The organism is Pseudonocardia lacus (assembly GCF_018531445.1).
GTDB lineage: Bacteria > Actinomycetota > Actinomycetes > Mycobacteriales > Pseudonocardiaceae > Pseudonocardia > Pseudonocardia lacus.
Window position 1 is genome coordinate 1 of the sequence record NZ_JAHDTH010000009.1, and the last position, 44,749, is coordinate 44,749.

Genomic DNA, 44,749 nt, shown 5'->3' on the forward strand with positions numbered 1-44,749 from the left:
GCGCCGCCCGCCGCCGCTGCGGGGGGGGGGGCCGGCCCCCCCCCCGCGGCCGCCCCCCCCCCCCCGGCCAGTGCTGCGACGCGCCCGGCGCGCTGCGAGGCCCCCCGGCCAGTGCTGCGACGCGCCCGGCGCGCTGCGAGGCCCCGCCCCGGTGACCGCGAGGCAGCCACTCCACCGCCGAAGCCCGTGCGGCCGTCTCCTGCCGGCCCTCGCCGTCGCCCGCCGGCCCTTCCAGGTCACCCTGCGAGGACGGGGTGTAGATCAGCGGTGCGGCGGCGAGGGGGGCGGCGGGCGGGCGGTGGGATGCGGTTACGCGGTGGCCTTCACCAGCTCCGCGTCGCGGCGGGCCACCTCCGCCCGCACCAGCGGGATCACCTCGCGGCCGAACTCCTTCGCGTCCGCCAGGAGGTCGTAGCCGCGGGCCGACAGGATCCGGACGCCCAGGTCGTAGTAGTCCAGCAGGGCCGCGGCCACCGTCTCCGGCGTGCCGACCAGGGCGGTGGAGTTGCCGGCGCCGCCGGTGGCGGCGGCGGTCACCGTCCAGAGCGCGCGGTCGTGCCGCTCGCCTTGCTCGGCCACCGCCAGCAGGCGCTGCGAGCCGGCGTTCTCCGGGTTCGTCAGGTTGTGCCGGCGGGTGAGCTGCTGGCCGCCCGCCGTGCGCTCCTTGATCCGGGCGACCGTGTCGTAGGCCTTCGCCCAGGCCTCCTCCTCGGTCCGGCCGAGGATCGGGCGGAAGGCGACCTGGAAGGTGGGGGCGGGGCGGCCGGCGGCGGCGGCCAGCTCGGAGATGGTCCTGATCTGCTCCGCCGTGCCGGCCAGCGGCTCGCCCCACAGGGCGTAGATGTCGGCCTCCTCGGCGCCCACCTTGTACGCCGCCGGCGACGAGCCGCCGAAGGAGATGCGCGGGCGCGGCTTCTGGGCGGGCTCGACGTCGAGGACGAAGTCGCTGAAGTCGTAGTGCTCGCCGTGGAAGTCGAACGGTTCGCGGCTGGTCCAGGCCCGCTTCAGGATCTGGATGGCCTCGCGGGTGCGGTCGTAGCGGCGGTCCTTGGGCAGGGTGTCGCCCTCGCGCTGCTGCTCGTGGTCGTTGCCGCCGGTGATGACGTGCAGGGTGAGCCGGCCGTCGCTGATCTGGTCGAGCGTGGCCACCGTCTTCGCCGCGAACGTCGGGTAGGAGACGTTGGGGCGGTGGGCGAGCAGCAGCTGCAGGCGGTCGGTGTGGTCGGCGATGTAGGCGGCGGCCTGGGCGGGGTCGGGGCTGCCCGAGCCGTACGCCGTCAGCACGCGGTCCCAGCCGCTGTCCTCGTGGGCTCGGGCGAGCGCGAGGGTGAACTCCTTGTCGAAGGCGGGGCCGGAGCGCGGGTGCGTCTCCGTGCCGTCGTTGGTGGCGCCGATGCCGAGGAACTCGACGGGCATGGTGGGGTCCTTCCGGGTGGTCGTCGGGGGTGGGTTCAGCACCCCGGACAGGCCGCCGACCACACGCGCCCGAGGTCGACGTGGCGGCGCGTCACCAACGGGACCCGGATGGACATGCCCCCATTAAAGGCGCGTCGTGGGCGAGAATCACGGCCATAGCCGCGATCCGCACTCACGACCTCTACCGGGGCGCGCCCGGCAGCCCGGTGCTGCTGCACGTCCCGCACGCCGGGCTGGACGTCCCGGGGTGGGCGCGCGCGCACCTGCTGCTGGACGACGACGGCCTGGCCGCCGAGCAGGCCGCGCTCACCGACCACCTGACCGACCGGCTGGCCCTGCACGCGTCGGCCACGGCGGCCGTGGCGCCGTGGGTGGTGGTCAACCGGGTGTCGCGGTTCGTCGTCGACCCCGAGCGGTTCCCCGACGAGCGCGAGGAGATGGCCGCGGTCGGGATGGCGGCGGTCTACACGCACGGCACCCGCGGCCAGCGGATCCGCGCCGACGACGCCGACCACCGCGCCGACCTGCTGGCCACCTACTACCGGACCTGGGCGGACGCCGTCGCCGACCTGGTCGACGCGCGGCTCGCCGCCACCGGTCGCGCGGTCCTGATCGACGTGCACTCCTACCCCAGCGCGCCGCTGCCCTACGAGCTGCACGCGGACGGCCCGCGCCCGCCGGTCTGCCTGGGCACCGACCCCGCGCACACCCCGCCCGACCTGCTGGCCGCCGCCCGGCGGGCGTTCGCCCGGGTCGGGGAGGTGGGGACGGACTCGCCCTTCCGCGGCAGCTACGTCCCGCTCCGCCACCACGCCACCGACCCGCGGGTGGAGTCGATCATGGTGGAGCTGCGCCGCGACGGCCACGTCGTCGAGCCGGACGGGCCGGTCACCGCGGGCCTGACCGTCGCGGCCGCGGCGCTGGCCGCGCTGGTCGACGCGGTGAGCTCATAGCGGCCGGTTCCGACCGTCCTGGCCGCGGCCGGGATGGCGGCTGGTCCGGTGGAACCGCCGATCCCGCGCGTCAGCGCGCGGGGTCGCCGCGATCAGCCGGTCGCGCAGCTGCTGCCACGAGCCGGCGGCCAGGTCGCGCTCGCTGATCGCCAGCACCGGCTCCGGCCACGGCACCGCCAGGTCGGGGTCGTCGTAGCGGACCGAGAGGTCCTCCCCGGGGACGTGCTCGCGATCGATCCGGTAGCAGACGTCGGTCTGCTCGGTGAGGGCCTGGAAGCCGTGCAGGAGCCCGGGCGGTGCGTAGAGGGTCGCGAAGTCGACGTCGTCCAGCACCATGCTGAACCGGTGGCCGAACGTCGGCGAGTCCGGTCGGGCGTCGACGAGGACGTCGAACACCGCGCCGCGGGCGCAGCGGATCAGCTTGGCCTCGCCGCGGCCGCCCCTGCCGTGCAGGCCGCGGAGCGTGCCCCGGCGGGACCGGGACTGGCTGTCCTGCACGAAGGACTCCGGGCGCACCCCGTGCTCGCGGGCGATCCCGCTGTCGAAGGTCCGGGTGAACAGGCCGCGATCGTCGCGGTGCGGTTGCGGGAGAAACACGAGTACACCGGCCAGCGAGGTCCGCCCTACCTGCATGCTCGCGTAGTCGTCGTGATCGGAGGCAACGTTATGGCCACAGTGCCGAGCGATGCGGTGGTGTGCCGGTTCTGCAGATCGGCCACCGGCGAGCTGGTGCTCGATCTCGGTCGGCAACCGGCGTGCGAGTACTTCCCCCCGCTCGACGACCGCGCCCCCGACCCGCGGTTCCCGCTGCGCCTGTGGCTGTGCGCGTCGTGCGGCCTGGCCCAGCTGGCCGACGACACCGAGCTGCCCGACCAACCCGAAGGGGTGGAGCCCGCCGCCCTGCGCGAGCAACGCCGGGACGCGGTGGCCGCCGTGCGCGCCCTCGGGCTGTTGCCGGCCGGTCGCGTGTTCGCCGAGGGCGCCACCCCGCACGGCGGCTCCTGGGCTGACGACCTCTGCGCGGTCGGGCTCCGCCCGGCCGCCGCGGGCGCGCCGGCCGACGTCGTCGTCGACGGCTCGTTCGGGCTCATGCACGCCCGCGACCAGGCGGCGGCGCTGCAGGAGCTGACCGACCGCCTCGCCCCGGACGGCACGCTGCTGTTCCAGTTCCACTCGCTGGCGGCCATCGTGCGCGAGCGGCAGTGGAACGCGGTGCGCCACGGCCACTACGCCTACTACTCGCTGCCCGTGGTGCGGACGATCCTGGCCCGGGTCGGGCTCGGTGTGTCCACGGCCTGGGAGTTCGGGCTGTACGGGGGCACCGTGCTGGTCGCGGCGCGGCGCGGCGGTCGGCCGGACCCCTCGGTCGCCCGACTGCTCGACGCCGAGCAGGCCGTGGGCGTGCTCGATCCGGCTGTGGTGGCGACGCTGCAGGGCGAGGTGCGGACCATGACGTCGGCGCTGCGGTCCTTCGCCGAGGACGCCCGGTCGTCGGGTCGCCGGCTCTACGGCTACAGCGCGGCGTCCCGCGCGGTGGCGCTGCTCTGCCTCGCCGGGCTGGACGTCGACCTGCTGGCCGGGGTGGCCGACGCGGCACCGGCGAAGCAGGGCTGCCGGATGCCGGGCACGGGGGTGCCGGTCGTCGCGCCGGCCGAGCTGCTGGCGGCCCGGCCGGACCGGGTGCTGCTGTTCGTGCCCGACCTGCTGGCCGAGGTGCGCCGGGCGCTGCCGGAGGTGGAGGCATCCGGCGGGACGTGGGTGCCGGTGGCCGCGGGCGCCCCGTGGTGACTGTGCGGCGGTTACCACTACGGAGCGGATTCGGTCAACGGGTCGACAGCGCGTAGTCGCCGAGCGAAACCACACGATCATGTGAACGGGCGTCTCTTCCGTTGAACGATTCGTGCTGTGAGTAACGCCACGTGTCACCCGTACGAGGGGCACTGTGCGGCTCGGCGTCCAGAAGTGGGCGCAGGCCGCTCGGGGTCGGGGGTCCCTCAGCACCGAAGTGGGTGGTTTGGTGTCGACACATCCCGGCCTGCGCCCGTTGGTCCCCGCCGAGCAGCCGGCGTCGATCGGGGCCGCCAGGCCGAGCGGCGACCCACCCGGGAGACCGGTGCTGCGCCGGGAGCGGTGGGAGGTCCGCTACCGCGCGCTGGTCATCGGATCGGACGTGTCGTCCGTCGCCGCCGCAGTGATCGCCGGGAACCTGCTCGGGTTCGGCACCACGATCCCCTGGCTGGGCCACGTGGCGCCGGGGGTGGGCATCCTCGCCGGGCTGCTGGCCGTGCTCGGGCTGGTGCTGTGCCGGGCGTGGGACGGGCAGGTCCTCGGCCAGGGCGCTGAGGAGTTCAGCCGGGTCATCCGCGGGGTGACCACCAGCGCTGTCGCGCTCGGGCTGCTGGGTCTGGCCGGTGAGGCGCTGGCGGCGCGGCCGTGGGTCTTCGGCTTCATCCCGGTCGCCGGGTTGCTGGCCATCGGCGGCCGGCTGGCGCTGCGCCGGAGGCTGCACCGGCTGCGGGCCGACGGACGCTGTGCGCTGCAGGCGCTGGCGGTGGGCACGACGGAGTCGGTGACCGACCTGATCGTGCGCACCCGGCGCGACCACCGGCGCGGCTGGCACATCGCCGGCGCGTGCACGCCGAGCGGCAACGCGGACGGGGGCTGCTCGGAGGTGCTGGACGTGCCGGTGATCGGCGACCTGGAGAGCGTGCCGGCGATCGCCCGGTCCGGGTGCTTCCGGATCGTCGCGGTCTGCCCCACGCCCGCGCTGACCCCGCAGCGGTTGCACCACCTGGCCTGGGGGCTCGAGGACGCCGCGGCGGAGTTGGTGGTGGACCCGGGCCTGATGGAGTTCGCCGGCCCGCGGCTGCACATCGAGCCGGTGGACGGGCTGCCCCTGCTGCGGCTGACGCGGCCCAGCTTCACCGGGGTGAGCTGGCTGGCCAAGCACATGGTCGACCGACTGGGCGCCCTGCTGCTCCTGCTCCTGCTGCTGATCCCGCTGGCGTTCATCGCGGTCGCGATCAAGATCGACGATCCGCGCGGGCCGGTGCTGTTCCGGCAGACCCGCGTCGGTCGGCACGGCCGGACCTTCGTGATGATCAAGTTCCGCTCCATGGCGGTCGACGCGGAGAGCCGGCTGCGGGAGCTGGCACCGGCCGACGTGGGCGCCGGCCCGCTGTTCAAGGTGCGGCACGACCCGCGGGTCACCCGGGTCGGCGCGGTGCTGCGCCGGTACTCGCTCGACGAGCTGCCCCAGCTGCTCAACGTGCTGGCCGGACGGATGTCCCTGGTCGGTCCCCGGCCGCCGCTGCCGGGCGAGGTCGTGAAGTTCGGCCAGGACGCCCGCCGCCGGCTCCTGGTGCGCCCGGGGTTGACCGGTCTCTGGCAGATCAGCGGGCGCAGCGACCTGTCCTGGGAGCAGGCGGTGCGTCTCGACCTGCGCTACGTCGAGAACTGGAGCCTCGCCCTGGACGCCCAGATCCTGTCCAAGACCCTCGGCGCCGTGGTGCGAAGCCGCGGTGCCTACTGATCGGACTTCGTGGTGACACTCTCCTTGACCCGCTCGTCGGCCATGCAGGCCCGGTTGCACGACCTCGTCCCGGGTGGTGCGCACACCTTCGCCAAGGGCTCGGACCAGTACCCGGAGGACATGGCGCCGGTGCTGACCCGCGGCCGGGGCGCCCGGGTGTGGGACGTCGACGGCAACTCCTACGTCGAGTACGGCATGGGGATGCGCGCGGTGACCCTGGGCCACGCGTACGAGCCGGTGCTGGACGCCGTGCGCGCCGCGCTGGTCGACGGGCTGTCGTTCACCCGGCCGACCGAGCTGGAGCTGCTCGCCGCCGAGGACTTCCTGACCCTCGTGCCGGGTGCGGACATGGTCAAGTTCTGCAAGAACGCCTCCGACGCGACCAGCACCGCGATCCGCCTGGCCCGGGCGGCCACCGGGCGCGAGCTCGTGGCGTACTGCCACGACCAGCCGTACTTCTCCTCCCAGGACTGGTTCGTCGGCACCCTGCCGATCGACGCCGGGGTCCCGGCCGCCGTCCGGTCGCTCAACCGGTCCTTCGGCTACAACGACCTGGAGTCCCTGCGCCGGGTGCTCCAGGAGGACCGCGGCGAGGTGGCGGCCGTCATCCTGGAGCCGGCCACCGCGCTGGCCGAGCCGGAGCCGGGCTTCCTGGAGGGCGTGCGCGCGCTGTGCGACGAGCACGGCACCGTCCTCGTCTTCGACGAGACGATCACCGGCTTCCGCTGGTCGGCCGGAGGCGCGCAGGCGGTCTACGGTGTCACGCCCGACCTGTCCACGTGGGGCAAGGCGATGGGCAACGGCTTCCCGATCGCCGCGCTGGCCGGTCGGCGCGAGCTGATGGAGCTCGGGGGGCTGCGCGCCGAGGGCCCGCGGGTGTTCCTGCTCTCGAGCACGAACGGGGCCGAGACGGCGTCGCTGGCGGCCTTCCGGGCGGTGGTCCGGGCCTACGCCGAGACCGACCCCGTGGCGGTGATGGAGCGCCAGGGCCGCGAACTGGCCGACGGGGTCAACGCGGCGGCGGCCGAGGCCGGCATCGCCGCGCACCTCGACGTCGTCGGGCGCCCGTCCTGCCAGGTCTTCCGCACCCGCGACGCGTCGGGCGCGCCGTCGCAGCCGATGCGCACGCTGTTCCTGCAGGAGATCCTCCAGCGCGGCGTGCTGGGCCAGTCCTTCGTCATCTCGGCCGCGCACACGGACGCCGACGTCGAGCAGACCGTGGAGGCGGCCCGCGCGGCCATGGTCGCCTACCGGAAGGCCCTGGAGACCGGACGTCCGGAGGACCTGTTCGCGGGCCGTCCCGTGGCGCCCGCGCACCGGCGGCTGGCGGCCCCACGCGCCCTACCGCGAAGCACCCGCACAGCGGGGACGCGCGCGGATGGGTGAGGACGTCGTGCAGCTCGCGGTGCTCACCCGCCCGCGGCCCGCCCCCGATCCCACCCACCGGCCCGGGCCCGGGCAACCTGTGGAGGTCACCTCGTGAACGTCACCCTCTTCGGACTCGGCTACGTCGGTTCGGTGACCGCGACGTGCCTCGCCGCACGCGGCCACCGGGTCGTCGGGGTGGACACCGACGCCGGCAAGGTGGCCACGGTCAACGCCGGCCGGCCCACGGTCATCGAGCCCGGCCTCGAACCGCTGGCCGCGGCCGCGGTGTCGGCCGGGAGGCTGCGCGCGACGACGTCGGCGGCGGACGGGCTCGTCGAGTCCGACCTGTCGCTGGTGTGCGTGGGCACCCCGTCGGCGCCGAACGGCAGCACCGACCTGACGCAGGTGCGGCGGGTGGCCGAGGAGATCGGCGCCGCGCTGGCCGGCTCGACCCGCCCGCACACCGTCGTGGTCCGCTCGACGGTGCCGCCCGGAACGGTCGACGACGTGGTCGCACCGCTGCTGGTCGCCGCATCGGACCGGGAGCTGGGCCGCGACCTGCACGTCGCCATGTGCCCGGAGTTCCTGCGCGAGGGCTCCAGCGTGGCGGACTTCTTCGACCCGCCGTTCCTGGTGGTGGGCGGCGCGGCGGCGGCCACGGACGCGGTGCGCGAGCTGTTCTGGTTCCTGCACTGCGGGGTGCACGTGGTGGAGACCAGGGCCGCGGAGTCGGTGAAGTACGCGTCCAACGCCTTCCACGCCCTCAAGGTGTCGTTCGCCAACGAACTCGCTCGGCTCTACCGGATGCTCGACGTCGACGCCCGCCGGGTCATGGAGGTCTTCGTCGAGGACCGCCAGCTCAACATCTCCCCGGCCTACCTGCGCCCCGGCTTCGCGTTCGGCGGCTCCTGCCTGCCCAAGGACGTCCGCAGCCTGCTGCACCTCGCCCGGATGAACAGCGTCGACCTGCCGATCCTGCAGGGCGCGATGGCGTCGAACGAGATCGTCGTGCGGGAGGTCGCCGACCGGGTCCTGCACGCCGTGGACGCCGCGGGCGACGGTGACCGTCGCGTCGCGCTGCTCGGGCTGTCGTTCAAGCACCTCACCGACGACCTGCGGGAGAGCCCGAACGTGGCGCTGGCCGAGATCCTCATCGGCAAGGGCGTCGACGTGCGCATCCACGACCCGGTGGTGAACCCGGCCCACCTGTCCGGGGCCAACCTGCGCTACGTCCAGGCGCGCCTGCCGCACCTGCAGAAGGTGCTCCACGACGACGCGGCCGACGCGCTGGACGGGGTGCGTGTCGCGGTGGTCTCGTCGGCCGACGCGGCCGTCGTCGCCGCCGTCATCGCCGCGGCCCCGCCGATCGTGCTCGACCTCAACGGGCGGCTGGGCGATGTCCTGGAATCGCTGCCCGGCTACGCGGGAGTGGGCTGGTGAGCCGGCGGCGCGGCCCGCGCGGCCGGCACGTCTGCATCGTCGTGCAGAACCTCCCGGTGCCCTTCGACCGCCGCGTGTGGCTGGAGTGCCGGGCCCTGCGCGAGGCCGGTTTCGAGGTCTCGGTCGTCTGCCCGAAGGGCGCGGGCGACCCGTCCTACGCCGAGCTCGAAGGCGTGCGCCTGTACAAGTACCCGGCCTTCCCCCCGATCACCCGCCAGGTGATGTTCCTGGCCGAGTACCTGTGGTCGATCCTGGCCACGCTGGCCGGCCTGGTCCGGGCCTGGCGGCGGCGCCCGTTCGCCGTCGTCCAGGTGTGCAACCCGCCCGACGTGCTGTTCGCCGCGGTGCTGCCGTTCCGGGTGCTGTTCGGCGTGCGGATGGTCTTCGACCAGCACGACCTGTGCCCCGAGCTGTACCTGTCGCGGTTCGACGACCCGCGCGAGTTCCCGCACCGCGCCCTGCTGCTCGCCGAGCGCGCCACGTACGCGCTGTCCGCGCACGTCATCTCCACCAACGAGTCCTACCGGCGGGTCGCGCGGGAGCGTGGCCACAAGCGGCCCGAGGACGTCACCGTGGTGCGCACCGGCCCGGACCCGGACGCGATGCGCCGCGGTGAGCGCGACCCGCGGCTGCTGCGTGGCCACGCGCACCTGCTGGTGTACATCGGCGTCATGGGGCCGCAGGACGGCGTGGACGTCGCGCTGCGGGCGATGCACCACATCGCGCACGTGCGCGGGCGCACCGACGTCGCGCTGACCCTCATCGGCGACGGCGACGCCGCGCCGGCCCTGCGCCGGCTCGCGACCGAGCTGCGCCTGGACGACCACGTCGCGTTCACCGGGCGGGCCCCCGACGAGCTGGTGGCGCGGCTGATGTCGACCGCGGACGTCGGGCTCTCGCCGGACCCGAAGAACCCGCTCAACGACGTGTCGACGATGAACAAGACCATGGAGTACATGGCGTTCGAGCTGCCCGTCGTCGCCTTCGACCTGGTCGAGACGCGGGTCTCGGCGGGGGAGGCCGCGGTGTACGCGGAGCCGGGCCGTGAGGACGAGTTCGCCGATGCCGTCCTGGACCTGCTCGCCGACGAGGTGCGGCGCAAGCAGATGGCGGCCGCCGGCCGGCGCCGGGTGGAGGACGTGCTGGCCTGGCCGAACCAGGCCCCGGCCTACGTCGGCGTCCACGACCGGCTGACCCGGCGGTGAGGGGGACCCGTGTGCGGGATCGCCGGTAGCTACCTCTGGCCCGACGGGGCCGCCACCACCGACCGCCTGACCGACGCGCTGGCCCACCGCGGTCCCGACGGCGCGGGGCGCCGGTCGCACGCGCTCGCCTGCGGCACCGCCGAGCTCGGCCACCGCCGGCTGTCGATCATCGACCTGAGCTCGACCGGGGCGCAGCCGATGGTCGCCGAGGGGTTGTCGATCACCTACAACGGCGAGCTGTACAACGCCGCGGAGCTGCGCGCCGAGCTGGAGGCCGCCGGGGACCGGTTCCGCGGCACCTCCGACACCGAGGTGGTGCTGCGGGCGTGGCGGCGGTGGGGCGCGGCCTGCCTGCCCCGGCTGCGCGGCATGTTCGCCTTCGGCGTGCTCGACGAGCGCACCGGCGAGCTGGTGCTGGTCCGCGACCAGCTCGGCGTCAAGCCGCTGTTCCTGGTGCGCCGGGGCGGGTCGGTGCTGTTCGCCTCCGAGCTCAAGGCGCTCGTCGCCGTGCTCGGCGACGAGCTGCACGTCGACGACACCGCGCTGGTCGCCTCGCTGCTCTACTACTGGGTGCCCGACAGCCGGTGCGCCTTCCGGGAGGCCGAGAAGCTGCCGCCGGGCAGCTGGATCCGGTTCCGCCCGGACGGGCGGGTCGACCGCGGCACCTTCTGGTCGCTGCGCGAGGTCGCCGAGGAGGGGGCCGCGGCCGACCCGGCGGACCACCCGGACCTCGCCGAGGTGGTCGCCGACTCGACCCGCCGGCACCTCGTGTCCGACGTGCCGGTGGCCACCTTCCTGTCCGGCGGGCTCGACTCCAGCTACCTCACCGCGCTGGCCGCGCGCAGCCGGCCCGGCATCAGCGCGTACACGATCGGGTTCCGCGCCGAGGACGCGCGGTTCGAGGCGATGCCCGACGACCTGCGCTACGCCCGACTGGTGGCCGAGCGCTTCGGCGTCGACCTGCGCGAGATCGAGATCGCGCCGGACGTGCTGGACCTGCTGCCGCACATGGTCGACCACCTGGACGAGCCGATCGGCGACCCGGCCGCGATCAACACCTATCTGATCAGCTCGGCGGCCCGCGAGGCCGGGGTCAAGGTGATGCTGTCCGGGATGGGCGCCGACGAGCTGTTCGCCGGCTACCGCAAGCACCTGGCGAACCTCCTGGCCACCCGCTACCGGCGGGTGCCGGCGGCGGTGCGCCGGCCGGTCGGCGCCGCGGTCGGCCTGCTGCCGGTCGCCGGGGCCCGGCGCGGGTACCGGTCGGTCCGGTTCGCCAAGCGCTTCCTGTCCTTCGCCGACCTGCCGGAGGAGACGGCGTTCCGGCGCAGCTACACCATGTACGACCGGCCCGAGCTGCTCGACCTGCTCCACCCCGACCTCGCCGGCGCGGTGGACGACGTGCTCGACGAGCACGCCGCTGTCTACGCCGACAGCGCGCTGGACGACCACGTGAACCGGATGTGCCTGACCGACGCCCGGATGTTCCTGCCCGGGCTCAACCTGGCCTACACCGACCGGTCGAGCATGGCCGCGTCCACCGAGGTGCGGGTGCCCTTCGTCGACGTCGAGGTGGTGCGCGCGGCGTTCCGGCTGCCCGGCTCGGCGAAGATCGTCGGGCGGCGGGGCAAGGTGGCGCTCAAGGACGCGGCCTCGTCGGTGCTCCCGGCCGAGGTCGTGCACCGGCCGAAGGGCCTGTTCAGCGCACCGCTGCGGGCCTGGATGAGCCGCGACCTCGCGCCGCTGGTGCGCGAGGTGGTGGAGGAGGGCGTGCTCGTCTCCTCGGGCTTCCTCCGGCGCGATGCGCTGCGCCGGCTCGTCGCCGAGGACGCCGCGGGCCAGCAGGACCGGTCCAAGCACCTGTGGCACGTGCTGACCCTGGAGTACTGGTACCGCGGTGCGGCGTCGGCGGGGGCCGCCGACGCGCGCGCCGCGTAGGCGTGGAGGACCTGGTGAAGCAAGTCGTGCAGAACTACAAGTCCGGCGAGCTGGCGCTGCTGGACGTGCCGGTGCCGCGGTGCAAGCCGGGCGGGGTGCTGGTGCGCACGCGGTACTCGCTGATCTCGGCCGGCACCGAGATGATGAAGGTGGGGGAGGCGAGCATGTCGCTGCTCGCCAAGGCCCGCGCCCGCCCCGACCAGGTGGCCAAGGTGCTGCAGAGCGCGTCGACCCAGGGCGTGGCGGCCACCTACCGGAAGGTGACCAGCAAGCTCGACTCCTACACCCCGCTCGGCTACTCGCTGTCCGGCGTGGTGGAGGAGGTCGGCGAGGGCGTCGGCGACGTCGCCGTCGGCGACCTGGTGGCCTGCGCCGGCAACGAGCACGCGCTGCACGGCGAGCTCAACTGGGTGCCCCGCCACCTCTACGCCCGGGTGCCCGCGGGGGTCGACCCGGCGCACGCCGCGTTCGGCACCGTGGGCGCGATCGCCCTGCAGGGCGTGCGCCGGGGCGAGCCGCAGCTCGGCGACGTGGCGCTGGTCATCGGGCTGGGCCTGATCGGCCAGCTGGTGGTGCGGCTGCTGACCGCGGCCGGCGCGCGGGTGGTCGGCGTGGACCTCGACCCTCGGCGCTGCCGGCTGGCCGAGAGCGCCGGTGCCCTGGTGTGCGACGACCCCGAATCCGGGGTGGTGGACGCCGCGGTCGGCGAGCTGACCGGCGGCCACGGCGTCGACCAGGTCTACCTGGCGGCCGGTGGCAGCAGCAACGACCCGGTCGAGCTGGCCGCGCGACTCAGCCGCGACCGCGGGCGCGTGGTGGACATCGGCAAGTGCCGGCTGGACCTGCCCTGGAACGCCTACTACGAGAAGGAGCTCGACGTCCGGTTCTCCCGGTCGTACGGGCCGGGCCGCTACGACCCGTCCTACGAGCTGGAGGGCCGCGACTACCCGATCGGCTACGTGCGCTGGACCGAGCGGCGCAACCTGGCCCACGTGCTGGACATGCTGCACCGCGGCGACATCGACGTCGCCCCGCTCATCGACCGGGTGGCCGACTTCGACGACGCGGTGGCCACCTACGCGTCGCTCGTCTCCGGCGAGCTCACGGCCGTGGCTGTGCTGTTCCGCTACGGCACCCCGGTCCCGCCGCCGTCCGGGCCGACGCGGCCGGCCGTGGTGGAGCCCTCTCGTGCCCGGACCGCGCGGCCGGCGCCGCCGATGGCCGCCGACCGCCCGGTGCGACTGGCGTTCGTCGGCGCCGGCAACTACGCCTCCTCCATGCTGCTGCCGCACCTGGCCGGGCGCGCGGACGTGGAGCTGCGCCGGGTGGTGACGACCTCGGCGCTGTCGGCGGCCAACGCCCAGCGCAAGTTCGGCTTCACCGCGATGGGCACCGAGCTGGAGCCGCTGCTGGCGGACCCGCGGGTGGACGCCGTCGCGGTGGTCACCCGGCACAGCTCGCACGCCGCGCTGGTGGCCCGGGCGCTGCGCGCGGGCAAGGCGGTGTTCGTCGAGAAGCCGCTCGCGCTGTCCACCGAGGAGCTGGCCCTGGTGCTGGGCGCGGTGGCCGAGTCCGGCAACGACCGGCTGCACGTCGGGTTCAACCGCCGGTTCGCCCCGTTGCTGGTGCGGGCCCGTCGGCAGTTCGGCCGCCGGGTCGGCCCGGCGACGGTCCGCTACCTGGTCAACGCCGGCCGGATGGACCCGCGCAGCTGGTACGCGCAGGAGTCCGGGGAGGGCTCGCGGTTCGCCGGGGAGGGCGGCCACTTCATCGACACGGTGAGCTGGCTGCTGGACGCCGACCCGACCGCGGTGGTCGCGCTGGCCACCCCGGACCGCGCCGACCTGCAGGTGGTGCTGACCTACCCGGACGGCTCCACCGCCGCGATCACCTACGCGACATCCGGCTCGGCGCGGTTCCCGAAGGAGACCCTGGACCTGCTGGCCGACGGCCGGGTGCTGCACCTGGACGACTTCGCCCGGGCCACCGTGCACGGCCGCAGGCGCTGGACGGGCCCGCGGCTGCCGCGCGGGCGGGACAAGGGGCAGCGGGACCAGCTGGAGGCGTTCCTGGCCGCCGTCCGGTCCGGCGGGCCGATGCCGGTGCCGCTGGACTCGCTGGCCGCCACCACCGCCGCCACCCTGGCCGTGGACTCCAGCCTGGCCGTGTCGGGCCCGGTCGCGGTGCGGCCGCCGGAGGCCGCCGTGCCGGCCGCGGTCGGGGTGTGATGGACGCGCGCTGGTACCTGCGGCGGCTGTCCCGGATGGGGCCGTCGGAGATCGCCGGTCGGGTGCTCGACCGGGTCGGGGTGCGCCGGTGGCGGGCGGTCGCGGCGGCGCGCGTCCCCGCTGTGCCCGACGCGTTGCCGGAGCGCCGGTTCACCTCGCTGCTGCCCGCGGGCGCGCTCGACCGGGTGCCGGCCGCGGCCCGGGCGGACCTGGTCGCGGCGGCCGAGCGGCTGCTCGACGGGCACGCCGAGTACTTCGGCGTCCGACGCGACGACATGGTCTCCCCGGACTGGCACCGCGACCCGCGCACCGGGCGCCGGGCCCCGGGCGGGGCCTACGCCTTCGACATCCCGTACCGCGACGAGTCCACGATCGGCGACGTCAAGCAGCTCTGGGAGCCCTCGCGCCACCAGCACCTCACGGTGCTCGCCGCGGCGTACGCGCTGACCGGGGACGACCGGTACGCGCACCGGGTGGCCGACCACCTCAAGTCGTGGTGGGCGGAGAACCCCCCGCTCCGCGGCGTGCACTGGACCAGCGGGATCGAGCTGGGCATCCGGCTGATCTCGTGGGCGTGGGTGCGCAGGCTGCTGGCCGGCTGGCCCAAGGCGCCGGGCGTGTTCGAGGACGCCCCCGAGGCGCTGCACCAGCTCCGCCGGCACCAGGAGTGGCTGCGCGCCTTCCCCAGCCGAGGCTCCTCGGCGAACAACCACGCGGTCGCCGAGGCGGCCGGGGCCCTGGTGGCGGCGACCGCCTTTCCCTGGTTCCCGGAGTCCGCGCGCTGGGCGCGCGACGCCGCGGCGCGGCTGGACCGGCACCTGCGCGCCAACACGTTCCCGTCCGGGCTCAACCGCGAGCTCGCCTCCGAGTACCACGGGCTGGTGCTGGAGCTGGGCCTGGTCGCCGCGGCCGACGCCACGGCCGCCGGGGTGGAGCTGCCCACCACGACGTGGCGGGTGCTGCAGCGGATGACCGACGCGCTGGCCGCGGTGGTCGACACCGACCTGCGCCCGCCCCGCCAGGGCGACGGCGACGACGGCTACGGCCTGGTCCTCGACGGGGCCGGCCGGCACCGGTGGGCCTCCCTGCTGACCGCCGGAGAACAGGTCTTCGGCCGACTGGACTGGTGGCCCGACGGCACCGCGCCGGACGTGGCCGCCACCCTGGTGCCGGCGCTCGTCGGCCCTCGCGCGCTCGGCGAGCGGCGCCCGGTGCGCCGGCCGGCGCACTTCGCCGACGCCGGGCTGACCGTCCTGCGGGTGCCGCGGGACGCGGCCGGTGGCGAGGTCTGGTGCCGCGCCGACGCCGGCCCGCACGGGTTCCTGTCGATCGCGGCGCACGCGCACGCCGACGCCCTGTCGATCGAGGTCCGGCACGACGGCGTGGACGTCCTGGCCGATCCCGGCACCTACTGCTACCACGGCGAGCCCGCCTGGCGGTCGTACTTCCGCTCGACCCGGGGGCACAACACCGTGGAGCTGGACGGCACCGACCAGTCGCAGTCCGGCGGGCCGTTCCTGTGGACCCGGCACGCCCGGAGCCGGGTGCTGGTCGCCGACACCGCGTCCGGCCAGGTGCTGCGCTGGTCCGGCGAGCACGACGGGTACAGCCGCCGCGGGCGGCCGGTGCGCCACCGCCGGTCGGTGGAGCTGCACCGCGGGAGCCGCGACCTGGTGGTCGTGGACGAGGTGCGGACCGGCGGCCCGCACGCCTGCCGGCTGGCGCTGCACCTCGGGCCCACCGTCGGCGTCGAGCTGGACGGGAACGCCGCTCGGCTCCGTTGGACCGCCGCGGGCGCCGAGCGGCGGGCCGAGCTGACGCTGCCGGACGCGCTGACCTGGACCGTGCACCGGGGCGAGACCGATCCGCCGCTCGGCTGGTACTCGCCCGGGTTCGGGCGGAAGGAACCGTCGTCCTCCCTGGTGGGTCGAGGTTCGGTGGGCCCGGGGACGGCCCCCTTGCGGACCGTGCTGACCGGGGGGTGGTGATGCGCGGGATCGCCGTGCCCGCAGCCGGGCGACCGCTGCCGGGATCCACGGGCGCCACGGGTGGCGGAGCCGTTGCGTCGCAGCGGCCGCTGGGCGTGCTCGTCGTGCACAACCGGTACCGCTCGGCCCAGCCGAGCGGGGAGGACCGGGTGGTCGACCAGGAGACCGCCCTGCTGGCCGAGGCGGGCCACCGGGTCATCCGGTTCGAGCGGCGCAGCGACGACATCGCCGGCATGCCGCTGGTCGACAAGGTAGCCGTGCCCCTGCGGGTGCCGTGGAACCGGGCGGCCCGCGTCGAGCTGGCCGCCCTCCTCGCCGCGGAGCGACCGGACGTCGTGCACGTGCACAACACGTTCCCGCTGATCAGCCCGGCGATCCTGGACGCGTGCGCGGAGGCGGGCGTGCCCGTGGTCGCGACGCTGCACAACTACGGCCAGGTCTGCCCGCCGGGCACCTTCTTCCGCGACGGCCGGCCGTGCACCGACTGCGCCGGACGAGTCCCCCTGCCCGCGGTGCGGCACGGCTGCTACCGCGGATCCCGGCTGGCCACCGTGCCCCTCGCGGTCAGCACCGCGGTGAACCGCCGCCGGTGGTGGACGCTGGTCGCCAGGATGTTCTGCCTGTCCGGGGCGCAGCGCGACGTCCTCGTCGGGGCCGGTGTGCCCGCCGCCCGGCTGGTCGTCAAGCCGAACATCGTCGTCGACCCGCAGCGGCCGCGCACCGGCCCCGGAGAGCACGTGCTCTACGTCGGGCGCCTCACGGAGGAGAAGGGCGTCCGCGTGCTCATGACCGCGTGGGACCGGGTGCGGACGCGGGGCCGGGTGAGCGTCCCGCTGGTGATCGCCGGGACCGGCCCCCTCGCCGACGACGTCGTCCGGTGGGCCGGGGGGCGGACCGACGTGCGCTGCCTCGGTCTGCAGACCCGTGACGAGTGCGCCGAGCTGATGTCCCGCGCCGCGGTTGTCGTGACCCCGTCGGCCTGGATGGAGACGTTCGGGCTCGTCGTGGTCGAGGCGATGGCGGCCGGGGTTCCGGTCGTGGCCGCGGCGCACGGCGCCTTGGGCGAGCTGGTGGCGGACGGGGTGACCGGGCTGCTGCACCGGCCGGGCGACGCCGGGTCGCTCGCCGACCGCATCGAGCGCGTGCTGGCCGACGCCGACCGCAACCGGTCCCTCGGCGAGGCGGGCCGGCGCGCCTACCAGGCCGGGTACGCCCCGTCGGTCGGCCTGGCCCGCCTCGTCGCCGAGTACACCGAGGTGATCGCCGCCGGCTACACCGCCGACGGCTTGGACAGCAGGAAGTAGGCGTAGCGCTCGTCGAGCTCGTCGCGGGGCACCAGCCGGACCCACCGCGGGACCAGGCCGTTGTGCTCGGCGAGCCGCCAGAACGCCTCGATGCCGTAGGTGGTCATCTCCGCGACGCCGGTGCGGTACGCGCGCCGCCGCGGCCGGCTCGACCAGCGCCCGTCGTCGTACTTGATCTGGACCAGCGCGAGGCCGCCCGGGGCGAGCGCGTCGCGCGCGATACGCAGCAAGCGCGCGCCGTACTCGGGCGTCGGGATGAGCTCGAAGACGTAGGTGCACAGGAACAGCTGCACCGGCCCCGGCAACTGCTCCAGCGCCCGCTCCGGGTCGCCCACGTCGATCAGGATCTGGCGGAACGGCGTGTCGCACACCTGCGCGATCTGTCGCCCGCACTCCGCGGCGCTGTCGGCGGACACCTCGACGCCGATGAACTCGCCGGTTCGTGGGGCGAAGGTCACGGCGTTGGCGCCGCCGCCGCAGCCCCACTCGAGCACCCGGTCCCACGGCCGGTCGACGCCCACCGCCTGCGCCGCGACCTCGACCATCTCCAGATGCCGGCGCCCGAGTGACGACCACACGTCGTTGTCGACGAAGACGTCGGCATCGCGCCAGTGCGAGTTCGACCGCCAGCGCTTGGCGTCCGGGTCGCCCCAGTAGGACTGGGCGTCGCCGGCAATCTTCGCCTCGCCCTGCACAACCCCGGCCGCCGCGAGCACGCGCTGCAGGGTGCCCTCGAGCCGGCGGGCGGTGCGTCGCGCGCTCGCGGTGGCCGTGACGACGGCGCTCATCGCCCCTCCTCGGGTTCGGTCGTCGGTGGGTTCGGCGGGGAGCGTGGTCGGGAAGAACCGCTCGGACAGCTCGGCGAACTGCTCGTCGAGCCGCTTGCGCTGCTGCGCCACGCCCTGCTGCAGCAGCGACCGGACCCGGCCGCCGTCCTGCTCGAGCTGGCCGAACCGCTCGATCAGCCGGTCGACCTCGAGATCCTGGACGGACAGGGCGTACTCCGGCACGCCCATGTCCGCCATGAGGACGGCGTTCTTGGCGGCGTACCCGATCGACAGCGTGGGCTTGGCCAGCTTCAGCGCGCTGATGATGTTGTGGTAGCGGGTGGCGACGACGGCGTCGACGCCGCGCATCCGGTCCATGAGCTCGTCGAGGGTGGACGTCCGCTCGACGACGACCGACGTGCCGTCGAGACCGGGGCGGTCGCGAAGGACCGCGGCGGCGATGGCCTCCGCCGTCCGGAGGTCCACCCCGTCGCCGGTGAAGAGCCGCACGCGGCGACCCCGGTCGACGAGCCAGAGCACGAACCGCTGCACGGCCGCCCGATAGGCCGCGTGGACGTCCTCCGCACGGCGGCGTTCGGCGTTGCCGCCGTAGTACGCCATCACGCCGACCCCCACGAGACCGGTCTCCGCACGCGGGTCGTCCTCGGGTGCGGGCAGCGAGAACGCCAGGTCGCCGTACACGCCGTCGCCCGAGACGTCGACGCCGAAGGTGCGCATGGCCTCGCGGGAGGGGCTGTCACGGTAGGAGCGGTACGCGGCGAGCCGCGCCGCGCGCACGATGAGCCCGCGCGTCACCCGCTGCGGGACCACCTCCGACCCCACCCCGACCAGCGCGACGTCGGTGCCGGTGAGGCGCCCGGCCGCGGCCAGCAGGAACAGGGCGTACGGGAAGCCCCAGGGGCGCAGGGGCACGCTCGCCTCCAGCACACCCATCCCCGGAACGATCACCAGGTCGCAGCTGCGCACCCAGGCCGCGGTCCGGAGGGCGTCGAGCGCCTTGCCGACCGCCTTGCCCACCGGCCCGCCGACCGGGTGGACGTCGTACCAGTGCAGCGGGACCGCTTCGATGCCGTAGCGCTCGTGGACCCGCTCGGGTCCGGCGCAGAAGCAGCTCAGCTCGACGTCGGGGTGCTCGGTGGTGAGGAAGCCGAGGACCGCCTCCAGGGAACCGTCGTTGCCGAGGTTGCCCGAGCCCAGCAGCCCGAACAGCCCGACGCGCCGCGGACGTCGGAGCGTCACGGCGTCGAGTCCGCACGACCGGCGACCAGGTCGCGGATCGACACCAGGTCCTCGGTGGGCTCGGCCCGCTGCACGGGGCCGATGTCGACCAGGCGCGAGCCGCGCGGCAGCGCCCGGTCGGCCACCCAACGGGCCAAGTGCCCGAAGCACGCGCGCTTGTCCGCGGCCGACAGCGGGGCCCGCCGGATCGCGGCCACGTAGCCCAGCACGTACTCGGCCACCAGGCGGGGGACCGGGTGCAGCAGCCGGTTGGCGCGACGCTCGTCGTAGTTGACGCAGAACCGGCGGATGCTCGCGTACTCGCGCACGGCGGCGCCCGCGTGGTGGCGGCGGAAGTACAGGTAGTCCGGCACCTGCCGGAAAGGCCCGTGCAGCGACAGCTCCGCCGGGAGCGTGCGATCCGCGCGGTAGTGGCTTCCGTAGAGCGGGATGCGGCGCAGCACGTCCGAGCGGATGACCGCGTAGTCGTCGTCCCCGCCGTCGTCGAACAACATGCTGCGGAACCGCTCCGGAGCGCGCTCGGAGCCGGTGGCGAGCGGGTACCGCAGCCCGCGGGCCAGCTCCCCGGTCTGCCCGTCGATGGTGGCCGTCCACGAGTGCACGGCGACGACGTGCGGGTTCTCGTCGAGCACCGCGATGCAGCGGCGCAGCAGGTCACGTCCGTAGAGGTCGTCGTCCGAGGCCCACTTGAACAGCTCCCCGCGCGCGACCTCGAACACCACGTTGTGGTTGCCGGCGCAGCCGATGTTGCGCGGCTGGCGGAGGTAGCGGATGCGCGGATCGGCGGCGTAGTGCCGGCAGAGATCCGCGGTGCCGTCCGTCGAGGCGTTGTCGGAGATGATGAGCTCGAAGTCCCGGTAGGTCTGGCCGAGCAACGAGTCGAGGGCCTCGGCGAGGTACTCCTCGCCGTTGTAGACGGGCAGGCCGATGCTGAGCCGCGGGGCGGTCACGGGGTCCTCATCTCGTCGTCGTCGAGCCGGACGGGTTCCGAGTCGGGTTCGGGTGCGGGTGCGGACGCCGTGCGGCGGTGCTCGCGCAGGCCGGTGCGCAGTTGCAGCCACCACACGACCGCACTGGAGGTGGTCGCGGCGGCTACTCCCCAGGCCGAGCCGAGCGCACCGCCGAGGGCGGCGCCGACCAAGCCGCCGGTCACGTAGGCGGCCGAGGCCAGCAGCTGAGCGCGCAGGCCGCGCCGGGCTGCGCCGAGCGCCCGCAGCCCGGCCGCGGCACCCGAGCACATGCTGGCCCCCATCACGCCGAGCGTGGCCGGGACGATGAGGGTGGACGCGATCGGCCACACCGCGCCGAGCAGCCAGCCGCCGACCGCGTTCGGGAGCAGGAGCAGCAACCCGGCTCCCCAGAGCAGGGCGGCAACGACCTGCCCGCCGCCCAGCGCGAGGCAGAACAGCGGGAGCCGGCGCGGCGAGCGGGCCAGGACACGGGCCGCCTCCGGCACCGCGACCAGGGTCAGCCCCATCAGCACCGCGAGGAACGGTCCGAGGAGCAGTTCGACCCCGCGCACGGCGCCCACGGCGGCGAGCCCGGCGATCGCGCCGAGGCCGTACATCCGGATCTGCGCCCCGCCGCTGTTGCTGACGTTCTCCACCAGGTAGCGGACGCCGAGGTCGCGCTGTTGCACGAGCCAGGACCGGCTCCCGCCGAGCCGCGGCAGGGCGTGCATCTGCAGGGCGCCGAACAGCGCCGCGACCGCGGCCGCCCCGCCCCAGGCCAGGAGGAAGGCCTCTATCGTCCCGGCCCGGGTGGCGAGCAGCATCGCCGGGACGAGCGCGACCGCCATGGCCAGGTCGTTGACGCAGGCCTTGCGGCCGGCCCCGGCGGCGAAGAAGGCGAACCGCCAGGCGTCCTGGAGCAGCAGCGCGGGCAGCGCGATCCCGAGCGTGACCAGCGCCCCACCGAACGGACCGCCGAGCGCCACCCCGGCCAGCAGCGCGGCCGCGCCGGTCGTCAGCCCGGTCAGCAGCGCGGTGCCGGTGGCCCGGACCGCGCCGTCGCGCCATGTGCGGGTCGGTACGGCGCTGAACCGCACGGTGAGCGGATCGGTCGCCAGACCGCGCGAGACGTTGAGCACGACGCCGAAGGTGACCCAGGCCAGGCTGAAGATGCCGAACTGCTCAGCTCCCAGCGAGCGCGCGACAGTGACGCCGACCGCGAAGTTGGTCAGGCTCGAGACGGCCTGGTCACCCAGGCCCCAGCCGAACCGCCGAGCGGCCGACCGGGCGATGCGCGCCAGCGCCGGGGGCGGGCCCGGACCGGTCGGGTCCGTTCCGTCGTCGCCGGGCCCGAGCCGGGCCGCATCGTGATCAGGAGCCGGCGGACCGGCACCTGATCGCTTCGAAGGTCGAGGCATCGCGCACGTGACCTCCCGCTCGGGGGACCGGACGGCGCGGAGAGCTGGACCCCGGACGAACCGTCCGCGTGCGAGGAGTCGAGGCGGACCCGGCTCGCGTTACCCCGCTGCCCTTCGCATCCGCCGCCCGGCGGTGCGGTCGAGGGCGCGGTCGACGAGGAGCGCGACCGCGGCGACGACGGTGATCGCGCAGCAGAACCCGCCGAGCACGTCGGTCGGGTAGTGCGCGTCCAGCGCGATCTGCGCGAGGGCCATCGCGCCCCCCGCGACCGTCGACATCGCCACCACGAGGAGGAGAGCTCCGACGACACCGGCGCCGATCACCCCGGCCACGAGGAGGGCGGCCACCACCGCGAGGGCCGTCGACGACGCCGTGTGGCCGCTGGGGTACGCGAGGTTGTCGCCGTGGATGGTCCGCCCGACGACGGGCTTGAGACCAGTGGTGAGTGCGCCGGTCAGCACAGGCCCGAGGACCGCGACGACCGCCAGCCGTCGCCTGCCCAGCGCCAGGCAAACGGCGGCCAGGACGGCGATCGCCACGGCCACGCTCCGCGGATCGCCCAGGAAGTCGATGAGCAGCGCCGGCCGGCCGGGCTCACCCCACCACGTGGCGACGGCGGTGTGCAGTTCGGTGTCGACCGGCAGACCCACCGATCCGCCGGCCACCAGCACGGCGAGGACCGCCGTGGTCAGCCCGGTCACCACCGCCAGCGCCGTGAGCGGTCCGCGCAGCACCGTGGGGGCGGCGGGGCGGTAGCCCGGGCCACCGTCCAGGCTCGGCTCCTCGTCCGACGACGGGCGGTGGGGGTGGGTGTCGGACACGGCCGCATTGTCCGACGCCGGCCGGATCGCCGTCCTTCCGCCCTCCTCGCACGTCGACGGACGTAATGCCACCCGGTCGTGGCCCGACATCTTCGGAGAGCGACCGAGGGGGTAGCGCACGTGCAGAGCACCAGCACGGACCAGTTCCTGTCGGAGCCGACCGTCCTGCGGGCCACGCGCCGGCACTGGGTGGCGGTGCTGGTGGTCGTGCTCCTGTGCACGGCGGTCGCACTCGCTGCCACCCTCCTCCAGCGACCCGCCTACGAAGCGCAGGTGGGCATGACGCTGCCCCGGCCGGTGAACCTCGGGGAGCAGGGCGCCGACCCCTACCTCGACGACCAGGTCGTGCTGCTCAGGTCGCCGGAGGTGGCCGCCCGCGCGGCCGAGATCGCCGCCGGGAGCGCCGGAGCGGGCAGGCTGGCGGTCGCCGACTTCATCGGTGACCGCTCGGCTCTGACGATCAACCCACCGCAGGGCAGCTCGTCCGGTGCGATCGGCGCCTACACCATCTCCATCGTGTTCACCTGGGACGATCCGCGGGTCGCGCAGGACGCCGCGAACGCCGTCGCGATGGCGTTCGAGGAGATCCGGACCGCCTCGATCGGGGAGCAGAGCGACGCCGCGGCGACCGCGCTGCAGCGGGCCGCCGACGCCCTCCCACCCGGCGAGCAGCGCGACCTGCTGCTCTCCCGGCGCGCCCAGGCGCTGGTCGCCCAGCAGGTCGACCTGACGGCTCGACCCACGGTCGCCAGGGCGGTGCTGCCGGAGACCCCGACCAACCGGGACTGGCGGGTCGGGGCCGCCGTGGGGCTGCTCATCGGATTGATCCTCGGCCCGTCGCTGGCCTACGCCTGGGTGAGCCTGCGCGGCGGGTTCGACGACCCGGCCGAGCCGGCGGCGTACTACGGCGTCCCCCTGCTCGGCCAGATCGCGGTCCACATCCGGGGCCGCTCCGCGAACGGCGTCGCGCAGGTGGAGCAGGATCTCCGGGCCGTCGCCGCGGCCATCGAGCGCTCGCGGGCCGCGAACGGTGCGGGACGGGTCGTCGTGCTGGTCGAGCCGCGCCGGTCCCGGGCGGCGGAGGTGGTCGCCGGTGTGGCCACCGCTCTGGCCGACGGCGGCACCCGGGTCCTCGCCGTCGGCGCCGACCCCGCCGGCGCCGACCCCTTCGAGCAGTTGCTGCCGGATCCCGACGGCCGCCCGGGACTGCAGGAGGTCCTGGCAGGAGCCGCGCCGCTGGCCCACTGCGTCCGGACCGGTCCGTCGGGCCGCACGCCGTCGGTGGTGGGTCCGGGCAGGCCGCAGCCGCACCGGCAGGTCGGGGCGGACTACGGCAGATCGGTCCGCCGGATCCTGGCCGAGTGCGCCGCCCGCTACGACGTCGTGCTCGTGGCGGCGCCGCCGCTGCTCACCGACGCCGACGCGATGGTCCTGCTGGAGGTCGCCGATGCCATCGTGCTCGTCGTCGGTCGGAACGAACCGGAGCGCGACCACCGCTCGGTCCTGCAGCGGCTCGAGCTGATCCCCACGATGCTGCTGGGTTACGTCTTCGTCGTCCGCGACCGCGTCGGGCAGTACGTGCGGTCCCGCGCGGTGACCTCCGTCCAGAACGGCGGGGGCCGCCTGGACGCCGCGTCGCTGCCCGCTCCGCGCCCGCCAGCACCCGCGCGCCAATCACCGGCCGCGGCCCCGAAGCCCGCCGCGCCGGCACCCGTCGAGCCCGAACCGCCGACCGAGGGCCTGCCGGTCGACGCGGCGGACGACCCGGATGCCGTGCGCGCCGATCCGGCCGCGACGGGCCCCGTCCCGGCTCCCGCGAGCTCGCCCGGCTCACAGCGGCCGTCGCCGCGGCCGTACTCGGGGTCCTGAGCCCGCATGGTCGTCCGCGCCCGGCCCCTGCAGACCTTCCCGGCCGCGCGTCTCCCGGCGCCCGGGCACCGGCTGCTCCTCGCCTACGGCTGGGTCATCGGCCCGCTCCTGGCCGGTTACCTGTTCCTGGACCGGGCCTTCGCCTACCTCCACGTCCCGGGGACGCCGCTCTACGTCGGAGAGCTGGTGCTCGTCCTCGGTGTCGTGGCGGTGCTCGCCTCCACCGGCTACCTCAGGGTGCCGCTGCGGGACGAGTCGATCCTCGCGCTGCTCGCCCTGTTCGTGCTGTGGGGGCTGGCGCGATCGTTGCCCGGCCTCGGCGAGTACGGCATCGACACGATCCGCGACTCGGCCGTGTGGTACTACGCCGTCTTCGCGTTCCTGATCGTGGCGGCGCTCGCCCGGGCGCCCGAGCTGCTGGACCGGCTGCTGGACGGGCTGGCCCGACTCACGCCGTGGCTGCTGCTGTGGCTGCCGGCCGCCGTGCTGCTCGTCCCGTTCGCCGCGAGCGCGCCCGAGGTGCCGTTCAGCGACGTGTCGGTGCTGTCGCACAAGTCCGGCAACGCGGCGGCGGCGGCACTGCTCGTCCTGGCCGGGATGTGGCTGTCGCCGCGGCGGGTCCGCGCGCGGACGGCGTGGAGCCTGCTGGCGCTCCTGGTCATCGCACTGGTCGCCACGCAGAACCGTGGTGGCCTGCTCGGCGCCGCGGCGGGGGCGATGGTGTGGCTGGCGTTCCACAGGGACCGCCTGCGAATCGTCGCGAAGGCGGCCGCGCTGATCACGATCGGTGTCACGTTGATCAGCCTGCTCGAGGTGAGCGTGCCGGTCGGTGGCCTGCAGGGCCGCGCGTTCTCCACGGCCCAACTCGTCGACAACGTGCGCAGCATCTTCGGCTCGGAGGTGGAGGGCAACCTCCTGGGCACCGTCGGCGGGCGCGAGGAGCTGTGGACCCGGGTGATCGAGCGGCAGGTGGCGGAGGACCAACTGCTGACCGGGGCCGGGTTCGGCCCCAACCTGGCCAGTGAGGTCGGCATCCTGGATGCGGGTACGGACGCGCTGCGCACCCCCCACAACTCGCACCTCAACATCCTGGCCCGCATGGGGGTACTCGGGTTCGCGCTCTGGGTGGCCGTGTGGGTCGGCTGGTACTGGCGCATGGTGCACGGGGTGCGCCGCCTCCAGCGGCTGGGTCTGGGCCGGCGCCGGCAGGCTGCGGGACTCAGCCTGAGCTTCGCGACCGCGGTGCTCGTGTCCACGTTCTTCGACCCGCAGCTCGAAGGTGCGCAGGTCGCCGCGTTGTTGTGGACGATGTTCGGGGTCGGGGTCGCGGTGACGAGCCGGAGTCCCCGGTTCGACGGCGCGCTGCGCTCCGGCGCGCCGGAGGTGCCGCGGAGCGGGGGGACCTGATGATCCGCCGGCCGGCCTCGTGGTGTGTCGTCCCCCTGGTCGCGCTGCTCGTGGCCACCGTCGCGGTACTGGCCGCGGCAGCCGCCCCCACCGGGCCCGACACGCCGGGGCCCGTCGGTCCGGTCGGTCCGTCGGCCAGGACGTGCGAGGGCGTCCGGGTCCGGACCACGGACGACATCCAGCAGGTGATCGACGCGCACCCGCCGGGAACGACGTTCTGCCTGGCAGCCGGGCGCCACCGGGTCGTCGAGCCGGTCGTCCCACGCCGGGGGGACGTCATCGTCGGTGAGCTCGGCGCCGTGCTGAGCGGCTCGATCGAGCTGGTCGGGTGGCGGCGCACCGATGCTGGTTGGTCCACCGGCGGCAGGCTGCCGGACGAGCCCAGCAGCAACGGGGAGTGCGCGGACGCCACGCCGTTGTGCCGTCTCGCCGAGGACGTCTTCGTCGACGGCCGGCGGCTGGACCGGGCCCCGACGCAGGACGGGGTGCGCCCGGGGACCGTTTTCGCGGACTACGGGACCGGGACGATCACCATCGGTGACGATCCGACCGGCCGGCTGGTCGAACAAGCGGTGGCACCCAGCCTCGTCAACGCCGTCGTCGACGACGTCACCGTCGAGAACCTGGTGCTGGAGCAGGCCGCCAACGAGGCCCAGTTCGGCGCGATCGAGACCCGTCAGGCCGAGCCCGAGGCCGTCGGCTCGGGCTGGACGATCCGCAACAACGAGGTCAGGTCCAACCACGGAGTGGGGATCGGCTTCGGCGGCGGCAGCCTGGTCGCGGCGAACTCCATACACGACCAGGGCCAGCTGGGCTTCGGCGCTTGGGGCGACGGTTCGACGGTGCGGGACAACGACATCGTCAACAACGGGATCGCGGGCTACTCCTTCGAGTGGGAGGCCGGCGGTAGCAAGAGCTGGCTCACCCGGGACCTGTCCATCGTCCACAACAGGGTGCACGACAACCGCGGTCCGGGCCTGTGGACCGACGGGGGCAACCTGCGGACGACCTACGAGTACAACGTCGTGACCGGCAACGACGGGGCCGGGATCCAGCACGAGATCAGTTACGACGCCACGATCGCCCACAACGAGATCGCCGGTAACGGGCGCGTGCACAAGGGGTGGGGCTGGGAGGCGGGGATCCAGATCCAGTCCTCGGGTTCGGAGTGCGGCCGGATCGACGTCGCCCACAACACCGTCACCGGTGGGGCCAACGGGATCGTGCTGATCGAGAGCGGCGACCGTGCCTGGGAGGATCCGGCGCCGCACGGCCCTCACCTGGTGCGGAACGTGTGGGTGCACGACAACACGATCACGTTCGCACCGGGCGCGAGCTCGGGTGCCGTCGAGGACGTCGACGACCCGACGGTCTTCCACGACGGCGGCAACCGGTTCGAGGCCAACACCTATCGGTTCCCGTTCCCGGACGGATCCCGCTTCTCGTGGGACGGAAGGGACCTCACCTGGGAGGAGTGGCGCGCGGCGGGCAACGACTCCACGGGGCGCTTGCTCCGAGTCGGTTCCTGACGCCGGCCGGACTCCGATGCCCGGCTCCCCGCGGTCGCCCGGCTCAGCGTTCGTGCTCCGGCCCGCCGCCGACCACGCCGGCGATCGCCGTCTGCAGCGGGTTGCGCCGCACCTCGGCGCCGACCGTCCACGGCATCCACGGGCAGTTCCCGGACCGGTACATCGCCTCCAGCGCGGTGCGCTCCTTGGGGGTGTCGGCCGGGTGCCAGAAACCGCGGTGCCGGTAGGCCATCATCCGGCCCTGCGCGGTCAGCGGCACGCACGCGTCCGCGATGAGGTCGCCGTTCTCCGGCAGGTGGTCGAAGATCTCCGGGCGGAGCGCGAAGTAGCCGCCGTTCTCCCACAGCGGCATCTGCTGCAGCGTGCGGATCGACGCGATCCGGTCGGCGTGGCCGAGTTCGACGCAGTGGAAGGCGGACTGCGGTGGCACGGCGACGAGTGCGCCGACGGCGTTGCTGGCCTTGAACGCGTCGATCATGTCGTTCAGCGGCAGGTCGGTGAGCACGTCGGCGTAGTTGGCGAGGAAGATCTCCTCGTTCTCGACGTGCGAGCGCACCCGCCGCAGCCGCTCGCCGATCGGCGAATCGAGGCCGGTGTGCACGAAGGTGATCGTCCAGTCGCGGATGTCGGTGCTCAGCAGCTCCACCTCGCCGTCGTGCAGCACGAAGTCGTTGGAGGCGGTCTCGGCGTAGTCCAGGAAGTACTTCTTGATGTGCTCGGCCCCGTAGCCGAGGCACAGCACGAAATCGGTGTGGCCGTGGTGGGCGTAGAAGCGCATGACGTGCCACAGCAGCGGCCGCGGCCCCACGGTCGTCATGGGTTTCGGCAGGTCGGTGATGCCGTCGCGCATGCGCATGCCGTATCCGCCGCAGAACAGGACGACCTTCATGTTCGCTCCTCGCCGACGAGTCGCATCGTTTCCCACTGAGATCTCGCCCGGCGAACACCCTTCGTTAGCCGATCGGCGACCGAATGGTGAAAGAGTATTTCCCGATCTTGTGAAAAAACTGCTGATCGGCTACCCAGCGTGGCGGGTGGCTCGATCAGCCGAGCACGCGCATGGCCGGGTCCAGCTCCCCGGCCCGCCGCCGGCGGTCGAGCACCGCGAGCCGGGTGAACGTGTTGTCGAACGCGTCCTGGGTGAGACCACGTGCCCGGTACTCCCGGGCCAGTTGGCGCGCGCCCTCCGGGATCGTCCAGCGCGCCTCGAAGTCGAGCGCCTTGCGCGCGCGGGAGAAGTCGACCCGGTACGAACGCGGGTCGGCACCGGTCTCGCCGGTGATCTCCAGCCGGGAACCGGGCACGGCCTCCACCACCGCCGCGGCGATCTCGGCGACCGTGCGGTTGTTCTCCTCGGTCCCGATGTTGAAGGCGCGGGCCCGCACGGCGTCGGCCGGGGCCGCCAGTCCGGCGATCACCGCGCCGGCGATGTCCTGGGCGTGCACCAGCGGCCGCCACGGCGTCCCGTCCGACAGCACCGTGACCCGACCGGTCAGCACCGCCCGCCCGACCAGGTTGTTGAGCACGATGTCCGCGCGCAGGCGCGGCGAGAAGCCGAACGCGGTCGCGTTGCGCAGCGAGAACGGCACGAAGTCGCGGTCGGCCAGCTCGACCAGGTCGTCCTCGACGCGGACCTTCGACACCGCGTACGGGGTCACCGGCTTGAGCGCGGCGTCCTCGTCGACCAGGTCGTCGCCGCCCTGCGCGCCGTACACCGAGCAGGTGGAGGCGTAGGCGAACCGGGACACGCCGGCCTCCTTCGCCAGTCGGGCCAGCCGCGCGGAGGCGTGGTGGTTGATGTCGTAGGTCACCTCGGGGGCGAGGGAACCCAGCGGGTCGTTGGACAGCGCCGCGAGGTGCACGACCGCGTCGAAGCCGGTGAGCTGCTCGACGGTGAGGTCGCGGATGTCGGCGCGGATGCCCGGGACGTCCGGGACGTCGAGACCGCCGAGCACGCAGTCGGCGAACAGGCCGCTGTCCACGCCGGTCACGTCGTGCCCGGCCGCGGCGAGCAGCGGGGCCATCACGGTACCCAGGTAGCCCTGGTGTCCGGTCAACAGAACGCGCACGGGGCCCATCCCTCCGTCGGTCGTTGCTGTGGGGGGCAAGTCGTCGGGCCGGGCCGTGCTGTTACCGGCACCACAGCTCACCCGATGTCGTCGAGCGCGGCCATCGGGGCGGGGCCGAGCACCACCTTGGCGAGGTGGAACGCCTCCGCGTAGCGCGCCCGGCACTGCACGCCCCGGATGCGGGCCAGGCTGGTGAAGGACTCGGCGTCGAACCAGCTGCGGTCGCGCTGCGAGCCGTAGTGCCGGTGCAGCTTCTCGACCTTCTCGCGCAGCACCGGCTCGGCGAGCGGCAGGTACGCGGTGGGCTGGAGCAGGTCGCCCTCCCACTTCAGGACCTCGTAGCCGAGCGTGAGGTGGTCGCGGAAGGCGGTCGGGACCAGTTCGGCGAGGGCCCGGTGGTCCTGGTGGGCGTCGTGCGGTGCCGGGGCGAAGATCAGGTCCGGCTCGCCGCGGGCGCTCAGCTCCTCCAGCGCCAGCTTGACCCGCTCCCACCGGATCGGCACGCGGCCGTCCGGGAGGTCGAGCACGGTGACGTCGAGCTCCGCGCCCGGGCAGAACGCGGTCAGCGCGGTCTGCTCCTCCTCCTCGCGCAGCGACCCGCCCCCGGTCAGCACCAGCGCCGAGACCCCGACCCCCGGATGCGCCCGGCACAGCTCCAGCAACGACCCACCGGCGCCGATCGCGATGTCGTCGCAGTGCGCGCCCACGGCCAGGATGCGGTCGAGGCGCTGGGGCAGCAGGCTCAGCACGGTCCGGTCCTCACGGGACCACCTCGAGGGCGGGGATCGGGAAGACCAACCGCCCACCCCACTGGCGCACGTAGGCCAGCTGCTCGACGAGCTCGCGGCGCAGGTTCCACGGCAGGACGAGCACGTAGTCGGGCCGGTCCTCGGCGATGCGCTCCGGCGGGAGCACCGGGATCCGGGTGCCCGGTGTGAAGCGCCCGTGCTTGTACGGGTTGCGGTCGACGGTGTAGGCGAGCAGGTCGGGGCGGATGCCGCAGTAGTTGAGCAACGTGTTGCCCTTGCCCGGCGCGCCGTACCCGACGACCGTGCGACCGGCCCGGCGCGCCTCGACCAGGAACGCCACCAGGTCGTCGCGGACCCGCGACACCGCGTCGGCGAACCCGTCGTGGCCCGCCGCCGAGTGCAGCCCGGCCGCCCGCTCGGCCGCGAGCACCTCCGCCACCCGGGCCGTCGGCGGACCGGCGACCTCGTCCGGGCGGGCCCACAACCGGATCGAGCCGCCGTGGGTGTCGAGCAGCTCGACGTCGACCACGGTCAGCCCGCCCGACGCGAGGGCACGCTGGGCCGTGAGCACCGTGTAGTACTGGAAGTGCTCGTGGTAGATCGTGTCGAACTGGGTGCGCTGCACCAGGGTCAGCAGGTGCTGCACCTCGATCGAGACCCAGCCGTCGTCGGCGACGAGCGAGCGCAGCCCGGCGGTGAACCCGACGACGTCCGGGATGTGCGCGTACACGTTGTTGAGGCAGACGAGGTCCGCGCCGCCGTGCTCGGCCCGGACGTCGGCGCCCGTCCGCGGGGTGAGGAAGGCGGTGCGCGTCGGCACGCCCTTCTCCCGCGCCGCCGCCCCCACGTTGACCGCAGGCTCGATCCCCAGGCACCTGATGCCGCGCGCGACCACGTGCTGCAGGAGGTAGCCGTCGTTGCTGGCCACCTCGACGACGAAGGAGCCGGGCCCGAGCCCCAGCCGCTCGACCGCGCCGTCGACGAAGCGGGCGGCGTGGCTCACCCAGGAGTCGGAGAACGATGCGAAGTAGGCGTACTCGGTGAACGTCTCCTCCGGCGTGATGAGCGGCGGCAGCTGCGCCAGCAGGCACCGCTCGCACACCCGGACGTGCAGCGGGTAGGTCAGCTCCGGGGCCTGGGCCGCCTCGGCGGTCAGGAACGACTCGCAGGGCGGAGTCGCGCCGAGATCGAGGAAGCTGCGCAGGTCCGCGGAGCCGCACAGCCGGCACCTGATCGTCTCGGCGCCGACCGCCGCAGCGAGGTCGGCCGGCACCGCGGTACTCGTTTCCAAGGGACACCCCCGGTCGTGTGACCGCTTCCCGCCGGAGCGTGACGGGCCGCGGGGCCGTTCCACGGAAGATGTAGCGGGGGAGCGGTGGATCGTTACGCGCCGGCACACGATCCGATCCTCCGGCAGGGACCCCGGACCCGACGCACAGCGACCAGGACCACCAGGCATCCGCTGGCCGCGGCCGCGGCCTGCGCTTACAGTCGATGGCGTGGGGACCTTCCTGGCGCGGCGCCGGCACGTCGACTTCTGCCGCACCCGCTCCGCCGTCTGAGGCCGTCCGGACCCGTCCCGTCCGACCGCCCGGCAGGAGACCCGCATGTCCTCGATCGCGATCGTCGGCGCCGGCCCGCGCGGCGTCGGCCTGCTCGAACGGCTGGCCGCCAGCGCCCCCGAGCTGCACCCCGGCGACCTCGATGTGCACCTGGTCGACCCGTACCCGGCCGGCGCCGGGCGCATCTGGCGCCACGACCAGTCGCCGCTGCTGGCGATGAACTCGATGGCCGCCGACGTCACGATGTTCACCGACGACACGGTCGTCTGCGAGGGCCCGATCGTGGCCGGGCCGTCGTTCTGGGAGTGGGCGGGGCGGACCGACCCCGACACGCTGGAACCGGCGCTGGCCGCCGAGCTGCGCGCGGTGACGGCGTCGACGTTCCCGAGCCGCCGACTGCAGAGCGAGTACCTGGGGTGGGTGCTGCGCGACGTCGCCTCCCGGCTGCCCGACGGGATGCGGGTGCACGTGCACCGCGCCACCGCCGTCGACGTCGACGACGACGGGGGCACCCAGGTCGTGCGGCTCGACGACGGCCGCGCCCTGCGGGTCGACGCGGTCGTGCTGGCCTCCGGCCACCTCGACGCCACCCCCACCGCCGACGAGCTGGCCCTGGCCGCGCGGGCCGCCGAGCACGGCCTGCGCTACCTGCCGCCCGAGCAGACCACCGACACCGACCTGTCGGTGATCGAGCCGGGCGAGACGGTGCTGGTGCGGGGGCTGGGGCTGGCCTTCGTCGACCTGGTGGTGCTGCTGTTCGAGGGCCGCGGCGGCCGGTTCGAGCCCGACGGCGACGAGCTGCGGTACGTGCCCTCCGGTGCCGAGCCGCACCTGGTGGCCGGCTCGCCCCGCGGCTCGCTCTACCACGCCAAGCCGGCCTACCAGCTGCGCGGCGGGCGCCCGCCGCTGCCGCGGTTCTTCGGCCCGGAGCAGACCGACGACGTCGTGGCGGCCGGGGAGCCGATCGAGCTGCTCGACACCATGTGGCCGCACATGGCCAAGGAACTGGCCTGGGGCTGGTACCACGAGCTGTTCCTGGGCCACCCCGACCGGGTCCGCCTCCCGTGGGAGGAGTTCGCCGACCGCTACACCGCGGCGGGCTGGGACTCCCCGGAGATGTTCGCGCTGCTGGCGGCGGCGGTGCCCGACCCGGTCGACCGGCTCGACCTCACCGCCATGAACGAGCCGCTGACCGGCCTCACCGCGACGAGCCTGGCCGCGCTGCAGCCGCAGGTCCGCGCCCGCATCGAGGAGGACCTGCGCCAGCACACCGACCCCGCGCACACGTCCCACCTGGGGATGTTCGTGGCGATGCTGTCGGTGTACGGCGAGGTGGGCCGGTTGCACGCCGCCGGGGTGCTGTCGGCCCGGTCGCGCGCGTTCGACCTGAGCCGCTGGCAGGGCTTCTTCAACTCCGCGGCCAGCGGACCGCCCGGCTTCCGGGTGCGCCAACTCCTGGCGCTCTCCCACGCCGGGTACGTCGACTTCCTCGGCGCCGGAATGCTCGTCGACGTCGCCGAGGACGGCTTCCGCGCCGGCAGCGCGAGCCTGCCCGGGGCCGAACCGGTCCGCTCGACGATCCTCGTCGACGCCCGCCTCCCCGACCCCAGCGCCGCCCGCACCACCGACCCCCTGCTGGCCGGCCTCGTCCGCGACGGGGAAGCCGTGGAGGAGGTGCTGGTCGACGCCGACGGCACGGTGCTGCGCAACACCGGCCTGATCCAGGTCCGCCCGAGCGACGGGGCCCTCCTGCGGGCGTCGGGGGAGGTGCACCCGCAGCGGTTCGCGGTGGGGCCGCACACGACGGTCAAGGTGGCGGGGGCGTTCACGCGGCCCGGGATGAACGCGCAGAGCTTGCGCTACAACGATGCTGTGGCACGGGCGGTGTTGCGGAGTCTGGCGCCGGTGCGGGCGCGGTCTGCTGCTGCCTGACTCATCTGGTTGAGGCCTTCGGCGCTTTCTGAGGGGCCTCCGGCGGCGCCTCCGCGGCGGGCGACCTCTGATCGAGCAGGGGCTTCCGGGGGTGGAGTGGCCGCTTCGCGGCCAGCTTCGCGGTCGACCGGGAGGGCGTCTTCGCAGAGTCGCCTTGGTCTTCGCAGGGTCCACGGCACCTGCGAAGACCTCACCGCCCCTGCGAAGACCTCACCGCCCCTGCGAAGACGTCCTCAGCCGCTCCAGCGCGGCGAATGTCCCTGAACGGGGAGGGCTGTGAGGGTGCCCAACCCGGTGGCGGGTTCAGGCCGTCAGGTCCGGAGGGCGCTGGGGGCGTTGGCGTCCAGGATCCGGTGCAGGCCGTCCAGGGCGGCGGTGGGGCTCAGGGCTACGACCAGGCGGTCGGCCCCGGCCTCGGCGTAAGCGGCGACAGTGGCGGGGTCGAGGCGCCGGTTCGGGGTGACGGAGACGTGCGGCGGGTCGTCGCGGCCGGTGTCGGCGGAGGCCTTGCGCAGCGCGGTGACGTGGGCCGCGGTGTCCTCGGGGGAGAGCATGAAGCCGTACCAGCCCTGGGCGTGGCGGGCGGCCCGGCGCAGGGCAGCGGGTGCGTGCCCGCCGACGACGACGGGCAGCGGGCGCTGCACCGGGCGCGGGTGGGCGTCGACGCCGGAGAACCGGACGTGGGTGCCGTCGAAGGCGGGGGCGTCGGATTCCCACAGGGTCCGCATCGCGGCCAGGTACTCGTCGGTGCGGGTGCCGCGCTCGGCCATGGGGACGCCGATCGCGGTCAGCTCGGGTTCCAGGTAGCCGGCCCCGATGCCGACCTCCAGCCGGCCACCGGAGAGCACGTCGAGGCTGGCCAGCTGCTTGGCCAGGACCAGCGGGTTGCGCTGCGGGAGGACGATGACGCCGGTGCCGAGCCGGATGCGGCGGGTGCGGGCGGCCAGGTGGGCCAGCAGCACGATCGGGTCGAGCATCGGCTCGTCGGGGTCCAGCGGTGAGGGCGCCACGCGCGGGCTGGGCACGACCACGTGCTCGCCGGCCCACAGGGAGTCGTAGCCGAGTGCTTCGGCGCGCTCGGCGACGGCCGTGGCGGTCGCCGGGTCGGTGGCGATGGTGTGGTTGTGCAGGAAGAGGCCGATCGTCGGGGTGCTCACCGGGCCACGCTATGTCGGCGCGGGCCGGCTCGGCCCCGACGATCCGGAACCGCGGCATGCCGGACGGGCATGCCCCGTCGAGAACGACGTTGCTGTCGGATTGGACCGGTCCAACGGACAGCGACGTCGTTCTCGACGGGTGGGGTCAGGACTTGGGGGCGGCGACCTCCTCGACGGGGCGCTCGGGCTCGTCGACGACGGCCTCGCGGGGCAGGGTGCCGCTGCGGACCTTGCTGATCGCGATGGCGACGGCGGCGATCCAGATACCGGCGATGAACAGGTAGACCGTCGTGGAGGCCCAGTCGCTGACCTTCAGCGCCCGCAGGATCGTGCGGGTGTTGGTGAACACGATGATCCCGCCGACCGCGGCGCCCAGCACCGGCGCCGGGATCCTGGTCACCAGCCAGGCCGCCAGCGGCGCGGCCAGCACGCCGCCGAGCAGCAGCCCACCGATCGTCCACGGGTCGAGCACCGCGGACCCGATGCCGATCAGGAAGCCGATGCTGGCGGCCAGGGCGACCATGAACTCCGAGGTGTCCACCGAGCCGACGACGGTGCGCGGCGCGGTCTTGCCCGCGGTGAGCAGGGCCGGGGTGGCGACCGGGCCCCACCCGCCGCCGCCGGAGGCGTCGACGAAGCCGGCGACCAGGCCGAGCGGGGACAGGAACCGGGACCCGTGCGGGGAGGTCCGCGCCGTGGCGACCTTCGGCGGGCGCAGCGTGAACCTGAGCAGGACGTAGACGCCCAGCGCGAGCAGCACGCCCGCCATGTAGGGCGCCGCGTCCTCGGTGGACAGCGCGGACAGCACGGTCGCGCCGAGGAAGGCGCCGATCGCGCCGGGGACGCCGAGCCTGAGGACGAGCTTCCAGTCGACGTTGCCGAAGCGCCAGTGCGAGGCGCCGGCGGCGAGGGTCGTGCCGACCTCCGCGAGGTGCACCGACGCGCTGGCGGTGGCCGGGTTGATGCCGGCGGCCAGGAGGAGGGACGTGGACGTGACGCCGTAGGCCATGCCGAGGGCGCCGTCGACGAGTTGCGCGCCGAAGCCGACGAGGGCGTAGACGATGAGCGTTTGCATGGAGAAGCGACTCCGGTGTGCAGGGCAGCAGGGGACGCCCGGGGCGTGCCAGAACGCGCCGGGGGGAACCGCGGGGTCGGTGCCGGGTCAGTGCCGCGTCGATGCCGCGTCGGTATCGCGTGGATACCGCGTGGATACCGCGTCAGCGCGGGACGGGCCGGGCGCTCAGCGACAGAACTCGTCGAAGGCGTGGCCGCGCCGGGACGGCCAGAACAGCTCCAGGCCGGTGAAGAGGTGCCCCGTCATGGACGCGTCGGCGCCCGGCCGGTGGCCGGTGGCAGCGGTCGCGGAGGGCAGCACCCGACCATCGTCCGTGGGAAATGGCCTGGTTACAACCGGGTGTCCGCGCTGCGGGAGCACCCGCGCAAATGTCCGGACTTCTACCGGGATCGTGCGCAAACGCGGGCGCGCGGGATCGGCGCCCGTCGGGCGGGGTGATGCGGATTACGGCCGGTGTGCGGGTGACCCGTACGAGGGCCACCCGCCGCCGTTCAGGCCTCGACGACCGCCAGCGGCGCGCCGACCAGCCCGGCGGCCAGCGTGTTGCCGGTGGGCGGGTCGATCAGCAGGAAGCTGCCGGTGGCCCGGATGTCGGCGTAGTCGTCCACCGGGAGCGGGTCGGCCGTGCGCAGGCTCACCATGGCGATGTCGTTGACGGTGAGCGCCTCGGGCGGGTCGACGAAGCGGACGGAGTCGACGTCGAGTCGCTCGCCCAGCGCCCCCACGATGACCTGGGTCGTGCGGGCGCCGTGCTTCAGCAGCAGCCGGGCGCCGGCCCGCAGCGGCTTGTCCGCCAGCCAGCACAGGGTGGCCTCGATCTCGGAGCCGACCCGGGGGGCGGCGCCTGCGGCGGCGATCAGGTCGCCGCGGGAGATGTCGATGTCGTCGGTCAGCCGGATGGTGACGCTGCGCCCGGCGCCGGCGGCGTCGAGCGGGCCGTCGGCGGTGTCGACGGCCGCCACCGTGGTGCGGGCGCCGCCGGGCAGCACGACGACCTCGTCGCCGGGCGAGACCGTGCCGGAGGCCACTTGTCCGGCGTAGCCGCGGTAGTCGTGCAGCGGCCCCCAGCGCTCCTCGGCGTCGGGCAGGGCCCCCGCGCGGGGGCGGATGACGTACTGGACCGGCATCCGGAACGGCGCGCTGACCTCGGGCCCGGCGACCGGCACCGACTCCAGGTGCCCGAGCAGCGTCGGGCCGTCGTACCAGGGCGTGCGCGTCGAGCGCTCGACGACGTTGTCGCCCGCCAGCGCGGACACCGGGATCACCTGCACCGCCTCGTCGGCGAACCCGACCGAGCGGGCCAGGCCGGAGAAGTCCTTGGCGATGGTGGTCAGCGTCTCCTCGTCGAAGCCGACGAGGTCGATCTTGTTGATGGCCAGCACCAGCCGGGGCACCCGCAGCAGCGCCAGGACGGCGGCGTGCCGGCGGGTCTGCTCGACGATGCCGTTGCGCGCGTCGACCAGCAGCACGGCCAGCTCGGCGGTGGAGGCGCCGGTGACGGTGTTGCGCGTGTACTGGACGTGGCCGGGGGTGTCGGCGAGCACGAACTCGCGGGTGGGCGTGCCGAAGTAGCGGTAGGCGACGTCGATGGTGATGCCCTGCTCGCGCTCCGCGCGCAGGCCGTCGACCAGCAGCGACAGGTCGGGCGTCGACATGCCCTTGTCGACCGAGGCGCGCTCGACGGCCTCGATCTGGTCGGCCAGCACCGACTTGGTGTCGTAGAGCAACCGGCCCACCAGCGTGGACTTGCCGTCGTCCACCGACCCCGCGGTGGCGAACCGGAGCAGGTCACGCGCCACTAGAAGTACCCCTCACGCTTGCGGTCCTCCATCGCGGCCTCCGACAGCCGGTCGTCGGCGCGGGTGGCGCCGCGTTCGGTGAGCCGCGACGCGGTGACCTCGTCGATGATCTCGTCCAGGGTGCTGGCGGTGGACTCCACCGCGCCGGTGCAGGAGCCGTCGCCGACGGTCCGGTAGCGCACCGACCTGAGCTCCAGGCCCTCCGCGCCGCGGGGCCCGCCCCAGGGGCCCTCGGCCAGCCACATGCCGTCGCGGCGGAAGACCTCGCGCCGGTGCGCGAAGTAGATCGACGGCAGCTCGATGCCCTCGCGCTGGATGTAGCGCCAGACGTCCAGCTCGGTCCAGTTGGAGATGGGGAACACCCGCACGTGCTCGCCGGCGGCGTGCCGGCCGTTGTAGAGGTTCCACAGCTCGGGGCGCTGGCTGCGCGGGTCCCACCGGCCGAACGCGTCGCGCAGGCTGATGATCCGCTCCTTGGCCCGCGCGCGTTCCTCGTCGCGCCGGCCGCCGCCGAAGACCGCGTCGAAGCGGTGCTCGTTGATGCTGTCGAGCAGGGGGACGGTCTGCAGGGGGTTGCGGGTGCCGTCGGGGCGCTCGGTGAGCCGGCCGTCGTCGATCCAGTCCTGGACGTGCGCGACGTGCAGGCGCAGCCCGAGGCGCTCGACGAGCCGGTCGCGGAAGTCGATGACCTCCGGGTAGTTGTGCCCGGTGTCGACGTGCAGCAGCGGGAACGGCACCGGGGCCGGGGCGAACGCCTTGACCGCCAGGTGCACCAGCAGGGTGGAGTCCTTGCCGCCGGAGAACAGGATCACCGGGCGGTCGAACTCGCCGGCGACCTCGCGGAAGATGTGGATGGACTCGGACTCCAGCGCGTCGAGCGCGTCCAGCACGGGTGCGGTCACTGGACGTGCAGCCCGCACTCGATCTTGCCGGTGCCGGCCCACCGGCCGCTGCGCGGATCGGCGCCGGGCAGCGGCTTGGCCGTGCACGGCGCGCAGCCGATGCTCGGGTAGCCCTCGGCCACCAGCGGGTTGACCAGCACGCCGTTCGCCTCGATGTAGGCCTGCATGTCCTCGTCGCTCCACGCGGCGATCGGGTTGATCTTCACCAGCCCGAACTTCTCGTCGTAGCTGATCGGCGGGGTGTTCGCCCTGGTGGGGGCCTCGACGCGGCGGACACCGGTGACCCAGGCGTCGTAGCCGCGCAGGGTGTTCTGCAGCGGGGCGACCTTGCGCAGCGCGCAGCACCGGTTCGGGTCGCGGGCGAACAGGTCCTTGCCCAGGAGGCTGTCCTGCTGGGCGACCGTGTGCTCGGCCGTCGCGTTGACCATCCGGACGTCGTAGACGTGCTCGACGGCGTCGCGGGTGCCGATGGTCTCGGCGAAGTGGTAACCGGTCTCCAGGAACAGCACGTCCACGCCGGGGGCGGCCTTGGCCGCCAGGTCGACGAGGACCGCGTCCTGCATGTTCGACGCCACGATCAGCCGGTCGCCGAACATCGCCGCGGCCCAGGTCAGCAGCTCCTCGGCGGTCGCGTCCGGGCCGAACTCGGTCGCCGCGCGCGCGGCCACCGCCCGCAGATCGGTCTCCGTCGCAACGCTCACCGTGACACCTCCGGGACTCCGATTCCGATCATCTTCACGGCGAAGGTCCGCAGGCAGCCCGCGCAGAACCAGGCCCCGTGCGGCACGCGCTCGGTCTGCTCGGCCGGGCGCAGGTCCTCCTCGCCGCAGTACGGGCAGTAGAAGGGGACCGCGCGCTCAGACATTCCGGGACCTCATCGCAGATCCGCCTCCTCGGCGCGCAGCACCCACTGCGCGAACCGCTCGCCATCGGTGCGCTGCTCGACGAACCGGCGCACGAGCCGGTCGACGTACTCGCCGAGCTCGGCGCTGGTGACCTTGAGCCCGCGCAGCTTGCGCCCGAACCCGGCGTCGAGCCCGAGCCCGCCGCCCAGGTGCACCTGGAAGCCCTCGACCTGGTTGCCCTCGGCGTCGGTGACGATCTGGCCCTTGAGCCCGATGTCGGCGACCTGGGTGCGCGCGCAGGAGTTCGGGCAGCCGTTGAGGTGGATCGAGATCGGCACGTCCGGGTGCACGTCGGCCAGGCGCTTCTCCAGGTCGTCGACCAGGCGGATGGCCCGCTCCTTGGTCTCGACGATGGCCAGCTTGCAGTACTCGATGCCGGTGCAGGCCATGGTCGCGCGCCGCCACGGCGACGGCTCGGCCTGCAGGCCCAGCGTGTTGAGCCGGGCGACGAGCGCCTCGACGTGCTCGTCGGCCACGTCCAGCACGACGATCTTCTGCTGGGCGGTGAGCCGCACCCGGCCGGAACCGGCCGCCTCCGCGGCGTCGGCCAGCTCGATCAGGGTGGTGCCGGAGACCCGGCCCGACGCGGGCGCGACGCCGACGTAGTTGCGCCCGTCGGTCTGCTTGTGCACGCCGACGTGGTCGATCGGGACCTCGGGGATCGCCGGCGCGGGACCGTCGGCCAGCGGGCGGCCGAGGTACTCCTCCTCCAGCACGCGGCGGAACTCCGCGGCGCCCCAGTCGGCGATCAGGAACTTGATCCGGGCCCGGTGGCGCAGCCGCCGGTAGCCGTAGTCCCGGAAGATCGAGATGATCCCGGCCCAGACGTCGGGGATGTCCTCAAGCGGCACCCAGGTGCCGAGCCGCTGGGCGATCTTCGGGTTGGTGGACAGCCCGCCGCCGACCCACACGTCGAAGCCGGGGCCGTGCTCGGGGTGCTCGACGCCGATGAACGAGACGTCGTTGACCTCGTGGGCCACGTCCTGCTGCCAGGAGATGGCGGTCTTGAACTTGCGCGGCAGGTTGGAGAACTCCGGGCTGCCGATGTAGCGGTCGAGGATGGTGTCGATCGCCCACGTCGGGTCGACCTTCTCGGCGGCGGAGATGCCGGCCACCGGCGAGCCGAGGATGACCCGGGGGGTGTCGCCGCAGGCCTCCGTGGTGAGCAGGCCCAGCCCCTCCAGCTTCGCCCAGATCGCCGGCATCGACTCGATCTCGATCCAGTGGTACTGGATGTTCTGCCGGTCGGTGACGTCGGCGGTGTCGCGGGCGTGGTCGCGCGAGATCTCGCCGACCGCGCGCAGCTGCTCGGTGGTCAGCGCGCCACCGTCGATGCGGACCCGCAGCATGAAGTAGCGGTCGTCGAGCTCCTCGGGCTCCAGCGCCGCGGTGCGGCCGCCGTCGATGCCCGGCTTGCGCTGGGTGTAGAGGCCCCACCAGCGCATCCGCCCGCGCAGGTCGGCGGGGTCGATCGAGTCGAAGCCGCGCTTGGCGTAGATGTTCTCGATGCGCGCGCGGACGTTGAGCCCGTCGTCGTCCTTCTTGGTGCGCTCGTTGGGGTTCAGCGGCTCGCGGTGGCCGAGCTTCCACTGGCCCTCGCCGCGCTTGCGCTTGACCGGCTGGGTGCTGGGGGGCAAGGGTGCCTCCGGTTGGCGTGCGGCACGCGACGGCGCGCGGCCGGGGCCGGGTTGTGGTGGGGGTGTCGGCTGGGCGGGAAGGGGGCGCGGTGATCGAGCCCTAGCGCCGACAGAGCGCGCTGCTGACCCGGTGCAGGTCGACGTGGCGACGGGCCACGAGACGCAGGGTGAGCGCGGACATGGGCCCCAGCGTGCCACCTGTCCGGTCATCGATCCACGGGCGTCCGCATGCTGGGAGCCGATTCACACGCCTACCCGGCCGGGGGCCCGGGAAGGCTCAGCGAGCACAGCGCCGGGCCGTCGTTGTAGACGGCCAGGTAGAGGGCGCTGCCGTCGGTGTCCAGGTTCTCCGCGCCGCGCACCCCGTCGGCCTCGCCGACCGCGCGGACCACCGTCCCGCTGGAGGGCTCCAGCGAGACGACGCCGTCGTCGTCGGCGACGTGGAACAGGCCGCCGGCCAGCACCGGCCACGTGCCGGAGTCGGTGTTCACCGGGCGGCTCCACAGCGTGCGGCCGCTGTCGATGTCGATGCCGAGCACCTCGGCCGCGGTGCTCGTGCCGACCACCCGGCCGGCGAACACCGGGCCACCGGAACCGGCGGCGGCCTTCCAGACCACGGCGCCGTCGGCGGCGCCCAACGCGTACAGGGTGTCGTCGACGGCGGACAGGTAGACCCGGTCGTCGGCGAGCAGCGGCGTCGTGCTCTCCCCGATCCCCTCGTCGATCGGTCGCGACCACACCGGCTGGCCGGTGCGCCCGTCGAGCGCGAAGAGGGTGTCGCGGTCGGCGAGGTAGACCCGTCCGCCCGCGGTGACGGGGCGCGAGTACGCGCCTTCTCCGACCTTCTCGGTGACCCGCGTCCGCCAGCGCGCCACGCCGGACGCGACGTCGACGCCGTAGGCGTAGCCCGCGTCGTCGGCCGAGTACGCGGCGTCGCCGTCCACCGCGACGCCGTACGCCCGGGTGCCGCCGAGCTCGGTCCGCCACAGCCGGGCGCCGTCGCGGGCGCCGAACGCGTGGACCGCGGCGGGACCCCCGTCCTCGCGGCCGACCAGCACGACCCGCCCCGCCCCGCCGACCGGGGCCGCCGGGTACGCCGTGAGGGTCTCGATCTCCGCGTTCCACAGCGGGGCGCCGCCGGCCAGGTCGATCGCGACGACGTCGTCGGCCAGGGCGCCGGGGAACCCCACGCAGACCCCGTCGACGGCGTTGAGCGCCGCTCCCGAGCTGATCCGCACGTTGCTGGACCAGCGCCGGCTCCCGTCGGCGGTGCTCCTGGACTCGAGGTTGCCCTCGGTGTCCTCGGCGAGCAGGACCCCGTCGAGCAGCCACGGACCCGACGCGAGCCAGGCCTGCTGGGAGGGGAGCAGCCAGCGCACCGGACCGCTCGTCCCGGGGGCGCGGTCGCGCAGGAGCACGAAGCCGACGGTGCCGAGGACCGCGGCGCCGGCGACGCCGCCGAGGAGCGCGCGCCGGGACAGCGTCCGGCGCTCCGGGCGCGGCGGGGTCAGCGGCTGCGTCGGCAGGGCGGAGAGCATGTCGGAGACGGGGTCGGGGGGCGCCGCCACCCGCCGCGGGGCCGCCATCAGCCGGGGCAGCTCCGCTGCTGCGCGGTCGATCTCGTCGGCGATCGGGTCCGGCAGCCACCGCGTGCCGTCGAGCGCTTCCCCCGTCGTCGCGACCGCGTCCGACGACCAGGCCGCCACCAGCTCGGACGTCGCCGGGCGCCGGGCCGGGTCCTTGTCCAGGCAGGCCGCCAGCTCGGCCAGCAGGGCCGGGTCGGCCACCGCGTCCAGCACCGGGGCCCCGCTGACGCTGCGCATGAGCAGTTCGTGGCTGCTCCCGCGCCCGAACGGCCCCACCCCGGTCAGCGCGTGCACGAGCAGCGCCCCGAGCGCGAACACGTCGGCCGGTGCCCCGGCGTCGGCCCCGGTGATCTGCTCCGGGGCCAGGTAGCCGGGGGTGCCGATGACGACGCCGGTGCCGGTCAGCGTGGCGAAGTCGGCGGCCCTCGCGATCCCGAAGTCGATCACCCGCGGCCCGGTCGAGGTGAGCAGCACGTTCGCCGGCTTCAGGTCGCGGTGCACGACGCCCGCCGCGTGGATGGCGCCCAGCGCCTCGGCGAGGGCGGCGCCCAGCGCCCGCACGGCGGCCGCCGGCAGCGGGCCGTGCCGGGCCACCGCGTCGTCGAGCGGGAGGCCGGGCAGGTAGGCCGTGGCCAGCCAGGGCGTCGCCGCGTCCGGGTCGGCGTCGAGCAGCGGCGCGGTGTAGGCACCGGTGACCCGGCGCGCGGCCGCGACCTCCCGGCCGAACCGGGCCCGGAACTCCCGGTCGGCGGCCAGGTTCTCGTGCACGACCTTCACCGCGACCGGTCGGCCGGCCCGGCTGCGCGCCAGGTAGACCTGGCCCATCCCGCCCGCGCCGAGGCGGGCGAGCAGCGTGTGGGGCCCGACCCGGTCGGGGTCGTCGGGCAGCAGCGGATCCACCGGCTACCCCGGCGCCTGCGCGTCGCCACCGGCCACGTCGAGCGCGAAGAACGCGCCGTCGGCGTCGGCGAAGTAGACGCTGTCGTCGGTCACGGCCGGCCGGGGGCGTTCGTCGAAGTAGCCGCCGCCGTCGAGCGGGTCGGCGGGGGCGTCGGCGGCGTCGAAGCGCCACTGCGGGCGCCCGCTCACCGCGTCGACCGCGTGGACGACGTGGTAGCCCGCGACGACGGCCCGCCCGTCCCGCACGACCGGCGGGCTGCTCGCGCCCGCCGCGACCTGCCACCCCACCGACCTGCCCGCCAGGTCCACCATCACCAGGTTGCCCGTCCCGTCGCAGAAGTAGATCCTCCCCGGCCCGGCGTCCAGCCACGGCGGGCCGCGCAGCTCGTCGGGGCTCGCGCCCGCCGTCCACAGGGCGGCGCCGGTCGCCAGGTCGAACGCGTGCACGGCGCCCGTCGCGTCGCCGCAGTAGGCGGTGCCGGCGGCCGCCGCGGCCGGGCCCGGCTCGGGGAGGGCGCCGCTCCAGCGCTGCGACCCGCTGCGCGCGTCGAGCGCCAGGAGGGCGTCCGCCGTGGACACCAGCACGGTGTCGCCGCTGACGTGCACGGGGTTGCGGCGCCGCACCGGGACCGTGCGGGTCCACCGCCGCGAGCCGGTGCCCGCGTCGAGCGCGACGACGTCGCCGGTGTCCGACGAGTCGTCGGCGGGGACGCCGAGCGCGTACACACCGCCACCGGCGACCACCGGGTCGGTGTCGGTGAAGTCGCCGACGCGCCGCCGCCAGCGCAGGTCGCCGGTCGCCGCGTCCAGCGCGTAGACGTGGCCGTCGGCGTTGGCGGCGACGAGCGTGGCGCCGTCGAGGGCGAGGGCGGCGCGGAACTCGCCGTCGCCCGGGGTGCTCCAGCGCGGCTCGCCCGTGCCGACGTCCAGGGCCCGGACGGTCCGCAGGTCGCCCACGTACACCAGGTCGGGGCCGGCGACGGGTCCCGCTCCGATGTACTCCAGCTGCGCCCGCCAGCGCAGCCGGCCGGTCCGCGGGCCGGCGACGGCCGCGGGCGCCGGGCTCGGGGTGGGGGAGGGCG

35 protein-coding genes are annotated in these 44,749 nt (G+C 74.4%); 14 read left to right on the top strand and 21 right to left on the bottom strand.

What is annotated here, in order from left to right; genetic code table 11:
* Window positions 1–309: 309 nt before the first annotated feature.
* Window positions 310–1,416, bottom strand: coding sequence for an LLM class flavin-dependent oxidoreductase (locus KIK08_RS03570; RefSeq protein ID WP_214401520.1), 1,107 nt, complete (start codon window positions 1,414–1,416; stop codon window positions 310–312).
* Window positions 1,417–1,622: 206 nt separating this feature from the next.
* Here KIK08_RS03570 and KIK08_RS03575 point away from each other — a divergent pair, with 206 nt between their 5' ends.
* A complete protein-coding gene (locus tag KIK08_RS03575; RefSeq protein ID WP_214401521.1) occupies window positions 1,623–2,369 on the top strand; it encodes an N-formylglutamate amidohydrolase in 747 nt (248 codons plus the stop codon).
* On the opposite strand, the gene KIK08_RS03580 is transcribed toward KIK08_RS03575, so the two are convergent.
* Window positions 2,364–3,002: a dTDP-4-dehydrorhamnose 3,5-epimerase family protein gene (locus KIK08_RS03580; protein ID WP_214401522.1), complete on the bottom strand. Its 639-nt coding sequence runs from the start codon at window positions 3,000–3,002 to the stop codon at window positions 2,364–2,366. The genes KIK08_RS03575 and KIK08_RS03580 overlap by 6 nt on opposite strands.
* Window positions 3,003–3,035: 33 nt before the next feature.
* Between KIK08_RS03580 and KIK08_RS03585 the strand changes: the two genes are divergently transcribed.
* The 9 genes from KIK08_RS03585 to KIK08_RS03625 all read left to right on the top strand — a co-directional run bounded on the left by KIK08_RS03585 (window position 3,036) and on the right by KIK08_RS03625 (window position 17,372).
* Window positions 3,036–4,157, top strand: a complete 1,122-nt coding sequence (locus KIK08_RS03585) for a class I SAM-dependent methyltransferase (RefSeq protein WP_214401523.1) — start codon at window positions 3,036–3,038, stop codon at window positions 4,155–4,157.
* A gap of 229 nt (window positions 4,158–4,386) precedes the next feature.
* Window positions 4,387–5,901 carry a sugar transferase gene (locus KIK08_RS03590; RefSeq protein WP_308257363.1) on the top strand — a complete coding sequence of 505 codons (1,515 nt, stop codon included), beginning with the start codon at window positions 4,387–4,389 and terminating at the stop codon, window positions 5,899–5,901.
* A 12-nt stretch (window positions 5,902–5,913) separates the two neighbouring features.
* Complete coding sequence (locus KIK08_RS03595; RefSeq protein ID WP_214401524.1) at window positions 5,914–7,287, top strand: glutamate-1-semialdehyde 2,1-aminomutase; 1,374 nt, start codon at window positions 5,914–5,916, stop codon at window positions 7,285–7,287.
* A gap of 93 nt (window positions 7,288–7,380) precedes the next feature.
* Window positions 7,381–8,709 carry a nucleotide sugar dehydrogenase gene (locus tag KIK08_RS03600; protein WP_214401525.1) on the top strand — a complete coding sequence of 443 codons (1,329 nt, stop codon included), beginning with the start codon at window positions 7,381–7,383 and terminating at the stop codon, window positions 8,707–8,709.
* Window positions 8,706–9,914 carry a glycosyltransferase family 4 protein gene (locus tag KIK08_RS03605; RefSeq protein ID WP_214401526.1) on the top strand — a complete coding sequence of 403 codons (1,209 nt, stop codon included), beginning with the start codon at window positions 8,706–8,708 and terminating at the stop codon, window positions 9,912–9,914. Before KIK08_RS03600 ends, KIK08_RS03605 begins: the two co-directional genes overlap by 4 nt.
* 9 nt (window positions 9,915–9,923) lie before the next feature.
* On the top strand, window positions 9,924–11,852 hold the full coding sequence (gene asnB / locus KIK08_RS03610; protein WP_214401527.1) for an asparagine synthase (glutamine-hydrolyzing): 1,929 nt from the start codon (window positions 9,924–9,926) through the stop codon (window positions 11,850–11,852).
* A 14-nt stretch (window positions 11,853–11,866) separates the two neighbouring features.
* Window positions 11,867–14,080 carry a bi-domain-containing oxidoreductase gene (locus KIK08_RS03615; protein WP_214401528.1) on the top strand — a complete coding sequence of 738 codons (2,214 nt, stop codon included), beginning with the start codon at window positions 11,867–11,869 and terminating at the stop codon, window positions 14,078–14,080.
* Window positions 14,080–16,068, top strand: a complete 1,989-nt coding sequence (locus KIK08_RS03620; RefSeq protein ID WP_214401529.1) for an alginate lyase family protein — start codon at window positions 14,080–14,082, stop codon at window positions 16,066–16,068. Before KIK08_RS03615 ends, KIK08_RS03620 begins: the two co-directional genes overlap by 1 nt.
* 89 nt (window positions 16,069–16,157) lie before the next feature.
* A complete protein-coding gene (locus KIK08_RS03625) occupies window positions 16,158–17,372 on the top strand; it encodes a glycosyltransferase (protein WP_214401549.1) in 1,215 nt (404 codons plus the stop codon).
* Here the strand turns inward: KIK08_RS03625 and KIK08_RS39510 are convergent.
* From KIK08_RS39510 to KIK08_RS03650, 4 genes are all read right to left on the bottom strand, one after another.
* Window positions 17,339–19,399: a polysaccharide pyruvyl transferase family protein gene (locus tag KIK08_RS39510; RefSeq protein ID WP_308257364.1), complete on the bottom strand. Its 2,061-nt coding sequence runs from the start codon at window positions 19,397–19,399 to the stop codon at window positions 17,339–17,341. The genes KIK08_RS03625 and KIK08_RS39510 overlap by 34 nt on opposite strands.
* Window positions 19,396–20,349 carry a glycosyltransferase family 2 protein gene (locus KIK08_RS03640; protein ID WP_214401530.1) on the bottom strand — a complete coding sequence of 318 codons (954 nt, stop codon included), beginning with the start codon at window positions 20,347–20,349 and terminating at the stop codon, window positions 19,396–19,398. Before KIK08_RS03640 ends, KIK08_RS39510 begins: the two co-directional genes overlap by 4 nt.
* Window positions 20,346–21,767 (bottom strand): MATE family efflux transporter, encoded by a 1,422-nt coding sequence (locus tag KIK08_RS03645; protein WP_214401531.1) that lies wholly within the window; start codon window positions 21,765–21,767, stop codon window positions 20,346–20,348. The genes KIK08_RS03640 and KIK08_RS03645 overlap by 4 nt, the downstream gene beginning before the upstream one ends.
* Before the next feature lie 99 nt (window positions 21,768–21,866).
* Complete coding sequence (locus KIK08_RS03650; RefSeq protein ID WP_214401532.1) at window positions 21,867–22,589, bottom strand: phosphatase PAP2 family protein; 723 nt, start codon at window positions 22,587–22,589, stop codon at window positions 21,867–21,869.
* A gap of 120 nt (window positions 22,590–22,709) precedes the next feature.
* On the opposite strand from KIK08_RS03650, the gene KIK08_RS03655 reads away from it, so the two are divergent.
* From KIK08_RS03655 to KIK08_RS03665, 3 genes are read left to right on the top strand one after another with little or no spacing between them, the layout of a single operon-like run.
* Window positions 22,710–24,458, top strand: a complete 1,749-nt coding sequence (locus KIK08_RS03655) for a hypothetical protein (protein ID WP_214401552.1) — start codon at window positions 22,710–22,712, stop codon at window positions 24,456–24,458.
* Window positions 24,459–24,464: 6 nt separating this feature from the next.
* A complete protein-coding gene (locus KIK08_RS03660) occupies window positions 24,465–25,865 on the top strand; it encodes an O-antigen ligase family protein (protein ID WP_214401533.1) in 1,401 nt (466 codons plus the stop codon).
* A complete protein-coding gene (locus KIK08_RS03665) occupies window positions 25,865–27,394 on the top strand; it encodes a right-handed parallel beta-helix repeat-containing protein (RefSeq protein ID WP_214401534.1) in 1,530 nt (509 codons plus the stop codon). The genes KIK08_RS03660 and KIK08_RS03665 overlap by 1 nt, the downstream gene beginning before the upstream one ends.
* A gap of 43 nt (window positions 27,395–27,437) precedes the next feature.
* Here KIK08_RS03665 and KIK08_RS03670 read toward each other — a convergent pair whose 3' ends face one another.
* The 4 genes from KIK08_RS03670 to KIK08_RS03685 form a co-directional block, all read right to left on the bottom strand.
* Window positions 27,438–28,283, bottom strand: a complete 846-nt coding sequence (locus KIK08_RS03670; RefSeq protein ID WP_214401535.1) for a sugar phosphate nucleotidyltransferase — start codon at window positions 28,281–28,283, stop codon at window positions 27,438–27,440.
* A 154-nt stretch (window positions 28,284–28,437) separates the two neighbouring features.
* Window positions 28,438–29,463: an NAD-dependent epimerase/dehydratase family protein gene (locus KIK08_RS03675; protein WP_214401536.1), complete on the bottom strand. Its 1,026-nt coding sequence runs from the start codon at window positions 29,461–29,463 to the stop codon at window positions 28,438–28,440.
* A gap of 77 nt (window positions 29,464–29,540) precedes the next feature.
* Window positions 29,541–30,212 carry a PIG-L deacetylase family protein gene (locus tag KIK08_RS03680; RefSeq protein ID WP_214401537.1) on the bottom strand — a complete coding sequence of 224 codons (672 nt, stop codon included), beginning with the start codon at window positions 30,210–30,212 and terminating at the stop codon, window positions 29,541–29,543.
* Between the two features lie 10 nt (window positions 30,213–30,222).
* Window positions 30,223–31,485 carry a methyltransferase domain-containing protein gene (locus KIK08_RS03685; RefSeq protein ID WP_308257366.1) on the bottom strand — a complete coding sequence of 421 codons (1,263 nt, stop codon included), beginning with the start codon at window positions 31,483–31,485 and terminating at the stop codon, window positions 30,223–30,225.
* Window positions 31,486–31,819: 334 nt separating this feature from the next.
* On the opposite strand from KIK08_RS03685, the gene KIK08_RS03690 reads away from it, so the two are divergent.
* Entirely contained in the window at window positions 31,820–33,706 is a 1,887-nt protein-coding gene (locus KIK08_RS03690; RefSeq protein ID WP_214401538.1) for an FAD/NAD(P)-binding protein, read from the top strand.
* 311 nt (window positions 33,707–34,017) lie between these two features.
* Here the strand turns inward: KIK08_RS03690 and KIK08_RS03695 are convergent, their stop codons facing one another.
* From KIK08_RS03695 to KIK08_RS03735, 11 genes are all read right to left on the bottom strand, one after another.
* The gene (locus tag KIK08_RS03695; protein WP_214401539.1) at window positions 34,018–34,863 is read right to left on the bottom strand and encodes an LLM class F420-dependent oxidoreductase; all 846 of its coding nucleotides are present in this window, start codon (window positions 34,861–34,863) and stop codon (window positions 34,018–34,020) included.
* A 145-nt stretch (window positions 34,864–35,008) separates the two neighbouring features.
* Window positions 35,009–35,938 (bottom strand): sulfite exporter TauE/SafE family protein, encoded by a 930-nt coding sequence (locus KIK08_RS03700; protein ID WP_214401540.1) that lies wholly within the window; start codon window positions 35,936–35,938, stop codon window positions 35,009–35,011.
* Between the two features lie 165 nt (window positions 35,939–36,103).
* A complete protein-coding gene (locus KIK08_RS40840; protein ID WP_256446095.1) occupies window positions 36,104–36,238 on the bottom strand; it encodes a hypothetical protein in 135 nt (44 codons plus the stop codon).
* 191 nt (window positions 36,239–36,429) lie between these two features.
* Window positions 36,430–37,737 carry a sulfate adenylyltransferase subunit 1 gene (locus tag KIK08_RS03705; RefSeq protein WP_214401541.1) on the bottom strand — a complete coding sequence of 436 codons (1,308 nt, stop codon included), beginning with the start codon at window positions 37,735–37,737 and terminating at the stop codon, window positions 36,430–36,432.
* Window positions 37,737–38,639, bottom strand: coding sequence for a sulfate adenylyltransferase subunit CysD (gene cysD, locus KIK08_RS03710; protein WP_214401542.1), 903 nt, complete (start codon window positions 38,637–38,639; stop codon window positions 37,737–37,739). The genes KIK08_RS03705 and cysD overlap by 1 nt, the downstream gene beginning before the upstream one ends.
* Window positions 38,636–39,340, bottom strand: a complete 705-nt coding sequence (locus KIK08_RS03715; RefSeq protein WP_214401543.1) for a phosphoadenylyl-sulfate reductase — start codon at window positions 39,338–39,340, stop codon at window positions 38,636–38,638. The genes cysD and KIK08_RS03715 overlap by 4 nt, the downstream gene beginning before the upstream one ends.
* Entirely contained in the window at window positions 39,337–39,504 is a 168-nt protein-coding gene (locus KIK08_RS03720) for an Insertion element protein (RefSeq protein ID WP_214401544.1), read from the bottom strand. The genes KIK08_RS03715 and KIK08_RS03720 overlap by 4 nt, the downstream gene beginning before the upstream one ends.
* A gap of 9 nt (window positions 39,505–39,513) precedes the next feature.
* Entirely contained in the window at window positions 39,514–41,181 is a 1,668-nt protein-coding gene (locus KIK08_RS03725; protein ID WP_214401545.1) for a nitrite/sulfite reductase, read from the bottom strand.
* 100 nt (window positions 41,182–41,281) lie between these two features.
* Complete coding sequence (locus KIK08_RS42195; protein WP_408004635.1) at window positions 41,282–41,362, bottom strand: putative leader peptide; 81 nt, start codon at window positions 41,360–41,362, stop codon at window positions 41,282–41,284.
* A 70-nt stretch (window positions 41,363–41,432) separates the two neighbouring features.
* Window positions 41,433–43,667, bottom strand: a complete 2,235-nt coding sequence (locus tag KIK08_RS03730; protein ID WP_214401546.1) for a serine/threonine-protein kinase — start codon at window positions 43,665–43,667, stop codon at window positions 41,433–41,435.
* A 3-nt stretch (window positions 43,668–43,670) separates the two neighbouring features.
* A partial coding sequence (locus KIK08_RS03735) for an outer membrane protein assembly factor BamB family protein (protein ID WP_214401547.1) occupies window positions 43,671–44,749 on the bottom strand: 1,079 nt, incomplete at its 5' end.

Excerpts from the sequence above, each read along its gene's own strand:
- KIK08_RS03580 (WP_214401522.1), bottom strand. The coding sequence starts at position 3,002 with ATGCAGGTAGGGCGGACCTCGCTGGCCGGTGTACTCGTGTTTCTCCCG.
- KIK08_RS03645 (WP_214401531.1), bottom strand. The coding sequence starts at position 21,767 with ATGCCTCGACCTTCGAAGCGATCAGGTGCCGGTCCGCCGGCTCCTGAT.
- KIK08_RS03700 (WP_214401540.1), bottom strand. The coding sequence starts at position 35,938 with ATGCAAACGCTCATCGTCTACGCCCTCGTCGGCTTCGGCGCGCAACTC.
- KIK08_RS03665 (WP_214401534.1), top strand. The coding sequence starts at position 25,865 with ATGATCCGCCGGCCGGCCTCGTGGTGTGTCGTCCCCCTGGTCGCGCTG.
- KIK08_RS03660 (WP_214401533.1), top strand. The coding sequence starts at position 24,465 with ATGGTCGTCCGCGCCCGGCCCCTGCAGACCTTCCCGGCCGCGCGTCTC.
- KIK08_RS03570 (WP_214401520.1), bottom strand. The coding sequence starts at position 1,416 with ATGCCCGTCGAGTTCCTCGGCATCGGCGCCACCAACGACGGCACGGAG.
- KIK08_RS03585 (WP_214401523.1), top strand. The coding sequence starts at position 3,036 with ATGGCCACAGTGCCGAGCGATGCGGTGGTGTGCCGGTTCTGCAGATCG.
- KIK08_RS03720 (WP_214401544.1), bottom strand. The coding sequence starts at position 39,504 with ATGTCTGAGCGCGCGGTCCCCTTCTACTGCCCGTACTGCGGCGAGGAG.
- KIK08_RS03690 (WP_214401538.1), top strand. The coding sequence starts at position 31,820 with ATGTCCTCGATCGCGATCGTCGGCGCCGGCCCGCGCGGCGTCGGCCTG.
- KIK08_RS03620 (WP_214401529.1), top strand. The coding sequence starts at position 14,080 with ATGGACGCGCGCTGGTACCTGCGGCGGCTGTCCCGGATGGGGCCGTCG.
- KIK08_RS42195 (WP_408004635.1), bottom strand. The coding sequence starts at position 41,362 with ATGTCCGCGCTCACCCTGCGTCTCGTGGCCCGTCGCCACGTCGACCTG.
- KIK08_RS03670 (WP_214401535.1), bottom strand. The coding sequence starts at position 28,283 with ATGAAGGTCGTCCTGTTCTGCGGCGGATACGGCATGCGCATGCGCGAC.